This window comes from Rothia sp. P6271 (genome assembly GCF_048512995.1).
Taxonomy (GTDB): domain Bacteria; phylum Actinomycetota; class Actinomycetes; order Actinomycetales; family Micrococcaceae; genus Rothia.
In genome coordinates, this window is the sequence record NZ_JBLXXV010000001.1 from 1 (window position 1) to 57,671 (window position 57,671).

At 45.9% G+C, this 57,671-nt stretch carries 50 protein-coding genes, 1 tRNA gene and 1 other RNA gene (1 of these 52 running past the window's edge); 12 read left to right on the forward strand and 40 right to left on the reverse strand.

The window, feature by feature from the left end:
* Positions 1-1,307: 1,307 nt before the first annotated feature.
* From ssrA to glf, 15 genes are all read right to left on the reverse strand, one after another.
* Positions 1,308-1,682: a transfer-messenger RNA gene (gene ssrA / locus ACN08X_RS00005) on the reverse strand.
* 127 nt (positions 1,683-1,809) lie between these two features.
* Entirely contained in the window at positions 1,810-2,310 is a 501-nt protein-coding gene (locus ACN08X_RS00010; protein WP_419107554.1) for a DUF4190 domain-containing protein, read from the reverse strand.
* Between the two features lie 36 nt (positions 2,311-2,346).
* Entirely contained in the window at positions 2,347-2,838 is a 492-nt protein-coding gene (gene smpB / locus ACN08X_RS00015) for an SsrA-binding protein SmpB (protein WP_419101518.1), read from the reverse strand.
* A 16-nt stretch (positions 2,839-2,854) separates the two neighbouring features.
* Entirely contained in the window at positions 2,855-3,967 is a 1,113-nt protein-coding gene (gene prfB / locus ACN08X_RS00020) for a peptide chain release factor 2 (protein WP_419107555.1), read from the reverse strand.
* A 42-nt stretch (positions 3,968-4,009) separates the two neighbouring features.
* Positions 4,010-4,486 carry a pilus assembly protein TadG-related protein gene (locus ACN08X_RS00025; RefSeq protein ID WP_419107556.1) on the reverse strand — a complete coding sequence of 159 codons (477 nt, stop codon included), beginning with the start codon at positions 4,484-4,486 and terminating at the stop codon, positions 4,010-4,012.
* Positions 4,483-4,938 (reverse strand): hypothetical protein, encoded by a 456-nt coding sequence (locus ACN08X_RS00030; RefSeq protein ID WP_419107557.1) that lies wholly within the window; start codon positions 4,936-4,938, stop codon positions 4,483-4,485. The genes ACN08X_RS00025 and ACN08X_RS00030 overlap by 4 nt, the downstream gene beginning before the upstream one ends.
* Positions 4,939-4,941: 3 nt before the next feature.
* Positions 4,942-5,397, reverse strand: coding sequence for a TadE/TadG family type IV pilus assembly protein (locus ACN08X_RS00035; RefSeq protein WP_419107558.1), 456 nt, complete (start codon positions 5,395-5,397; stop codon positions 4,942-4,944).
* A gap of 16 nt (positions 5,398-5,413) precedes the next feature.
* Positions 5,414-5,620 (reverse strand): hypothetical protein, encoded by a 207-nt coding sequence (locus tag ACN08X_RS00040; RefSeq protein ID WP_419101523.1) that lies wholly within the window; start codon positions 5,618-5,620, stop codon positions 5,414-5,416.
* Positions 5,621-5,666: 46 nt separating this feature from the next.
* A complete protein-coding gene (locus ACN08X_RS00045; protein WP_419107559.1) occupies positions 5,667-6,596 on the reverse strand; it encodes a type II secretion system F family protein in 930 nt (309 codons plus the stop codon).
* Positions 6,593-7,450 (reverse strand): type II secretion system F family protein, encoded by an 858-nt coding sequence (locus ACN08X_RS00050; RefSeq protein WP_419106020.1) that lies wholly within the window; start codon positions 7,448-7,450, stop codon positions 6,593-6,595. The genes ACN08X_RS00045 and ACN08X_RS00050 overlap by 4 nt, the downstream gene beginning before the upstream one ends.
* Before the next feature lie 9 nt (positions 7,451-7,459).
* Complete coding sequence (locus ACN08X_RS00055) at positions 7,460-8,704, reverse strand: CpaF family protein (protein WP_419101526.1); 1,245 nt, start codon at positions 8,702-8,704, stop codon at positions 7,460-7,462.
* A 346-nt stretch (positions 8,705-9,050) separates the two neighbouring features.
* Positions 9,051-9,833 (reverse strand): ABC transporter ATP-binding protein, encoded by a 783-nt coding sequence (locus ACN08X_RS00060; RefSeq protein ID WP_419106022.1) that lies wholly within the window; start codon positions 9,831-9,833, stop codon positions 9,051-9,053.
* A 6-nt stretch (positions 9,834-9,839) separates the two neighbouring features.
* Positions 9,840-10,724, reverse strand: a complete 885-nt coding sequence (locus tag ACN08X_RS00065; RefSeq protein WP_419101528.1) for an ABC transporter permease — start codon at positions 10,722-10,724, stop codon at positions 9,840-9,842.
* Positions 10,721-12,736 (reverse strand): glycosyltransferase, encoded by a 2,016-nt coding sequence (locus tag ACN08X_RS00070; protein WP_419106023.1) that lies wholly within the window; start codon positions 12,734-12,736, stop codon positions 10,721-10,723. The genes ACN08X_RS00065 and ACN08X_RS00070 overlap by 4 nt, the downstream gene beginning before the upstream one ends.
* Positions 12,737-12,739: 3 nt before the next feature.
* Positions 12,740-13,927 (reverse strand): UDP-galactopyranose mutase, encoded by a 1,188-nt coding sequence (gene glf, locus ACN08X_RS00075; RefSeq protein ID WP_419101530.1) that lies wholly within the window; start codon positions 13,925-13,927, stop codon positions 12,740-12,742.
* Positions 13,928-14,277: 350 nt separating this feature from the next.
* Between glf and ACN08X_RS00080 the strand changes: the two genes are divergently transcribed.
* A complete protein-coding gene (locus ACN08X_RS00080; RefSeq protein WP_419107560.1) occupies positions 14,278-18,039 on the forward strand; it encodes an FtsK/SpoIIIE domain-containing protein in 3,762 nt (1,253 codons plus the stop codon).
* On the opposite strand, the gene ACN08X_RS00085 is transcribed toward ACN08X_RS00080, so the two are convergent.
* On the reverse strand, positions 18,023-18,385 hold the full coding sequence (locus ACN08X_RS00085; protein ID WP_419107561.1) for a hypothetical protein: 363 nt from the start codon (positions 18,383-18,385) through the stop codon (positions 18,023-18,025). The genes ACN08X_RS00080 and ACN08X_RS00085 overlap by 17 nt on opposite strands.
* A 264-nt stretch (positions 18,386-18,649) precedes the next feature.
* Between ACN08X_RS00085 and ACN08X_RS00090 the strand changes: the two genes are divergently transcribed.
* The gene (locus tag ACN08X_RS00090) at positions 18,650-18,898 is read left to right on the forward strand and encodes a WhiB family transcriptional regulator (RefSeq protein ID WP_419107562.1); all 249 of its coding nucleotides are present in this window, start codon (positions 18,650-18,652) and stop codon (positions 18,896-18,898) included.
* A gap of 117 nt (positions 18,899-19,015) precedes the next feature.
* On the opposite strand, the gene ACN08X_RS00095 is transcribed toward ACN08X_RS00090, so the two are convergent.
* The 3 genes from ACN08X_RS00095 to ACN08X_RS00105 are packed head-to-tail and all read right to left on the reverse strand — an operon-like array spanning position 19,016 to position 22,623.
* Entirely contained in the window at positions 19,016-20,545 is a 1,530-nt protein-coding gene (locus ACN08X_RS00095) for a sensor histidine kinase (RefSeq protein ID WP_419101534.1), read from the reverse strand.
* Positions 20,546-20,605: 60 nt separating this feature from the next.
* Positions 20,606-21,976: an AAA family ATPase gene (locus ACN08X_RS00100; RefSeq protein ID WP_419107563.1), complete on the reverse strand. Its 1,371-nt coding sequence runs from the start codon at positions 21,974-21,976 to the stop codon at positions 20,606-20,608.
* An 8-nt stretch (positions 21,977-21,984) separates the two neighbouring features.
* On the reverse strand, positions 21,985-22,623 hold the full coding sequence (locus ACN08X_RS00105) for an SAF domain-containing protein (RefSeq protein WP_419101536.1): 639 nt from the start codon (positions 22,621-22,623) through the stop codon (positions 21,985-21,987).
* A 238-nt stretch (positions 22,624-22,861) separates the two neighbouring features.
* Between ACN08X_RS00105 and ACN08X_RS00110 the strand changes: the two genes are divergently transcribed.
* Complete coding sequence (locus tag ACN08X_RS00110; RefSeq protein WP_419101537.1) at positions 22,862-23,086, forward strand: helix-turn-helix domain-containing protein; 225 nt, start codon at positions 22,862-22,864, stop codon at positions 23,084-23,086.
* A 3-nt stretch (positions 23,087-23,089) separates the two neighbouring features.
* Here ACN08X_RS00110 and ACN08X_RS00115 read toward each other — a convergent pair whose 3' ends face one another.
* Positions 23,090-23,641 carry a hypothetical protein gene (locus tag ACN08X_RS00115; RefSeq protein WP_419107564.1) on the reverse strand — a complete coding sequence of 184 codons (552 nt, stop codon included), beginning with the start codon at positions 23,639-23,641 and terminating at the stop codon, positions 23,090-23,092.
* A gap of 153 nt (positions 23,642-23,794) precedes the next feature.
* Here ACN08X_RS00115 and ACN08X_RS00120 point away from each other — a divergent pair, with 153 nt between their 5' ends.
* Together ACN08X_RS00120 and ACN08X_RS00125 are read left to right on the forward strand one after the other, a co-directional pair.
* Positions 23,795-24,610 carry a LysM peptidoglycan-binding domain-containing protein gene (locus tag ACN08X_RS00120; protein ID WP_419107565.1) on the forward strand — a complete coding sequence of 272 codons (816 nt, stop codon included), beginning with the start codon at positions 23,795-23,797 and terminating at the stop codon, positions 24,608-24,610.
* 49 nt (positions 24,611-24,659) lie between these two features.
* A complete protein-coding gene (locus ACN08X_RS00125) occupies positions 24,660-25,172 on the forward strand; it encodes an Rv3235 family protein (RefSeq protein WP_419101540.1) in 513 nt (170 codons plus the stop codon).
* A gap of 68 nt (positions 25,173-25,240) precedes the next feature.
* Here ACN08X_RS00125 and secA read toward each other — a convergent pair whose 3' ends face one another.
* From secA to ACN08X_RS00175, 10 genes are all read right to left on the reverse strand, one after another.
* Positions 25,241-27,865 (reverse strand): preprotein translocase subunit SecA, encoded by a 2,625-nt coding sequence (secA, locus tag ACN08X_RS00130; RefSeq protein ID WP_419101541.1) that lies wholly within the window; start codon positions 27,863-27,865, stop codon positions 25,241-25,243.
* A gap of 310 nt (positions 27,866-28,175) precedes the next feature.
* Positions 28,176-28,820: a ribosome hibernation-promoting factor, HPF/YfiA family gene (hpf, locus tag ACN08X_RS00135; RefSeq protein WP_419105494.1), complete on the reverse strand. Its 645-nt coding sequence runs from the start codon at positions 28,818-28,820 to the stop codon at positions 28,176-28,178.
* Positions 28,821-29,026: 206 nt separating this feature from the next.
* The gene (locus ACN08X_RS00140) at positions 29,027-29,797 is read right to left on the reverse strand and encodes a ComF family protein (RefSeq protein ID WP_419105495.1); all 771 of its coding nucleotides are present in this window, start codon (positions 29,795-29,797) and stop codon (positions 29,027-29,029) included.
* Between the two features lie 113 nt (positions 29,798-29,910).
* Positions 29,911-31,533, reverse strand: coding sequence for an LpqB family beta-propeller domain-containing protein (locus ACN08X_RS00145; RefSeq protein WP_419107566.1), 1,623 nt, complete (start codon positions 31,531-31,533; stop codon positions 29,911-29,913).
* A 102-nt stretch (positions 31,534-31,635) separates the two neighbouring features.
* The gene (gene mtrB / locus ACN08X_RS00150) at positions 31,636-33,345 is read right to left on the reverse strand and encodes an MtrAB system histidine kinase MtrB (RefSeq protein ID WP_419107567.1); all 1,710 of its coding nucleotides are present in this window, start codon (positions 33,343-33,345) and stop codon (positions 31,636-31,638) included.
* 8 nt (positions 33,346-33,353) lie between these two features.
* Positions 33,354-34,043: an MtrAB system response regulator MtrA gene (gene mtrA, locus ACN08X_RS00155; RefSeq protein WP_419101546.1), complete on the reverse strand. Its 690-nt coding sequence runs from the start codon at positions 34,041-34,043 to the stop codon at positions 33,354-33,356.
* A 79-nt stretch (positions 34,044-34,122) separates the two neighbouring features.
* Positions 34,123-35,151 carry a hypothetical protein gene (locus ACN08X_RS00160; RefSeq protein WP_419105498.1) on the reverse strand — a complete coding sequence of 343 codons (1,029 nt, stop codon included), beginning with the start codon at positions 35,149-35,151 and terminating at the stop codon, positions 34,123-34,125.
* 65 nt (positions 35,152-35,216) lie between these two features.
* Positions 35,217-35,591 (reverse strand): chorismate mutase, encoded by a 375-nt coding sequence (locus ACN08X_RS00165; RefSeq protein ID WP_419107568.1) that lies wholly within the window; start codon positions 35,589-35,591, stop codon positions 35,217-35,219.
* Positions 35,592-35,639: 48 nt separating this feature from the next.
* Positions 35,640-36,842: a tRNA 2-thiouridine(34) synthase MnmA gene (mnmA, locus tag ACN08X_RS00170; RefSeq protein ID WP_419103534.1), complete on the reverse strand. Its 1,203-nt coding sequence runs from the start codon at positions 36,840-36,842 to the stop codon at positions 35,640-35,642.
* Between the two features lie 74 nt (positions 36,843-36,916).
* On the reverse strand, positions 36,917-38,152 hold the full coding sequence (locus tag ACN08X_RS00175) for a cysteine desulfurase family protein (protein WP_419101551.1): 1,236 nt from the start codon (positions 38,150-38,152) through the stop codon (positions 36,917-36,919).
* A gap of 151 nt (positions 38,153-38,303) precedes the next feature.
* On the opposite strand from ACN08X_RS00175, the gene ACN08X_RS00180 reads away from it, so the two are divergent.
* The gene (locus ACN08X_RS00180; RefSeq protein WP_419101552.1) at positions 38,304-38,771 is read left to right on the forward strand and encodes a tRNA (cytidine(34)-2'-O)-methyltransferase; all 468 of its coding nucleotides are present in this window, start codon (positions 38,304-38,306) and stop codon (positions 38,769-38,771) included.
* Between the two features lie 101 nt (positions 38,772-38,872).
* On the opposite strand, the gene ACN08X_RS00185 is transcribed toward ACN08X_RS00180, so the two are convergent.
* On the reverse strand, positions 38,873-40,315 hold the full coding sequence (locus tag ACN08X_RS00185) for a S1C family serine protease (RefSeq protein ID WP_419107569.1): 1,443 nt from the start codon (positions 40,313-40,315) through the stop codon (positions 38,873-38,875).
* A 280-nt stretch (positions 40,316-40,595) separates the two neighbouring features.
* On the opposite strand from ACN08X_RS00185, the gene ACN08X_RS00190 reads away from it, so the two are divergent.
* Entirely contained in the window at positions 40,596-42,545 is a 1,950-nt protein-coding gene (locus tag ACN08X_RS00190) for a TPM domain-containing protein (RefSeq protein WP_419107570.1), read from the forward strand.
* Positions 42,546-42,677: 132 nt separating this feature from the next.
* Positions 42,678-43,394, forward strand: a complete 717-nt coding sequence (locus ACN08X_RS00195) for a PspA/IM30 family protein (protein ID WP_419103539.1) — start codon at positions 42,678-42,680, stop codon at positions 43,392-43,394.
* An 86-nt stretch (positions 43,395-43,480) separates the two neighbouring features.
* Here the strand turns inward: ACN08X_RS00195 and udk are convergent, their stop codons facing one another.
* Genes udk through ACN08X_RS00210 form a run of 3 tightly spaced genes read right to left on the reverse strand, consistent with a single transcriptional unit; the run spans position 43,481 to position 46,094 of the window.
* Positions 43,481-44,188, reverse strand: coding sequence for a uridine kinase (udk, locus tag ACN08X_RS00200; RefSeq protein WP_419107772.1), 708 nt, complete (start codon positions 44,186-44,188; stop codon positions 43,481-43,483).
* Positions 44,189-44,199: 11 nt separating this feature from the next.
* Entirely contained in the window at positions 44,200-45,315 is a 1,116-nt protein-coding gene (nagA, locus tag ACN08X_RS00205; RefSeq protein ID WP_419107571.1) for an N-acetylglucosamine-6-phosphate deacetylase, read from the reverse strand.
* Between the two features lie 11 nt (positions 45,316-45,326).
* Positions 45,327-46,094 (reverse strand): GntR family transcriptional regulator, encoded by a 768-nt coding sequence (locus ACN08X_RS00210; protein ID WP_419105504.1) that lies wholly within the window; start codon positions 46,092-46,094, stop codon positions 45,327-45,329.
* Positions 46,095-46,166: 72 nt separating this feature from the next.
* On the opposite strand from ACN08X_RS00210, the gene nagB reads away from it, so the two are divergent.
* Entirely contained in the window at positions 46,167-46,958 is a 792-nt protein-coding gene (gene nagB / locus ACN08X_RS00215) for a glucosamine-6-phosphate deaminase (RefSeq protein ID WP_419107572.1), read from the forward strand.
* A gap of 152 nt (positions 46,959-47,110) precedes the next feature.
* On the opposite strand, the gene ACN08X_RS00220 is transcribed toward nagB, so the two are convergent.
* Positions 47,111-47,187: transfer RNA gene (locus ACN08X_RS00220), tRNA-Met, on the reverse strand.
* A 177-nt stretch (positions 47,188-47,364) separates the two neighbouring features.
* The gene (locus ACN08X_RS00225; protein WP_419107573.1) at positions 47,365-50,379 is read right to left on the reverse strand and encodes a UPF0182 family protein; all 3,015 of its coding nucleotides are present in this window, start codon (positions 50,377-50,379) and stop codon (positions 47,365-47,367) included.
* Positions 50,380-50,618: 239 nt separating this feature from the next.
* Here ACN08X_RS00225 and ACN08X_RS00230 point away from each other — a divergent pair, with 239 nt between their 5' ends.
* The gene (locus ACN08X_RS00230) at positions 50,619-52,223 is read left to right on the forward strand and encodes a helicase HerA-like domain-containing protein (protein WP_419107574.1); all 1,605 of its coding nucleotides are present in this window, start codon (positions 50,619-50,621) and stop codon (positions 52,221-52,223) included.
* A 105-nt stretch (positions 52,224-52,328) separates the two neighbouring features.
* Here ACN08X_RS00230 and ACN08X_RS00235 read toward each other — a convergent pair whose 3' ends face one another.
* Positions 52,329-53,432, reverse strand: a complete 1,104-nt coding sequence (locus ACN08X_RS00235; protein WP_419101562.1) for a PDZ domain-containing protein — start codon at positions 53,430-53,432, stop codon at positions 52,329-52,331.
* Positions 53,433-53,644: 212 nt separating this feature from the next.
* On the opposite strand from ACN08X_RS00235, the gene ACN08X_RS00240 reads away from it, so the two are divergent.
* Positions 53,645-55,054, forward strand: a complete 1,410-nt coding sequence (locus ACN08X_RS00240; protein ID WP_419107575.1) for a zinc-dependent metalloprotease — start codon at positions 53,645-53,647, stop codon at positions 55,052-55,054.
* Between the two features lie 8 nt (positions 55,055-55,062).
* Here ACN08X_RS00240 and ACN08X_RS00245 read toward each other — a convergent pair whose 3' ends face one another.
* Positions 55,063-55,284: a M48 family metallopeptidase gene (locus ACN08X_RS00245; protein WP_419107576.1), complete on the reverse strand. Its 222-nt coding sequence runs from the start codon at positions 55,282-55,284 to the stop codon at positions 55,063-55,065.
* Between the two features lie 49 nt (positions 55,285-55,333).
* Positions 55,334-56,248, reverse strand: coding sequence for a type II restriction endonuclease (locus tag ACN08X_RS00250; RefSeq protein WP_419107577.1), 915 nt, complete (start codon positions 56,246-56,248; stop codon positions 55,334-55,336).
* A 111-nt stretch (positions 56,249-56,359) separates the two neighbouring features.
* Here ACN08X_RS00250 and dcm point away from each other — a divergent pair, with 111 nt between their 5' ends.
* On the forward strand, positions 56,360-57,538 hold the full coding sequence (gene dcm / locus ACN08X_RS00255) for a DNA (cytosine-5-)-methyltransferase (RefSeq protein ID WP_419107407.1): 1,179 nt from the start codon (positions 56,360-56,362) through the stop codon (positions 57,536-57,538).
* A 26-nt stretch (positions 57,539-57,564) separates the two neighbouring features.
* Here dcm and ACN08X_RS00260 read toward each other — a convergent pair whose 3' ends face one another.
* Positions 57,565-57,671 carry the 3' portion of an ATP-dependent helicase gene (locus tag ACN08X_RS00260; RefSeq protein ID WP_419107578.1) on the reverse strand. 1,720 nt of this gene lie beyond the right edge of the window, so only the last 107 of its 1,827 coding nucleotides appear in the window; its start codon lies beyond the right edge, outside the window; its stop codon occupies positions 57,565-57,567.

Genomic DNA, 57,671 nt, shown 5'->3' on the forward strand with positions numbered 1-57,671 from the left:
CATATTCATTGCAGAATTGCTGCTGGTTGCCCCAGACCCAATTGGGACACTCCGAGCAGTGCGCAGAAAAATATAAATAATTATCTCGCGTTACAATTACAGACTAAAACTGTTTGAGTTCTCTAAAAATTTATCAATTATATTCTGATATTTTTCTAGGCATATATCTGAAATAATCTCTACTATCTCCATAGTTTATACCTAACATAAATAAACACATATGAAACCTATCGCATCATGATTACAATAGCCTTTTTCAACACATGTTTCCAATTACTTGGCTAGATATGAAAAACTCTATCCGATAAGTATATAACATGAATCACTAGCTATTCGTTCAGCGCTATTCCCCTTTCTATAGTATTCAATCACCGTTGGTTCTATATGACTCTTTGAAAAGTAGAGAAGAAATATCACTATTTGATTTTGTTATACTATCGAGCAAAAGGGGCTATCTAAGATTATTAATCATTAAATATACTGCTGTTGTAAAAATAAAGGGGGGCAGCCAGGCAGAAGTTACTGGTCATCGATGGGCCCCTCAGCGTTGATGATTTCATGGGCCTACACCAGCACAGAGGGAGCTTTCAACGACGAAAACTCAACTAGGTTCGGCACGTTTTCGGCTCGCTAAGCACTACCACTACACAAGTACGCTCAACCAACCGGACTATATACTAAACCGGTCTTAGTCTGACGTTGAAGAATTCTCGAACTTCATACGCTACTTCTTCACACGTGTAGTATCAACTTCATCTGAAAATTACAGCAAAATCAGGCAGTATTACTTCTCAAACCTCAAGAAGATTCGTAACTTCCATGACGAACGACCCATAGGCTTTTGCCCCGTCCCAAACAATCGGAGGCGTTGAACGAGACAAATGAAAATGTGGTTTTTCAACGCAGAAAGATCCGCAAAAGCTGAGGTTCAAACCCTAATACCAACCCTAACTTAGTCACGCTGGACCGATTAGGATGCTTAATTACACTACCCAGCCTGTAACCGATGTCGGTTCCATATCAGTTAGTTCCGCAAGATAAGTTTTTCGAAGGTCAACGAGCTGATGAATCATTGTTAGTCGTCGCCCATTAAAGAACGATGTCACGCTAGTAAGTGCCTGATTCAGATGTTCCCCACTAACCATTTGTTGTGACTAATTTATCGCCAGCCTGTGATTTTCTTCAATCGAACAGCAATCTCTTCGAATTCTGCCGAAAGATCCTTACCCAGAAGCTCAAAGGAAAACATGAAAACGGGGGGGGGGGGAGCGTAACACCCTACTAAAAGCAGTTTAACGCTCCCCCTCAAGTGGAGATGCGGGGAATCGAACCCCGGTCCGACGTGGCCTTGTCAGGGCTTCTCCGTGCGCAGTTTACGCTTCGGTGTTTTCGGCTTCGGTACTTGCGTAAACACATATACCGCCAAACCTATTCGTATAAAAGTCCTTCACTCCCCTACGACGAGGAAGTGAAGCAGTGGCCTTATAAAGCTGATACTAGAAACTCTGAGCTTAAGGCAAGCTCAGGCTAGCAGACTGGACTCGCGCTTAGGCAGCGAGTGCGAAGTCAGTGCGGTTATTAGTTTTTGCACTTATTTTTTGCAACGGGTATTAACGAGTATCCGCTACATCCTCGGCACGCTTCACCTGTCTCAACTCACGTCGTCGAAACCGATCATCCCCAATATTCTTTTGTCAAAGAACTCCATGAAGTGAAAGTTATCTGCTGGTGTGAGCCTAAATCACACTACAGGACCATTCACTCATGGAAACACCATCCTACACTATAGGTTGAGTGTTTAGCAAAGGTTTAGGAGTTAGAAATTTCTACGTCAACGCCTTTGGACTTTGAATCAGTGTAATCGGTGATGCACTGTTCTAGCTGGGTGGGGTTGTCTTGGTATTCTTTGCAGTGTTCTGCTGCTTCAAAACCAATGTTAATAGCCACGCTCCAGAAGAATGCCATCACAATAGCAGCGAGAATAGAGAGCACACCCAAGATGATGCCGGCGATCGCTTTGCCGCGTCCAGCCATGGGGTATGGCTTGAGCTTACGCAACGCCATAATACCTAGGATGAGGGCGATGAGGCCCAGTAGACCACCGATGACGAGCCATCCGCTCAAGAAGCCGAGAATACCGAGAATTAGAGCGGCAAGTGACATTCCTTCGCCGGGTACTTTCTGCCCGGGCATAGGTGCGTACGCGTTAGGCTGAGGCATCTGGTATCCGCCTTGGGGTGCTTGGTTGTTGTACCCGTTGTGTGGGGTTTGCTCAGGCTGAGGGGTGTTGCCATAAGGATTTTCAGACATGATTGTTCTCCCGTTTTTTGTTATGTGTTTGTTCAGCTATCCGAGGTTTTTGTATCGCATAGCTCGACGTGCTTCGAGACTGTCTTGTTTCTCTCGTAGCGCTTGACGTTTGTCGTACTCACGTTTACCGGTTGCTAACGCGATAGAGACTTTGACCTTGCCCTTTGTGAAGTAGAGTTTCAGCGGAATTACTGCATACCCTGTTTCACGAAGTTTTTGGTCGATTCTGTTGATTTCACTGCGGTGCATGAGGAGTTTTCGTCGCCGTTTCGCGGCGTGGTTCGTCCATGAGCCACGTCCGTATTCGGCAATGTTGACGCCTTCTAACCAGAGTTCGTTGCCGTACATCTGGCAGAAACCATCGACAATAGATGCTCCGCCGTCACGCAATGATTTCACTTCTGTACCTAACAATACAATGCCGGCTTCATAAGTATCAATGATGTTGTAGTTGTGTGTAGCTCGACGGTTTGAGGCAATGACATGGTTATTTGGGTCTGCCCCTGAGCTTTTCTTTTTCTTCGCCATCTAAATTGTTCACCTCCTATACTTCTGCGCGTTCGGTAGCGCGCCATCGAATACCCGCATCGATAAAGCCTTCTAACTTTCCATCGAATACGGCACTGGGGTTACCTTCTTCGTAGTTTGTTCTGAGGTCTTTGACCATTTGGAAGGGGTTCAGAACATAGGAGCGCATTTGGTCACCCCATGTTGCTTTGACGTCTCCTGCGAGTTCTTTCTTCTTTGCGTCTTCTTGTTCTTTTTTCAGCAACAAGAGTCGGGATTGAAGAACGCGTAAAGCTTCAGCTTTGTTTTGAAGCTGAGATTTCTCATTTTGCATGGAGACAACGATGCCCGTAGGGATATGAGTGAGGCGAACAGCGGAGTCTGTTGTGTTGACGGATTGCCCGCCGGGCCCAGAGCTACGGAATACATCAATCTTAATGTCGGAGTCGGGGATGTCAATATAGTCGGTTTGTTCGATGAGTGGAATAACTTCTACCGCGGCGAACGATGTTTGACGACGTCCTTGATGGTCAAATGGGGAGATGCGTACGAGTCGGTGGGTTCCTGCTTCTACCGAGAGTTTACCGTAGGCAAAGGGTGCTTGCACTTCAAATGTTGTTGATTTGATGCCGGCTTCTTCTGCGTAGGAGGTGTCGAGTATTTGGGTGGTAAAACCGTTTTTCTCAGCCCAGCGAAGGTACATTCGTTGAAGCATTTGAGCGAAGTCTGCTGCGTCTACTCCTCCTGCGCCGGAGCGAATTGTGACGACTGCTTCACGCTGGTCGTATTCGCCGGAGAGTAGCGTGACGACTTCGAGATCAGCAAGTTTTTGTTGAATATCTTCTAACTCTGTTTGCGCGTCGTCAAGCATGGTTGGTTCATCTTCTTCTTCAGCAAGTTCGACGAGGGCTTCAAGGTCGTCGATGCGTGAGTGAAGACGTTCTAGACGTTCTAGTTCAGATTGTTTATGTGACAGTTGTGAGGTTACTTTTTGCGCTTTTTCTGGGGAGTCCCATAGGTTGGGCGCGCCTGCTGCTTCAGATAGCTCTGCGATAGAGTTTTTGAGCGCGTTAATATCGCTCACCTCGGCAATTGATGCGTAGGTTGAGCGTAATGTTTTAATCTCTGCAGAAAAATCTAATGAAGCCATGACTCTTAAGCCTAACTGAAAAACAATAATTCTGCTGTATGTTTACTGTTCTAGACGGCTACGAGCAGAACTTGTTGCGCTTATTTCTACTCCTTCAGGGACGACAACGCTCATAAGAGGGAGTTTAACCCGCGTACGCAAGGTCACAAGGGCGGTCTCGGGTGTAGATGCTCCTGTTGGTGAGGAGAGTATCAAGGCCTCAAATTGTGTATACGCGGAACTTTCTCGAAGAAAATTTTGTGCACTCTCTTGTACAGAGGCGTCGTTCAGAAGGACTCGAGGTTTTACCCCACCACGATGTAACGCTCTAATCTCTTGTGCAGCGGCAGAGCTAGTGCGGTCCGCAAGAACTTGCAATTTTTTATGTTCTACATATACGGCGCTAATTCCAGCAGTAACAGAGGCAATGAGTAGAAGGACTAGACATAACCCAATCAGCAAGAGCATGATGCTCCCCTGCTCTTGTTCCTTATGTGCGGGTGTAGAGAAGCTAATGGCGTCTTGTGGTTTTCTTATCAACGGTATTTTCCTATCCATACAGAACTTGTGGAATTCATCGTTGCAATAGAACCAACATCAAGTAAGGGCATCAAAGGTAGTTGAACGTCCACACTAGCTGTTACATCAATCCGTTGTTGGCTGTGGCAATCATTCACACAACTTAGTTGAAAATGTATTTGTTCACCATTGAGGTTATAGTCTTTCCCTACAAGTTCTGCAATATTGCGTAAGGCTCTAGGGTTGAGCTCTTTTCCACCTGCATCATGAATGGTCTGCCCCAGCTGTGCAGAGATGGAAGAGGCTGCTAGAGCACCAGAATGTAGGGTAAAAACGGTGAGAAGAAAATAGACGGTAGGGATAAAGAGCATGACGCTTAATCCCACGAATTCAATCAAGGCGTTGCCGTCTTCTCTTGTGTTCTTTTGAATGAACTTTGTGATGATGGCTTTAAGGCAAGAAGATACGTTCATCTTTTATGTTCCTTCTGGTGTAGGAACTATTGCGTGTGCCGCTACATCAATACCATGTTCAAACCCGAAAGGTCCTACGACCGGTAGGGCACCATGCACACGAATTTCGAGAGTCTGATACCCATCTACCGTAACGAGTTGATAACTCACCTCTGATGAGTAAACGGCTGGAAGTTCAGAGGCAATGATGTCTCGTGTGCGTTGTGCACCGTCAGAGTAGTTACGATCGAGGAGGGCGCCATATCGTGCACCTGTTGAGGCAGCATCAATCAAAATATTGCGAGTATAAATCGCAAAGGTTATTTGTAATACCAGCGCAAAGAACAAGACAGCAAGAGCACTGACCATCACAAATTCTGCGGTGGCGTTACCATCTTCTGCAGTGTTGCGTATTTTTTCTTTGGACAAAGGATGCTGCCTCAACGGGGTGTGAAAGAATCTGAGTTCTTTTGTGTTCATCAGCTTAAGCTCACGCTTACTGACCAATCATTCCGATAGCGTTATTGAACATGTTCAGCAACGCATCTTTTGCAACGACGAGCAGCGCAGCAACAAGGATTGCGGTCATCATCGTAATCATCACCCAGCCGGGGACGTCTCCACGTTCTTCTTCTGTTTTAGCTTGTAAAGTCCAGATAAATGCTGTGACGGTGGCAAGAATTTTTTGGATGAGCTCTTTCATGAGTGTTCTCCTTAGGTAGTTTTTTGGTCGTAGAGACCCGTCTTTTTTAGAAGTTGAGGTTGATAAGCGATAGTCCTGGGAAAATCGCGAAAACAACCGTCAATGGCAAAATGAAGAAAATAATGGGTGCCATCATGGCAATCTCTTTTTTTCCTGCAATTTCCATTAACTCTCTTTTTGCGTTGTCGCGTACGTCTTGTGCTTGTGCTCGAAGAACATCAGCCAGTGGTGTTCCTCGTTCGATGGCGACGACAATACCGTCCACAAAACGTGATAGCGGTGGTAAAGAAGTACGCTGCGAAAAATCTTGAAGGGCGTTCACGAGGCTGTCTCCTGAGCGCATTTGGGAAAGAATCTTTTGGAACTCTGTTGCAAGTTCACCAGAAGAACAGTTGCAGACTCGTTCGATGGCGCCGAGGGCTGATTCTCCTGCGGTAACCGATAGTGCCATGAGTTCGGCAAGGGCTGGGAACTCTGCAATCATTTGGGATTCTCGTTGTTTGATGTTTTGAGTCAGCCACCAATCTCTTGCAAGGAATCCGGTGATGGCGCAAAAGATGGAGAGTAAGAAGGCTGCGATAAAGTCTATATTTCCTCGTAATGCGCCCGTGCCAAAGATGAGTATGCTCAATAAAAGTGCCGTAGTTGCCCATACGAGTTGTTCAGCTCTAAAGGTTGTGACGTCCATGGAGCTACCACTGTGAATAAGGCGTTTTTGTAAGGCTACGCTGTTGGCGGTTGACGAGTTGAAACGTTGCTGTATGGATTGGGATATGGGTCGGATGAGTTCAACGCTACCGCTGATGAGGCCTAGATGTTGGTTTCTCGTGTGGAGGTGCTGGGTTTTCATCTCGATGGCTTTGAGTTGCGGGGCGATACGATCGCTAAAGTCTGTTGTGTGCCCTCGATAGAGTGCATCTCCTACGAGCCAAAGGCCGGCGGCTAAGATCAGGCTGAGTATGAGGAGGATGCTCATACGAGGACTCTTTTCTCTTCGGGTAGCTCGCCAAGTTTGAGCATAAGACGGTAGGCAATAATTGAGATGATGAGCCCACTAAGCATGACCATAAATCCAGAAAAGCTATTGTAAATATGGACGGTTCCTGGTTGGGTTGCCATGAGGCAGAGTACGACCCAGGGTGCTGCGACAGCAAGTTTTGCGGCGTTGATGGTCCATGACTGCCGGGCTTCAAGTTCGGATCGGGTTCGGGCGTTTTCTCGTAAGAATTCGCTGAGTGTTCCTAGAAGTTTGCTGAGGTCTGTGCCTCCGACTTCGCGTGTTACTTTGAGCGCTTCGACGATGTTATCTGCGGTGGGGTCTGAGAGTCGTTCTTTGAGTCGGTTAAGGGATGCGACGAACTCGCCGGTAGAACGATAGTCAGCAGAGAATTGTTCGAAGGCTGGACGGAGTTCTTCTGGTCCACGGTATTGGAGTTGCATCAGAGCCTCTGGCAGGGAGAGTCCTGCACGGATGGCAGAGCGTAGATGGTCTACGACGTCGGGCCAGAGTTCTCGCATGAGAGCTACACGTTTCTTTGCTCGCTGACGAATCATCATCCATGGTGCTATACATCCTAGGCAGGTGCTCAATAGTGCAAGGTTATATAGTGCAGTCAGCGCAAAAATCACAAGCCCCAGAAACAGTGCAAAGCATATGCTAATAAGGTAGAACATTTTTGCGGAGACTCGGTGTACGTCTGCTTGGTGAAGTAAAAGTCTTATTTTTGAGTCAAAAGTATTTTTTCGTGGTTCTTTGGCTGGTTGTTCCCAACAGGATAGCCAGATGAGGAATACCCCAATGCCTAAGGTCAAACCCAAAATAATGTTCATGAGAGTTCCTTAGCTTTGCCCTAGTACGTTCTCAAAGGTGTAACCCTGTTGAGCAAACTTTTCTGCTGCAGGTAGTTCAGATGCGTATAAGGTGAAGTCTTCTCCGTCTCGTTTAAAAATAGTGCTGGTTTCGATAATCCCGTTTTCTACGCGATTTCCTAGCGCAATAATTTCTTGAACGTGGCGTTGACCGCGACGTGTTCTTGTGCAGTGCACAACGAGATCAAAACAGGATGCAACGGTTGGAACCACAAATTGCGAGGAGATATTTTCACCGGCAAGAAGGGGTAGAGTGCACATTTTGGTGACGGCATCTCGTGCAGAATTAGCGTGGATGGTGCACATACCTGGTAGACCAGAGTTTAGCGCGATAAGCATGTCGAGGGATTCTGCTTCACGGACCTCTCCGATGAGTAGCCGGTCAGGGCGCATACGTAGCGCTTCTTTGACGAGCCTACGTAGGTGTATTTCGCCTTTTCCTTCGAGGTTAGCTTGCCGACATTGCATACCAACGACGTCTCGTAGTGGGACGTTGAGTTCAAAGATTTCTTCGCAGGTGATGACGCGTTCTCGTGCTCCGATGCTTGAGCAAAGACAGTTGAGCATGGTTGTTTTCCCTGCTTGCGTTGCACCGGAGACGAGAATGTTCAGTCCGCTGGCGACAGCCGCATCGAGGAATCGAGCGGCAGCGGCGTTCAATGACCCTAAACGGACCAGGTCGTTGAGGCTTCTAGCGCGCGCAATAAATTTTCGGATGTTGACGTTCCAATGTTTCTTGGTGATGTCGGGAATGACCACGTGCAGGCGGCTACCGTCGGGCAATGAGGCGTCGACGAAGGGTGTGCTGAGGTCTAGCCTGCGTCCAGATATTTTGAGCATGCGTTCTACGAGAGAGCGGATTTGTTCACTATTGAGTGTTATTCCGGTTAGTTCAGATTCGCCTGCTCGAGCAACAAAAATTTCGCTGGGAGAGTTAATCCAAATTTCTTCGACGCTGGGGTCTTCAAGGTATGGCTGTAGCGCACCAAAACCACAGATTTGGTGGATGAGCCATTGTCGTGCGTTCGTCAAGTCTTCAATGCGTGGGAGAGTTCCACGAACCATGCGTGTTTCGTAAGCGTTAAGAGCTTGATCGATGAGTTGATGCGCTTGTTGGGTGTTGTTGAGAGGGTCAATTCCACTTTCACGGATGAGCTCTCGAACATCGTCTTCAAGGATTTGATGCCCTGAGTTGCGTTGTTGTGTTAGGTGCATGGTTTTCTTTGCGTTTGTATGGCAGTGGTTAGCCTAAACATCAGTTCAGACATAAAAAATCTAAATCTACAACATTTTTATTTCAACTAAATATTATTTTTGTGGATAAGTTGAAGACTTTTGGGCACCTTGGAGCATATGTTTTCACCCAAATGGCCCACTAATTTTCACTAAACATTTAATGAAAGTGCTAGTCAAGAGTTCTTTCAAGAAATAAACATGTTAAGTTGTCTACAGAACACCCCACAAGAAGTAATAAAACGTTATCCCTTGCCATAACGCAAACATGCGGGTAACCTGCCCGAGGTTACCCGCATGAATATCTATCACAAGATGAAATTATTGTTTAGGAGTCGAGACTCTCACCGCGCATAATTTTCACGGCATCGTCAACAGGCCCGTCAAAAACCATATGTCCACCGTCCATGATGATGCCACGATCACAAATCTTTGAAATCATATCTAGCTCATGGCTCACCACGACGAGAGTCTTTCCCGCCAAACACAACTGGCGGATACGTTCCAGACACTTCTTCTGGAATTTTTCATCACCAACAGCAAGAATCTCATCAACTAAGAAAATTTCTGGATCTGTGTGTACTGCTACCGCAAAAGCAAGTCGAAGATACATGCCTGAAGAATAAAACTTCACTTCAGTATCCATAAAATCACCAATTTCTGCGAACTCTTCAATAGAGGCAAATTTTTCGGTAATTTCGTCTTTGCTCATACCAAGGATAGCGGCATTCAAATAGACGTTATCGCGTCCGGTCAAGTCAGGGTGAAAACCTGCGCCTACTTCAATCAGTCCTGCGATACGTCCACGAGTCAGCACCCGGCCAGAATCAGGAACCATCACACCAGATATCAGCTTAAGCATGGTAGATTTTCCAGAACCGTTTTTACCTAATAAGGCAACACGCTCTCCCTCACGAATATCGAAGGTCACTTCGTTGACGGCATTAAACTTTTCGTTCAGGTCACCTTTACGTCCGCTGACAAGCCAAATAAAAGCTTCTTTCATAGAACGCGTATGACGCAGCACAAAACGTTTGATAAGCCTATCAATGCGGATGACTACAGTGCCGTGAGGGTTGACTGGAGGTAAGTCAAACTTTTTAACTTTCATCAATAATCAGAGCTCCTGAGCGAAGTTGCCTTCACAACGACGGAAGAAAATATCTCCCAGCCACAAGAAGAACAACGACACTAAAATCGCTACAGGCGTCCAAAACGTCAGTAGATGAGGTGGAATCTGTGCAGCAACCGAAGACGCCAGCTCTGTTTCATCAAGAGTTGGCATCCAAAAAGCATAGTGATAAAGCTCTACAGCAATAGTCACAGGGTTCAGCAAGTAAAGGTTAATGACCCATGGATAAAGAGTGTCACGCACCATCGTCCACGAATACAGCACAGGAGAAATCCACGTTGCAATCATCAATAACATATCAACGATGTTTTCAGAATCTCTAAAGAAAACATTGGCAACGCCGAAAATCAGCCCCAGCCCCGAAGAGAAAATCATAATGATAATCGTGGCGACGATAACCGCACCGAGCTGTTTCACATCTGGCGACCAGCCTGCAAAAAAACAGGCTACTAAAAGCACTACCACTTGCGGAACAAAATGTATTAGTGCCACCCAAACTGTTGAAACAGAGAACAACTCACGCGGTAGGTAAATCTTTTTAATCAAAGCACCATTAGCGATGAGCGCCCGCGCACCATTACTAAACCCCTCGGAGAAGAAGTTAATAATCACCATTCCAGAAAAGAGGTAGATGGCGTAGTTGTGCATTCCTCGTTCTAGGCCCAAGAACACGCCAAGGGCAATATAGAACACACTAAACTGCACGGCAGGTTTAATGTACGACCATAAAATACCTAACACAGATCCGCGATAACGAACCTGAATCTCCTTATCAACAAGAAGTTTAAGAAGATATTTATGGGATGGTATATCGCGTAGACCGCGACCTGAGCCCGGAACGCTTAAAGGAATATCAGCAAGTTTTTTCATCGAGTAATTTCAGATTCAGTATGTTGATCAAACGTTTTCTTCCATGACTCAAAAGAAGTCAATTCAGTAGCAGCTGCGCGGTATTGCTGACGTAGCTGAGGCCAGCTCTTAAGAATCTGTGCCGTCAGTTTTGTTGATTCAACAAGTTTAGAGCGCAACTGCTGCGGGTCACGTTTATACCATGAAACGGCAGAACCTTCTGCGTTAGAAACCAAAACAGAATCATACTGGGACATACGCCACCAACGGTTATCGAGGTGAGCAATATGTGCCTGTGGGCGGTTCTTATATGTATCTTCAACCGGTTTGACAATCTGCTTTGCAAGGGTTTTAACAGCCCAAGGAACTAAGCTCTTATACGATGGTGGCGCAAAACCGCGGCCATTACGCGGAGGCTTGTGCATCTTTGGTTCGGGGAAGGACTCGATGTCTTCTTTGAATTGTGCATCCGAGTACTGTTGTACAAGTTCACGAATCTGGGGAAGACGCTCAGACAAAATAGTATGTAGCTGTTCGGGGCCTTGAAGAATATCGCGTAAAGCCATAATTCTTCCATGCTCGGTAAAGTACTGCATCGAAATAAGATGTTTCACATCCGCAAACGAAGATTCTTGTAAGAGCTTTCCGCCACGCTCATAAGGTGAGTGAAGCAATGAAGTGATGATGCGGTTACGAATGTGGAAGTATGCCTGCCAGCCAACAAGATCATCTTTATCTGCCCATGAGACGTGCCAAACAGCTGCACCAGGTAGAGATACAGTGTGGTATCCAGCTTCTTTAGCTCTTAGACCGTATTCCACGTCATCCCATTTGATGAAGATGGGTAGAGAAAGACCAATTTCTTTGATGACTTGCGTTGGGATAAGGTCCATCCACCAACCGTTGTAATCGACGTCGGTTCGTCGATGCAACCATGGGGTGTTGCGTAAGCTACCGTGCAAGAAGTCATGTCCAAGGAACTGATCTGCGTGAGGTAATGAGGGTTGGAAACGGTAGCGGTTTACGACTTCACCGAAGGTGTGTAAGACCGTACGGTTGTAGAGGTCAAACATGTGTCCACCCACAATAGTAGGTTTACGGCACATGTCGGCAAAAGTGAGTAGACGAATAATAGATTCTGGTTCAACGACGACGTCGTCATCTAGTAGAAGGGCGTAGTCGCTACCGTTTTCTACTGCTTCATACATGCCGCGAGCAAAACCACCAGAGCCGCCCAAGTTACCTTGATTAATGATGCGCAGTTTTCCAGGAAGCTGCGCTGCAACTTCTTCAAAGCCTTCAGCATCTTGAAGTTTTTGGCTACCTTGGTCAACGATAAGAATTTCTTGAAGGTTTTCCAAAACTTCTGGATTTTTTGCCAGCAGACGTAGGTTATCTAGGCAGAAGTCTTGTTTATTCATAGTGGTAATCTGCAAAGTAATTTTCCCTGCAGTTTTACCGTTATCTTCACCTAACCACTGAGCAGAGTGAAGAATCAGGTTATCTTCACCGCTAGCAATGAGCTCGAACCAGTACCAGCCGCCGTCACCAAAGGGTTTAAGCGTCAAATCGAATTCTGTAGTTTCTTTACCAGAAAGGCTCTTTGAATCAACACGCTGAATAGATCCGCGTGCATTGGACTTATACACAACGATAGTTCCAGTACCGTTCGTACGAGTTTGCAAACGCACAGAGGTCAGAGGCGTCCAACGTTTCCAATAAGAAGCGGGGAAAGCATTGAAGTAGGTGGCGAAAGAAAGTCGTGTTCCAGAACGAATCAAGGTAGAACCGCGACCGATAAAATCCTCAATCTGAGTTTCTGATACCTGAGAACCGAGATGCGCAGAATCGGTACGTTCTGTTGTTTTTACGGTATCTAAGGAATCGTTCGAGGTAAGTGCCCCTGAGACGTGTGAAAGTTGCACGCCGGTTGCGATACCAGAATCTACGTATAGCGGAATCGTATCGGTCTGGTCTCGTTCTGGGAAGATGACACGTTGTAGGGTCTTCATCGTTACAGTTTCAGTGCTCATCATTTATACCTCAACTCCGCCAGAAACAATCTTCTGGCCTTTTTCGAAGTGAGGTCTAATTTTGTTATCAAACATGGATAGTGCAGAGCCAATAGCCATGTGCATATCAAGGTACTTGTAAGTTCCAAGACGTCCTCCGAAGAGTACGCTCTTCTCCCCCGCAGCGAGATCACGGTAGGCAAGAAGCTTTTGACGATCGTTGTCAGTATTAACGGGGTAATACGGTTCGTCGCCTTTTTCTGCAAAACGAGAAAATTCACGCATGATGACGGTTGCATCTTTGGTGTAGTCACGTTCCGGATGGAAGTGGCGGAACTCGTGGATACGAGTGTAGGGAACGTCTTCATCGGAGTAGTTCATGACAGCGCAGCCTTGGAAATCTTCCATTTCGAGGACTTCTTCTTCCAAATCAATAGTACGCCAGGACAAATCACCTTCTGCGTAATCGAAATATCGGTCGACAGGGCCAGTGTAGACAACAGGAATCTGCCCAAGAACTTTTGAACGGGAGTACTCATGTCCGTCTTCAAAAAAGTCCGTGTTCAGGTGAACCTCAATATTTGGATGTGCTGCCATACGCTCTAACCATGCAGCATAACCGTCTACAGGAAGACCTTCATATTTATCGCTAAAGTAGCGGTTATCGTAGTTATAACGCACAGGAAGACGAGAAATAATAGACGCGGGGAGTTCCTCGGGGGAAGTCTGCCACTGTTTTGCAGTGTAGTGCTTAACAAATGCCTCGTATAGAGGGCGACCAATCAAGGAAATACCTTTATCGTTAAGATTTTGAGGGTCTGTTCCAGCAAATTCTCCAGCTTGTTCTTGGATGAGAGCCTTAGCTTCTGTGGGAGAGTATGCGGCGTTGAAGAACTGGTTGATGGTTCCTAGGTTGATAGGTAGGGGGTAAACGATGCCCTTATGCTGTGCGTATACGCGGTGTTTATAATCCGTGAACTTTGTAAAACGGTTGACGTATTCCCAAACACGTTCATTTGAGGTGTGGAATAGGTGCGCACCATATCGGTGTACTTCAATGCCAGTGCGCTCTTCTTTTTCGCTGTATGCATTACCGCCAATGTGAGAACGACGGTCCAGAAGCGCAACCTTCAGTCCCAATTCAGTAGCGGCTTGCTCTGCGATTGTCAGTCCGAAAAGACCTGAACCTACGACAACAAGATCAGCGTTCACAAATACTCCTGTACTTCTCGCTTGAGTTATGAGCCGCTCAAGCTTTCTTTATTATCTTGGCGTAGCCCTCAACAGCGCTACAACGGGTGGTTCTTATGATGCTTTTATTAAAAAGACATATCAACAAAAACATTCAGTAAACAAACTACCTGAATTTCTATTGTATCTCTCGTGTTCGCGTAGTGGTTCATTCACTTGAAAATGATTATTCCGTCAAAAAGTGGTGTGTACATCAAAATGTGTCTTATTTTTGGGGAAAACTTTCAGGAAATTCTCCGATACGACCTTAGTTATCCACATATTATGATGGGCTATTGAGCCCTTCTGGTGTCAGCAGCTCTAATGAACCTATGGAGCGCTTTTTCTTGATATATCACCACATCAGTGGCACGTATACCCCTATCTATGTTGAAACTACCGAAGACACGTGTGGGGCGTCATTACAAACCGTTCTAGAACAGTTCTCGCAGGTACCGCCACTATATCTTCACAATATTGCTCTCTCAAAAGTTGCTGATATTAGTTCATTGCCTTCTGGAACTATCCTAAGCACTCAGCCGGAAAAGACTCCTCACCCATCAAAGATTATCTGTTATCTTTGTGTCGAAAACGGACCAGACTGCGGCATGATATACCCCTTAACACGTGGCACATACATTATAGGACGTTCTGATTGCGATATCACTATCAAAGATATGGCTCTATCCCCGCATCACGGGAAAATAACGATTTCGCCTACACAGCTATTTTTTCATAACCAATCTCGCCCAGCCATCCCGTTATCTCTAAATACCCCGTTCCGGATTGGTAATTCATTCTGTGTACTAACTCAAGATTTATCGTGCAGGCATAGTACTCTCACACCCGAGATTCTCGCTCCTCTTGAAATCACGCCACCAGTAACTGCCAAGCATACTCTGCAACGCGCATTGATGACTCTCCTGCCATTAGCGATTGGAGTACTCATCGCGTGGTTAATGCATACATGGATTTTTCTGCTCTTTTCAGCCGCGACTTCTGTGCTCATGGGTGTGCATTGGGTCAAGAGCAGACACGAAAACACGCAATACCGTGAATTTATACAAAACAAAGCACAAGAAGATGCAAAACAATCTAATAATGTCCATCATGCAGGATGTCCTGGTTATCGTCCTGAACATCAGCCAAGAATCTTGTGCATCGGAAAAACTCAGCGTTACGCAGCACTAACTCACAAGAGCGCACCACTAACACGCTTACCTTTTATGCATGATATCGGGTTCTTTTTGAGATACCACGAAGAAGATACCGTCCATATCTATGCGCATACCGCGGCAGGAACTCTACGTTCGTTACTCATACAAATATGCTCTCAACACAAACACGCCATTGTTTTCACACCAGAGTTTATTCACGAATATCCTGAAGAATATGCACTATTAAAAGCACTGACACTGATAGCAGATACAGACACCAAGACCCCTCATAAGCCGTGGGTTATTGCAATTTATTCGTCAGAACAACCGTACCGTGTGCAAAAAGAAAAAAATTATCTCTTCATCTGCACTACGGAAAAGACCCTCTCGCCGACCCCCTATACCTCAGAAAAAAGCATTACTCTGCGACAACAAAGCCCCTATACTCCGCTACTAACGGCATATGCCCCGAGCTGTTTCTCCCGACAATTACCAGAACACGACCAGCAAGCTATAACAGTACTTGCCAACCAGATGAGCATCCAGTCCTTCGCAAACTCTATTAGCAGACAATTGCAACAACATACACAATATAAACGTCAAATCTCATCTAGCAGTATTGAGTCTTTCCCTCTCTTTACACAGGTAAATTCCACGAATAAAACAGCTGAGGGAGGAATGCCCTTAGAGATTGAAGTACTTATCGGAGTTGTTGACAGAAAAGAACATTACCTAGGGCTCAATCAGGATGGTCCGCATTGGCTTATTGCAGGAACCACAGGTTCTGGAAAATCACATTTGCTGCGGGCTTTGCTCCTATCAATGGTCTACCGCTATGTTCCAGAACGTCTTGGGCTTATCCTCATCGATTTCAAAGGGGGAAGTACTTTTAGCCCGTTTGCGCAGATACCGCATACAAGAGCTTTTTTAACAGATCTTAACTCATCTAGCGTGCAAAGAGCATTTCTTTTCATACGGGCGGAGCTACAACGCCGAGAAGAATACTTTGCAACGTTAGGTGTTAGTTCCTATAGCGATTACATCGGCCAATATGATCCAAGTTCTCAGCTACTTCCAGAACTTATCATCGTTATTGATGAGTACAAAATGCTCATAGACGCCCACCCAGAGGCTCATGCGCATATCGTTACTCTTGCTACTATTGGGCGTTCTTTAGGTGTTCATCTCATTCTCGCAACCCAAAGACCGCAAGGAAGTGTTGCATCAGATATTCGAGCAAACATCACGACCACATTGTGTCTTCGCGTTTCGTCGGCGCAAGAATCCATGAGTCTTATTAATAGTGATGCAGCATCAAAAATATCAACTTCAACACCAGGTGCAGGGTTTATTTACCAGGCAGACGAACAGCTGCTGCCATTTCAAGGGGTATCTATTGACGTTCCGGCGAGCGCTCCGAAACCACCCCTACATATTCAATATGTTGGCTCTTCATATCAGTATCCATTCCCTGCCGAACAAAGCCATGATGAAGACACGATACTCCGTAGCTATCTAAAAAATCTTGAAGATGAGAAAACTTTCACTAGCCCCATTCTTCCAAGCCCCGAAAAACATAGTCTGCATTACAAGAGTTCTCGCCCTCAGGAATATTTTGCTGGAATATTAGAGCTCCCTGCTCAAGGGGCACACCATAGATTACAGTTTTGTTCGGAGGAAGGAACTTATGCTCTTATCGGAGCACCTGATGAAAAAGAAACGCATCTTTATTCTTTCCTCAGACAAGGTGCACAGATGGGTGCTGAACTCTACGTGTTTACGGCAGATACACGCTTTTATGAAAAGATGAAAGCACTTCAAGGACAAGGAAAGACACCACGTTTTACAGTTTTGACAAGCCCTTATGACCCAGAATTTTTGCGCCATATTATCGAATATCTTATGAAACATCCACCTCAGGATAGTCCGCAAGTCATCCTCTTTGACGCACTTGACCTTTGGCTCGAAAATTATACTCGCGAACGGTCCTTAGAAAATCTCATTCTTGCACTATTGCTCGAGCAGACACCGCAACGTACAGTATTAGTCACTGCACATCAGATGTTAAAGGGCAGATTCTCTAGCATTGCACGTACGTCCTTGTATTCGGCACACACTGTTGAACACGATCCGTTACGTGCTCACCAACGCCATTACCCCGTACCAGGTTCTGAACAGTTCACGGTAGAAGGCGAAGCACTGCACCGTATCAAAGGAGCAGAAAACGTCAAAGCAGGGTTGTTCTACCCCTCCTATTGTTCTTATGAAGAATTAGAACAAGAACTTCCTATAGCAAGACCATTATTTACGCAGGTTCCGGAGCATATCTGTTGGGAACGATGGGAAGAGGGTCTCAAGGATTCTTCCCATTATCCAGATAATAAGCACCTAGCTGTTGGTATGAGCACTACGCAAGATGCTGTATCTATTGCAATAGAATCCGGACAATACACTCCTATTGTCGGGGGTGTTCGCAGTGGAAAAACAAATGCGCTCAGGGTGCTCCACAATAGCAACCGAGACTATGATAGTTTGCTCATTCATGGGCAAAAAGTGGGGTCTGTTCAAGAGGTTAAGGAACTTTTAGAAAAAATATCAGAGCCAAAGCAGCTCATTCTTTTTGTTGATGACGCCCAATACCTTAGCGCAGAAGCACAGAACATACTGATAGATTTTAGTGCTCAAGCTCAGCATATGTTCTGTGTTTATAGTGCAGAACCTCGTTGGTCTCATACGCCATTAGCATTAGCGTGTAAAACGGCGAAACAAGGCATACTTCTACAGCCGCAGGGACATGCTGAGCTACAGTTCTACCCGCAACTACGACTACCCTATAACGTTATGACAGAGGGCAAGATACCTCCAGGTAGAGCAGTGATTATAGAACCTTACCAACAGTTCTGTTGCCAGTTGCCTCTGGCTACTGAAGATACTTAGACACCGTAGAGCTAAATAATAAGATGGTGTTTATCCCAGCAGTTAGAACTGTTAAAAGAGCGAGGATATGCCCCGAAGCAATAACGGCTTGAACCGCAATAATGATGATAAATAGTTGCCATACAAGAATCATCGAACGAGCATATCTACGAGCCTGTAGAAGTGCGTAAGCGCTCCATCCAAGGCACTCTGCAATAGCAATGAAGCAGAGAGTCAGAGGTAACCCAATGGTAAGGTTTGTTGCAAAGACAGTCAGTAATATGGCGTATATGCTGATGCATAGAGCTTGAAAAAAGACCAGCGCTGAAACTGTTTTGACAGCTGCTGGTGCGTGATGTTCTAGCATCAGGGCTCCTTGCGTTATAGAACTATTAACCGGATGATATCCTATCTCAGTTTTAGGTCCCTCAGAAGAGCCACTTTTATGCTCTGTGATAGAACACTCAAGTTTTATTGACATTTTTCCGGTTAAAACTCTTGTCTATGAGTTCATTACGTGCGAACCTTATTGAGGTTTGATATGGCCCCTAACGTTAGGGGCCTTGATTTGTTGTAGAAGCATCATTGAACTCTTAGTTGGGTGCTTCAGGTCTATAAGGAGAACGTGCTCATGGATTGGCGTAGCCGTGCTGCTTGTTTGGAAAAAGACCCGGAACTCTTTTTTCCCGTAGGAAATAGTGGTTCGGCTCTTCTCCAAATTGAAGAAGCTAAAACGGTGTGCCGCAACTGCACGGTTATGGACACCTGTTTGCAGTGGGCCATCGAAACTAGCCAGGATTCTGGTGTGTGGGGTGGAACAAGCGAAGACGAGCGCCGCGCCATTAAACGACGTGTCGCCCGAGCTCGTAGAGCTTCCTAAACATACCGCATCTAGTAGCGAGGTTTCTTATCTCTAATCATTGATTAGAGATAAGAAACCTCGTTTTTTATGAGGATCTCAAAGGACTGCTCCCCCCCCCCATTGGGCGATGGCAGGCTATGCACCTGCGTCGATAAGGACTGCATCGATAATGACCTCAGTGCCTCTTGGCTCAGCTGAACGCCAACGGATAGATCCGTTCAATTCGCTTGCAACAAGAGTACGAACAATTTGCATGCCAAGTCCCTCATCATTGCTAATCGTTAAAGAACCTGCGTTGTCTGAAGCTGGAATACTCCTATCTCCCATACCAATACCGTCATCAGTAATCGTAATTTTTAAAGTATCTTCATGGGCTTTGTTATGTCCCCTCTCCCCACGGAGGGTGACAGTTCCTGCCTGACCAGCTAATCCATGTTCAACAGCGTTAGCAACAATTTCGTTGATAATGAGCGCTAGTGGGGTGGCAAATTGGCTCGGCAATTCTCCAAAAGTTCCTTCAAGGACGGTTCGTACTTCTTGTCCGGGAGATGCGAGTTCTGCGGCAAAACGAAATTGACGCTGAATTAGTTCATCAAAATCTACGCTTTGAGTCAGCCCTTGAGAAAGAGTCTCATGTACTAACGCGATAGTTGCTACTCGTCTCATAGCTTCTTCAAGACCTTGTTTAGCTTCTTCGGTGTGCATGCGACGAGATTGCAAACGGAGTAAAGCAGAAACTGTTTGAAGATTATTTTTAACACGATGGTGTATTTCTCGGATGGTGGCGTCTTTGGTCATCATCTCTAATTCACGCCGGCGCAGTTCCGTAACGTCACGGCATAGCAGCACTGCGCCGTATCGTTCTTCGCCAAGTGCGGTAGGACGCCGGAACGGAATTGCACGAAAAGTCACGCTTGTATTGTTTGCTCGTACCTCACCACGCCATGGCATTCTGCCCGTCAGCACTAGGGGAAGAGTTTCGTCTGCTTTTTCGCTACAAGGAATGAGTTCTCGTGTTTTATCGACAAGACGCGTGTCTTCTAGTTCTTCTTCTAAGCCTAGTCTTTTATAGGTTGAGGCGGCGTTGGGGGACGCAAAAAGTACTTTTCCTTCGGCATCAAGAGTAATCACCCCGTCACTAACTCGTGGGTTGCCACGAGAACTTCCTACGGGAGCTGTAAACTCGGGCCACGCTCCGCGAGTCACCATTTGTAAAAGATCCATAGAAAACTTTTGACACATCAATTCAACTTTGGGCGGAATACGCGCATCAAATAGCTCAGTGTGAACGGTCAATAGGGCGATAACACGTTCTTCTCGCACAAGAGGCACCATACAGGTGTTGGTTCGCGTACCAGTTTCTGGAAGCACATGAGAAAATTTTTCGACAGTTTTATGAAGCCATGCTTTCTCTGCATGAGGGATGAGGTCTTCATACATTGCCTTGTTCACCATATCGCGGTGAAACAGTGTATGTACGGTGGAGGGACGTACTTGCGCCACGCTAATGAATTGATGTGGCGGTTCTATATTTTGAGGTAACCACAGGACGAGGTCTCCGTGTGCAGCATCAGCGATAATCTGCCAGTCGCCAAGAAGTAAATGTAGCCATTCAGAGTCTCGTGGACTAAGGTTCTCAGAATAGATGGTGGCTTCTCTAAGCATTCTTCTGCCCCTTGATGTGCAGCTCGTCTTGGTTATCTACACACATGACGATACCACCTGTTAGGTGGAGTTTTTCTTCCTCCACCACCGTTTTTTCGGAGGTTCGGGACTGTCGTCATGGCGCTTAACACTGACTAGTGTAGGTTCTTCCTGATTCTTATCTTTTTTAGAGCTTTCTTCAGGTGTACTCAGTTCCGATAGCATGGTGCGTATTGATTGCGTTATAGGAGATTGTGAGGATAGTTCAACAACGGTTTTTCCGGAGAGAGAGCATTTATCGACAATAGCCGGTTCGTAGGGGATGAAACCTTTGATAGGTTTTTCAGGGCCAAATCGTTGCCATGCTTGTAATATTTTTTCTTCAGGATGATTTCCAACTGAGGTTGAGCGAACTTTGTTGACCCATATATCGGTGGCGGTTTCGAGATTCCGTCGTTGTTGGAAGTCTTGAAGTTCTTCGTATGAACGTAAGAGTCTGGGGATTCCTAGTACATCAGCGCTACCAAGCAGAATAATTTTGTCTGCAGATTCTAAGGCGACGTGGGTTGCGGCGTTACGACTTGGTGCTACCCCGTCAAAGGTAATTTCTTCATCTTCTTCTAGGCAGAATCCTGTGTCAATAATGATGAGGTCATAGTTCTTGCGCAGGGTTGTGAGCAACAGTTCAAAAGCTTGAGAGCGGATTTCTGGCCAGCGGTCGCTGCGGGTAATTCCGGTGAGGACGTCGAGGTATCCTCCTTCAATTTTGATGGTACTTATGATTTCGTGAATATTTTCTGCCTCTAGTGTTGTTCTATCAGCAAGGTGACATAGCTGCGCTAAGCCAGAATAATCTTCTAACATTCCTAAGAGCGCGCTCACAGCTGGGGCGTAGGTGTCAGCATCGATAAGACATACTTTTTCTTCTTTTTGGGTTGCATAGGCTGCGAGGTTTGTGGCAATTGTTGATCGACCGGGTGAGCCTGCTCCACCCCAGACGGTAAGAATTTTTGCGTGGTGTAAGGCTTGTGGTTGGGGTTCTTCTTCAGTTCTGTGTTGAGAAGTTATCTGGGTTTTTTCAGTCTCTATGTGGTTGTTATTGTGTGTTTTGTGGTCTTCTGTAGAGGTGATGTGCTCAATATGTTTGAGAAGTTCTTGTGTTTCGGTTAGAGAGCTGATGGTATGCGCCCCGGCAATATGGCGGCTTTCTCCGGGGTCTACGATGATGAGGGTGATGACCTGAGCTTCGGAGAGCTGATGCACTAAAGATGCGGTGAGATCTTCATATCCGCTGACGAGCAGGGCAACACGTGCAATACCGCTGTGTGCGATGCCGATGAGGTCACTGAGCTCTTGAACGTGTCGCACAACGCTGATGGCGCCACGTTGACGTTCGATTGCTTGGATGTATTGTCCAGCGGTATCACCTAAAACGACTACGGGGATATTCATAGTTTTTCCTAGAAAGATGGAACTAACGATATTTTGCTGTCGTTAGATGTGGCGTGAAGGATAGAGGATAAGACGTCTTCGCTCACAAGTAGTTGCAGTGCAGTCTTTCCGGTTGACCCGAGAACGGAATCTTCACTATTGATACGGGCAATTTCAGCTTGTTCCATGAGACGCACGGGGGTTGCGTATCCGTTACCGTTTTCGTTTTTCGAGGAAACCCAAACGTCTACTAGATCTCCGGCTTTGTACCCTGATGCGACGGTGGCGTCAAGAACGATGGTTGTTTTCTTACGGTCATTTTGTTCAGCTTCTCCTAGAGAGTTTTTAGGGACGAGCTGATGAGCACCAATAAATTGGGTTGCGATATGCGCTGACCCGTTTTCGTCGGTAGAGAGATATTGTGAGGATGCTTCGCTAAGGCGAACGTCTACTTTTTTGAGGTCTTTTTCGGTGATTTCTTCTCCGACATAGATTTCTCGGGTGGTGACCCAATAGGGCTTTGTTTGGTTTGATATGTTGACGACGGCGATAACTCCTGTGAGCGAGAGCAGAATGAGGAAGAGCCCAATCAGCAGCTTCGGGTCTTTGAAACCGGGTTTTTGTAGGCGTGAAGTAAGTGTTTTAGAAGCTTTTGGGTCTGTTTTCATGCGGGAGTTCTATCAGTTCTCTAGGAGGTTTTGGGATTCGGATAACAGCCTACTGAATTTTCAGATTCTTAGCATCTCAAAAGCGAAAGTTTCATTTCTTTACTATGAAACTGTGGATAAAGCTCCTTGTGTCAGTCAAAAGGCAACATATCTGAACGTTTACTATCAAAGAACACGAATAAGGGGTTATAGTAATGAACAACTATCACCTTCTTCAAACGTCAACAAGGATACTTCTATGGTTAAGCAACGTTTTTATACACTGACAGAAGTTGGAGAAATCCTCAATATTTCCTTAGCTCAGGCACGCGCTATCGTACGCTCAGGTGAACTTCCTGCCATACAAATTGGTGGACGAGGCCAGTGGAGAGTCGAAGACGTCAAACTCGAAGAATATATTGCTCAAGCGTATAAGAAGACTGAACAAGCTATTGAACATCACCAGATAGCCTCATCGTTTTAATCCCTACGCACTGCGCAGAGAACAGGCTGCCCCAATATTCTCTAACCCAACGGTTCGCATACCTGTAATATGTCTTGAACGATATTGCCCGTCTAAGGGGTGTAAGGCTACCTCGATAAAATCGAGTCCTACTTTTTCAATCGTCCCTTCAGTTGTTGTCACAAAATCGCGATGAAAAATACGTAGGGGTGTTCTAGCTATGCTGAGCGCTCGAAACGCATAAGAAAAGTTAAGTTTCCGCATCAGAGTTCCGGTATCGACCTGCGCATGATGGTTGCCTCCTTCCCACCACATAATAGAACGCAGGGGCAGGAGTATATTTTCTGCACCCGAGCGTAGCTGCACCCAGCCGTTACCGACAGTCTCAAGTTCAGCGTTCCATGAGATAGATGAGCTGCAGCAAATACGAACATTTTTTCCTTGTTGAGCCGCTAAACGATCTAGTTGCTGGACTTTCGCAAATTCTGCACGTTGCAATTCATGCGCAGAAGATTCTAGCTCTTGCTGTCGCAGAGAGTCGAGCTGTGCTTCATAATCTCTAAAAATTTTTTCCATTGATACTTGTATATCCCATCTTCGATGTTACATGAGATTATTTTTCTATTTTCTATGAAAAATTATTTAAAACTCTTTACTTTTTGCATAAAAACAGTACATACTCTATCTAGATGTATCAAACAACATCAAACGACACGATAAGAGGTTTTTATGTATCAAGCGAGAACATTAGTTAAGCTTCCAACGAGCTGTTCAAAAACTGATTACCTTCTGAGCGTTGGAACACCTCTCCTGGCAGCATGCAGTATTTGTTGTTCTCTTCTAGCACTAGCCACGACAAAGCCAACACACAGTGATTATCTATATCTTCAACTCGTCCTTTGTCTAAGTGGCTTAGTTCTTCTTTGGTGGTGCACCAGCATCTTCTGTATTCTGCGTTCATACCGTATCCAGCAGAAAACTCATCAACGGTATCTCAACCTTCCATCGTGGATACCTACTTGTCTCAAAAATTGTTCACTAGCGCTTCTTGGTGTCAGCATTATATGCACTCCTGCACAGGCATATTCCCCCAACCCGACAGCAACCGCTATCACCTGTGTAGAACAAGACCATCTAAAACCTCTAGAGCACGAACCAGTTAGTGCACCGTTGACGACACTCTTTACCTCAAAGACTTCCCAACACTATTCGCCAGAAAAAACGTCTTCTGTCCACCACACCCAAAATAGCCCTTTGCACCATGTCGTACTCTCAACGTCAGAAAAAGAGTATGTCCCGCTCACACCGCTCTTTGGTGTCACCACCTCGACAAGAAATGCAGAACCTAAAAGCGATTCAAAAGATTATGTTGTTCGCAAAGGAGACACTCTTTGGAGCATTGCACAAACATATTTAGGAGAAGAAGCAACGCCTCGTAACACCATGGAGTATAGCTACCGCATCTACCAACATAATCAAGAACACCTACGCGGTTATGAAGCACCCATATACCCCGGAGAAATACTCGTTCTTCCCAGCATCTAAAAGCACCCCACCTTACACCTATATACCAACGACGATATAAGGACATATCATGGCCATCCACCACCCCGAATCCACGCCAAACCAACAACGCTTTACCGTCATCTCAGCAGAAGAATACGAACGTTTCCGACAGGCCTTAGCTCAAGAAGAAAACATCAACTTCCGCCCTAAAAAACCTGTTCATCCAAGTAACGCAGAATGTAAAGCTATCGAGATTATGTGTGCAGGTATTAGCGTTGCAATCCTTGAAGTCTTTGCAGGGCGCCGACCACCGCAACACATTGCGCGCTGGCTTAGCCAAGAATGCTATCAACGAGTGACGCAAAGAGCGCAGCTCACCCAACAGCTCCTACGGCAGCAGAACACCAGAACACGTATCAAGCCTTTTGCTACACCTAAAACACAACTACCTAAACCCCGACGTGCTAAAGCACAAAAAGTACGGACAGATACCTTTGAAGTGTGTCTCATCATGGAAGATCTGACACGAGTACGAGCCATAGCCATGAAAGTGGAAAAAGTTTTCTCCAAATGGAAAATCACAGCTCTAGAAATTGCATAAAACAAGTGGTGGGGTGTTTGACCGAATACGGTCAAACACCCCACCACTTCTAATAATAAGAAATAACGTTACTTATTCTCATCGACCAGATCATTCTTACGAATCTCAGTCTCAGTTCCGCCATCTTCTGACGGTGCGGAATATTGTAAGAACTTTGGCTGAGCAGGAATCTTCATACCTAAAGGAGAAGACTGCGTACGCTGTTTTGCTAAATCAACATGATACAAATAGCTAACCGACTCTTCACGAATAGCATCCATCATCGTCTGATACAACGCATAACCTTCACGCTGGTACTCAATGAGAGGATCACGCTGAGCCATAGCACGTAAACCAATTCCCTCTTTAAGGTAATCCATCTCATAAAGATGCTCAGGCCAACGTTTGCCAATCACGGAAAGAACAATACGACGTTCAATCTCACGCATGGACTCAGAGCCAATGCTCTCTTCACGCTCTTGGTACACTAGCTCAGCATCAGCAAGAATCTCTTTAACCAGTTGGTCACGAGTAATCTTCGTCCGGTCACCAGCATCCTCAGCCAGATCTTCAGCAGTAATCGTGACAGGATAAATACTCTTGAGAGTGTCCCAAAGCTTGTCGAAATCCCAATCTTCTGCGTGATTATCCCCTACCTGCGCGTCAATTGCAGAGGTAAGAACCTCACGAGTAAAGATTTGAATCTGTTCTTTAAGGTCATCCCCCTGCAAAATCTGGTTACGGTCCTTATACATTGCTTCACGTTGACGATTCAAAACATCATCATATTTAAGGATATTCCTACGCTGTTCAGCGTTACGAGATTCAACCTGCCCCTGAGCCGAAGCAACGACACGAGAAACCAGTTTCGAATCAAGAACAGTGTCATCAGGAGCATTAGCCATAAGACGTGCAGCTGCCTGACCATTGAATAGACGCATCAACTCATCTGATAGAGAAAGATAAAAACGTGATTCACCAGGATCACCCTGACGTCCGGAACGGCCTCGTAGCTGGTTATCAATACGACGAGACTCATGGCGCTCTGTACCAAGAACATACAGCCCGCCAAGAGCAATCACTTCGTCGTGTTCTGCGCGAGCGGCCTCTTCACATTCAGCAAGAACGCTAGGCCATTTCGCCTCATATTCTTCTGTATTCTGCTCTGGGTCTAGGCCAAGCTCTGTCATCTTCTCAACAGCATTAAACTCAGGGTTACCACCTAGCATAATGTCAGTACCACGACCAGCCATATTGGTAGCAACAGTAATAGCTCCCTTACGGCCAGCCTGCGCTACGATAGCAGCCTCACGTGCGTTGTTCTTTGCGTTCAACACTTCGTGACGGATACCTTCACGTTTCAGAAGCTTAGAGAGATACTCGCTCTTTTCCACGCTGGTTGTGCCCACCAGAACGGGCTGACCTGTTTCAAAACGCTCTTTAATGTCTTCAACAACAGCGTTGAATTTAATAATTTCGTTCTTATGTACACGGTCGGGGTGGTCTATACGTTGCACTTCTTTATTCGTAGGAATAGCAACCACGCCAAGCTCATAAGTGCTCATAAACTCTGCAGCTTCAGTCTCTGCAGTACCCGTCATGCCAGAGAGCTTCTCATACATGCGGAAATAATTCTGCAAGGTAATAGTTGCCATCGTCTGGTTCTCAGGCTTAACTTCAACAGCCTCTTTCGCTTCAATCGCCTGATGGATACCTTCGTTATAACGGCGTCCGGGGAGGATACGTCCAGTATGTTCATCAACGATGAGAACTTCACCATTCATGACAACATAATCTTTATTGTTTTTAAAGAGCTCTTTAGCTTTAATAGCGTTGTTTAAGAAACCGATCAGAGGAGTGTTTGCCGGTTCGTAAAGATTTTCAATTCCGAGGTGGTCTTCCACCTTGTCAATACCAGATTCGAGAATGCCGACTGTACGTTTTTTCTCGTCTACCTCATAATCTTTTTCAGGAAGAAGAGTCTGCACGAAACGCGCAAACTCGGCGTACCAGCGGTGCGCCTCCCCTGCAGCAGGACCAGAAATAATCAACGGGGTACGAGCCTCATCAATCAAGATGGAGTCAACCTCATCGACAATGGCAAAATTGTGTCCGCGCTGAACTTGCTCTTCAACACTCCATGCCATGTTATCGCGCAGATAATCAAAACCAAATTCGTTATTTGTACCGTAAGTGATATCTGCAGCATATTGTTTACGACGTTCTTCTGGAGTCTGGTTCGAAAGAATAACACCAGATTCCATACCTAAGAAACGGAATACACGCCCCATCAAATTTGCCTGATACTCGGCAAGATAATCATTGACAGTTACAATGTGCACGCCTTTACCAGATAACGCGTTGAGGTAGGCTGGCGCCGTAGCGACAAGAGTCTTACCCTCACCGGTTTTCATCTCTGCAATATTGCCAAGGTGCAAAGCTGCCCCGCCCATGAGCTGAACGTCATAGTGGCGTTTTCCAAGAGTACGTTTTGAAGCCTCACGCACAACAGCAAAGGCTTCTGGCAAGAGGGTATCAAGAGATTCACCATCTTTAATACGTGCACGGAACGAGTCTGTTTCTGCACGCAGTTCGGCGTCACTCATATTTTCAAAACTGCTTTCGAGCGAGTTCACTGCATCAGTGTACGCACGAAGCTGTTTGAGAATTTTTTTATCCCCTGCGCGAAGAATCTTCTCTAAGAAAGATGCCACGAAAACTGACTCCTTGAGACGAAAACTTTAAATACGGTACCGACACTTTATGTCAGCACATCATCACTATTCTAGGTTAAAAACCGGCTAATATGAGAACGCTTTTCGTATTACTCTCTCAGCAAAGCCTTATTTTTAGAGGACACCCCTAGAAATAAGGCTTTTAGAATACAAAAAAACAGCACCAAATAACTCAACGCCACGTTTTATGAGCCGTCCAGTATTTGGTGCTGTTTCAGCTAAGCTAAAGCACCTGAGCAAAATCCCGAGGCACTTTAAACACTACTTTGATAAAGACTAAATAAGAATCTTACTCAGCATCATTCTCTAAAGAAATAACGCCGTATGTCCATCCTTTACGACGGTACACAGCAGATGGTGCACCCGTTTCTTTATCCAAATAGACGAAGAAGTCATGTCCGACAAGTTCCATATGATCCACAGCCTCTTCTGCTGTTAAATGTGTGGCAGGGAAACTTTTACGTCGAATTTCTACGGGTGAAGAGACTTCATCTTCCAAAGAATATTCTGTAGAAAACGCAATTTCTTCGACCGGCACATCATCTAAATGTATCTCAGAGACAGCAACCTGCTCCGTCACAACAGGGAGAGATCCGGTTGCTTCAGAAACTGAGATAGGACGTTTTGTTCCTGATTTGCTAGGTTTCCGTCGATCTCGTGCTCGCCGTAAACGTTCAAGGAGTTTTCCATAAGTGTCGTCAAAGACCGCGAATTTATCTTCTCCAGTAGCTTCTGCGCGAAGAACAGGGCCTTTGCCGATAACAGTAATTTCTGTACCAATAATTTCTGGGCCAGAATGCCCCTCTTTAGTGAATTTTATTTCGATGGTGCTAACACGGTCACCTAGTTGCTCAAACTTTGCAACTTTATCTTCAACATGTTCACGCAGACGCTCAGTAATTTTAACGTTTCGTCCGATGATGTTAATTTCCACAATTCCCTCCAGTATATTTGGGGGCGTGTACTTAGCTGCGACTCCATCCGAAGAGGAGCTAAGCCGAGGAATTCGTCTTTGATTCCCTATAACTACCCTAGTTCAAAACATGTCTTGTGTCACGCAAAATATTCTTTCAGTTAAGAATAAATACACTACCCACAGGTAACATTCACCGTTCTTTCACCCAAAGACATGCCCTAGCGCTACCCATCGTAAGCGGAAGACTCACACCGATACGGGACGTAAGCGAGCGTCGCTGCTCCAATCACCTTGCCACCAGCTGCAGAGACAACACGGTGCCCCTCTGCCAACGTCGCACCCGTCGTCAACACATCATCGAGCAAAATACAGTACACACCACGAACGTCATAATAAGCACCCATAAAAAATAACGGGGGCAAAGCTAAACGCATAGAATGGGCTAAACGTTGATGACGCTGAGCACTTGTCAAAAGTTTCTGCCCAGCCTCGTATTTTCTGCCCCATCGCCTTTTCTTCGCCAAAAGACAATACGATGTACAAGATACACCAGTGTATTCCCCCATCAACTGGCAAACACGGTCTGCCAATAGTTGAGCAGGGACATAGCCACGTCTTCGTGTTGCATTTTGCTCAGACGGCATCGGGATAAGAACTACATGTTTAATATCTTCAGCCTGTTGAAGGCAGCTCATCACAGCACGCACCAGCCCCGTAGCAAAAGTATCAAGAAGATCAGTACGTGAACCGTTCTTATATGCCAAAATACTTCGAGCTAACTCATGTTCATAGACCCCAGCAGAATATATTGGACACCCGACGCCATCAGCCCTAGAGCAATGAACATGCACAAGTGAATGACGGACGCAAAAATCACAATGAGAGCATAAAGCTCGAGCAACAGCCTTCGCCCCATATGCCCCACAGCTCGCACAGACTCGAGGACGTATCAGCTCAAGAACATCCTCCCAGAGAACACGTATATAAAAACCCATAGAAAATAGCACACCATCAGTATCTCCCGATAGCGTTCACCATATCCTAGGACATCCGTACATCTGTGGATAAGACGGCGAATCATCCTTACACCGTGATGACCGTCTAAACGTTATCCCGAATAACTGACATCATGCAGTGGAATGTCGATACGAGACCAGCCACGGTCAACCAAGGTGTAAATACGCCCGTCCTTCGTCTGCGCGATAATCTGATTATTCCCTGCTCCAGAAGCAATAAGGGACAAACTATCTAAGCGTTCAACAGAAGTAATCTCTCCCGACAAATAAATAATCTCAGACTTTCCGGAAACCTCGTCTGCCGCAATGAGGCTCTGGTCACTCGTCCACGAAACATCAGTAGTATCAAGGGTTGTCCCTAAACGGACAGGAGAGGTCAGCTCAAGTGGTTGATGGTCTGAACTACGGTGAATACCAGAGACCCACACATACGTTTCGCCGTCAAGAGTTGCAACAACCGCCGCACGCGCACCATCACGAGAGACACGAACAGATTTAACGTCGTATCCTTCTAACCATGGAGAACGAACATCAACCTGCTTTTTCTCCTGCGAATTCACGTACGAAACAGCACGCAATCGGCCTGTAGAATCAGCACTCCACAACCACTGGAATTGGTCAAAAGATGGATGGGTTAACCCAACACCATCAAACATATGGGTAACTTTCTGATCAGAGACCCAAAATAGTGACTGTTGCGAAGAATCCAAAAACGCAAAGTTCTTGCGAGTGTAATCCATTGCTAAGTCTCGAGGACTAGCTAACCCAACATCAACAATTTTTTGTTGATCTGCATCATTGAAAATTTCGCTACGAGTCACCAGCTGGTTCCCATCAAGAGCAACAATGTTACCCGATACACTGGGGTTAACTTGCGGGGCAACATAGTTATCAAGAGAGCCAGCTTTCACCTCTTGGTCGTCAAACGTCAATTTGACGGAGTCAATACCACCTAATAACGACAAGGTTTGTGTCAGCTGAGAATTAATCCGTTCAATATCTAACTGTGAAATATCCGCGTCTAGTCCATCTCCATGTAAGCTCACTTGAGCGACAGTCTGCTCAACCGGAACAGAATTGCGAGTTAGTGTTGTGCCCGCAGGAATAGCGCTGCTGACAGCACCCTCAAGGTACGGTGCAGCACCCTCAAGAAGAACCTTCGTAATAGAGGTAACAACCGTCGGGCGATCAGCAAACCAACGAATATCAGGTACAGCATAGGTATAGGTGGGATCATAAAAATACAGGGTATATGTTGCAAAAACCTGAATAAAATCATGATGATTCATCACAGTTCCTTGCGGAGCCTGAGCAATACGCCACTGACCGTTGACTTGCACCACTTTAAACTTAAGCTCTTCTGGAGAGACTTCCGCATAAGATGTTGCAATTCCCCGCCGGTCAATAGAAGTTGCGACAGGAACCGTCACAGAATATTCATCGCCATGGTGGACGTCATTGCCTGCAGTATCTGGGCTTATATCTAATGTTGTAGAATCTCGATATACCAAAGTACGTTCATCAGGTATCCACGAATTAGAGAACTCTTCCGTCAGATACTCACGAGCCACCTGATAATCATCTTTCGCACCAGCACCAGCACGCAAAAAGCCTTGAATAATCTCCGTGGGACTTGCCCCGTCCTGAGGAGGATCAAGCACGATACTGCTCCGAGTGTCGGTATTTGTACTTTGAGAATCTGCATAGTGATTCACAGAGCCACTTTGTGGAATACTTGCACAGCCACTTACGCCAACAAGAAAGCATAAGCCCAAACCAAGATAACGAACCTTGGTAGAAGAATATATTTTTTTCATCTAACTTTCACCATGCTGGTTCTTATCATCAGCGTCAAAAACATCGGGATCGGTAGAAGTCGGAACGTCAATATCTAGATACTCATCGGGAGGAAGAGGATCCCCTGATAACCGTACGGGAGATTTTCTCATAGGTTCTCCTTGACGGAGAGGTAAAGTCATACGGAAACAGGCGCCTTCTGCCGGACGTCCCCAACATTCTAAAGTGCCACCGTGCAAACGCACATCCTCAGCAGCAATAGAAAGCCCCAAACCAGTACCGCCAAGAGTGCGTTTACGTGAAGGGTCTGCACGCCAAAAACGATTGAAAACCTGTGTTACGTGTTCTTCGCTAAGACCTACACCGTGGTCACGAACAGCAACACCTAGTGCCGTCTCAGAGGTTGCAATATATACGTCAATCGGCTGGCCTTCGCTATGTTCCACAGCATTAAACAACAAGTTTCTTAACACTCGTTCAATACGGCGGTGATCTATCTCTACAGGTATATCACTATTATCATGATGAACCCTTAGCTCAGTGCCAGTACGTTGCAGGTGAGGTTCTACCGAAAGAAGAACCTCCTCAAGTACTGCCATGAATTGTACAGGCACCGCATCCAACGTCGCAGATCCAGCATCAAAACGAGAAATTTCTAGAAGGTCGGCAAGCAGAGCATCAAAACGGTCTACTTGGTGATAAAGCAATTCGGTAGGACGACGATATGCTGCACCAAACTCATCACGACCGTCATAAAGCATCTCTGCTGCCATACGAACCGTAGTCAAAGGCGTACGCAGCTCATGAGAAACATCCGATACAAAACGTTGCTGCATCGTAGAAAGTGTTTCGAGACGAGAAATCTGATTTTCAAGGCTATCAGCCATGCGGTTAAAAGAATTACCTAAACGAGCAGTTTCGTTATGCCCTCGAACGATGACACGCTGCCCCAAATCGCCAGATGCAAGCTTTTCAGCGGTGATAGCAGTAGAAGAAATAGGACGAATCACAGAACGCGTAATATACCAAACAATAGTGACAACGATAAGCAACAAGATAAAAAAGGCTACCCATACCACAAGGTTGATATATTGCAGTGTGGTCTGCGAAGAGGAAAGATCATAGACCAGATACAAACCATATGCAGGATTTTGAGGGATACGGATACTCGTTCCCACAAAGATGACCGGCTGTCGGTGACCATCAATATTAAGACTTGCAGATTGCCAATAAATACCTTCGTTGCGACTTATCGTATCTCGTAATTCTGCAGGAATATCAGAAGTGCTAATCGTGTCATGCTGGCTCTGCTCAGAGATAAACCCTTGAGCAGATGTTCCTTTGTTCGGGGCAAGAACCCATTGTTTCTCAGACTCTTCTCCCCCAGCTTCGAGCACAGTCAAGAACCTCAACACGTTACGGTGGATCTCAGATCGTCCGGTAGCATCGGAGCTGTCAAGAAGCGATTGCACATTTGAAAAGCCAGCCGCCGAGTCTTGTAGCGCTTGGTCTACTCTACCTCTAAATAACGAGTTCGCTATCTGCGAGGAGAGGAAAGAGCCAACAAAAATGAAGGTCACAATCAACAACACAATAGCGGCAGCAATTGCACGAAATTGCAAAGACTGATGCCACCGTAAACGAAAACGTCTCAGCGGGCGTGTCCACCGTGCAAAACTGCGGTACTGGCTGATGGTCGTGGGAGGGGCCTGAGGAAAATGTTTAGCCACAACAATGCCTAACGGCGCGTCCTATCGGATACTGCTTTGTATCCTACGCCACGAACAGTTAAAACAATCTTAGGGTTTTCAGGGTCTTCTTCAATCTTTGAGCGTAGACGCTGAATATGGACGTTAACGAGGCGAGAATCTACTGTTTTCTCATAACCCCATACGTTACCTAATAGTGTTTCGCGGGTCAGAACCTGCCCCGGTTGCTGTGCAAGGTTAGCAAGAAGCTCAAATTCTAGGGGTGTTAAAGGAATCAACTCACTATCACGAGAAACGGTATGGCCAGCTAAGTCGATAGTTAGACCGCCTACGCGAAGTGGCTCGTTGCTATGCTCTTCACGCGGACGCAGGCGAGCACGGATGCGCGCTAAAAGTTCTGCAGGTTTAAAGGGTTTGGCAATATAGTCGTCGGCACCGGCTTCTAACCCGCGTACAACGTCTTCGGTGTCGCTTTTAGCGGTAAGCATGATGATAGGAACATCTGATTCTTCACGGATTCTAGAACATACCTCGATACCGCTCATCCCTGGAAGCATCAGGTCTAATAGAATTAAGTCTGGCTGGTTGATGTTAAAAGCGTCCCAAGCTTTATCTCCAGCTTCGCAAAAGACGGTTTCATAACCTTCTTGTGCTAGGACGATACCAACCATTTCGGCGAGAGCTTCGTCATCATCAACGATGAGAATTGTAGAGTTCATTTTTCTCCCATAGGGTCACGGTGTCTTCCCTAGTCTATCGTGTTCTTCTTACGAGGTGGGACATCATCATGGAACATTCTTATGAGTCTTGAGCTATCTCGCTCAGTGCCTGAGCTGTTTGAACGAGTTCTTTAAACATTCCGGTAGCATCGTCAACGCTCATGAGGTGAAGAGTTGCATTATCGTAAAGTGTTACCTGTGATAGGTAGTGAGCCGGCAGTCCGATAGTACGCCAGCTTTTCCAGAGATGGTATGCATGAGGTGGGACGTCAAAGCTCATGTTATTTCCGGTGACTGCTAACCAGAGTTCTTTTCCTCGTTCGGCGTGAGGAGCAATTTTTTCCCAATCGTGTTGTGTGTAACCGGTGGTATCAAACCATAGCGCGTCAGGTATTGAATCTATTGTATGCAGAGTCTGTATATCGCATCCGGTGATAGCGAGTGAAATGGAACGTTGCTGTAAGTGTTTTTGGACGATGCTATAGGTTTCTTGAAGTTCTTGTTCCGGTAGGTGACGAATGGTTCGATACCCACTTGCGGTAGGGATATTACCTGTCAATGCTGCATTAAGATACGGCTCTTCAAGTTGAAGGTAAAGGTGTTGAGAGCCAGTTGCTGTATCGATGGTATCAATCCAGTTAAAAAGTCCGTTAAGGAAGGAGTCTCGGATATCTCGACGGGCTCCATAGTCGCTGATGGCTCGTTCCCCATTAGGCAAGTAGAGGGATACGGCAAGGGAAACAGGGCCCATCAATTGTAGTTTGAGGTTCTCTCCTCGGTCTTCTTCTTGTCCGATAATGTCAGCTAGTAGGTTGATATCCGAACGGAATGTGGAGCGGGCAAGTTGGCTTTCTCGAGAAGTACCATTGCTTAGCTTCCACCCGTAGGATACCCCTTCTGCGTGGAGTTCATCGAGAGTGGCGATAGTTCTGGCAAGTGTAGTTGCAGCGTATCCACGTTGTGGCAGTTCCGGAAGAAAGGGCAGGTGGGGGTCTCCAAGTTCTCCGCGAACGCGGAAGATACTGTCAAGTAAGTTTTCTCCGCTGAGAGTTCCGGTTGCGCTGGCGCGTACCCTAATAGGTGCTTCAGTGATGGTTTGTATTTTCACGATGTTGAATGTTGTGAGGTTTTTATCCCCATGATCTTGGTGATAGCAGTTTTGATGTCTGGTAGTTAGGGTGTTCCGTTATTTTCTTGCGCGATTTGTTCGTGGTGCCGGATCACCTCTGAAATGATGAAATTTAGAAATTTTTCTGCAAATTCTGGGTCTAAATCAGATAGTTCCGCAAGAGAACGCAAACGTTTAATTTGAGCAGCTTCTCGGGCAGGATCTCCAGCTGGTAGCTGGTGTTTAGCTTTGAGATGTCCGACTCGTTGTGTCGCTCTAAAACGTTCTGCCAAGATATGCATCAGTGCAGCGTCAAGATTATCGATAATTTTCCGGATGCTGTAAAGCTCTTCAAGGACTTCTGGCTGAACCTGTCCTCTTAACGATGATGCACGCTGGTCGAATTCTTTATGTGCTTGGATGTCTTGTGCGTCAGGCATGTTTTTACCTTTGGTGAGTTGTTGTACGCTGTTATGTGATGACTATTTTTATGAAGCGTTAATATCTTCTCTTTCCGTGGAATATGCACGGTTGATAGTGGCTTGTCCAAGAACACGAGTTCCTTGGTACATCACCATAGTCTGTCCGGGCGCTACTCCGCGCAACCCCTCATTCAGGTGCACGACGGTTTCTAACCGTAATGAAGTTTTTTCTGTGTCTGTGGTGTTTTCATCGTCAAGAACCCACTGCATATATGCGGTTGAGGCAACAGGATCAGCGTGGGCACGTACTTGGGTTGTGACTTCAAAGCTATCGCTTCGAGCGTTCAGTTCGGGTGTTTTGTTAAGAAATTCTTGTACGCAATCAATGGGTAGCCCTGCCCAAGTGGTTCTAATACCACGGATACGATCAATAGCGAGTAAGTCTTTCGAACCGACGATGACTTCATTCGTTTTGGGGCGAATTTCTAGTACGAAACGAGGTTTTCCGTCGGGTGCTGGACGTCCGATAGCAAGTCCTTTACGTTGCCCTACAGTATAGGCTTGAGCTCCAGGGTGCTGGCCTAAAACGTTCCCTTGAGTATCTTTGATGTTACCTTCGCTCATCTGGATATGGTCTTCAAGCCATGCGCGAGTATCACCTTCAGGAATGAAGCAGATATCGTAAGAATCTGGTTTTTTAGCGACGGAGAATCCTCGTCGTGCAGCTTCTGCACGGACTTCATCTTTAGACGGTGTGTCTGCGAGGGGGAACCATGCGTGTTTGAGTTGTTCGTGAGTAAGTACGCCCAAAACATAGGATTGGTCTTTTGCCCAGGTTGCAGCACGGTGCAATTCTCGATTTCCGTTTTCGTCGCTAATGACTTTTGCGTAGTGCCCGGTAACAACGGCATCAAAGCCTAACGCCACCGCTTTTTCGAGGAGTGCAGCGAATTTAATTTTTTCGTTGCAACGCATGCAAGGGTTAGGTGTGCGTCCGGCTTCGTATTCGGAGATAAAATCGTCAACGACGTCTTCTTTAAATCGTTCAGAGAAGTCCCATACGTAGAAGGGGATACCTAGCTGGTCGCAGACTCTACGTGCGTCCATGGAGTCTTCGATAGTGCAGCATCCGCGGCTTCCGGTTCTAAGGGTTCCGGGCATGCGTGATAGTGCGAGGTGGACGCCGACAACGTCGTGCCCGGCTTCTACCGCGCGTGCAGCGGCAACGGCAGAGTCAACACCGCCGCTCATTGCAGCCAAGATTTTCATAAAGATATTTTTCCTTCGTATTGCTGTGTGTGAATGCTCTGAACGTATAAGACAGTCTTCAACTTACCAAATTGCTAATGCCAGATGTGTTCATTCGGTACGTGCGCCGCTAAACCAGCTTTATGGGCTTGTTCATAAGCTCCGGGCAACGCTTCCATGAGGGCCTCAATGTCTTCGCTAGTGCTGGTATGTCCGAGGGTAAAACGTTGTGCGCCACGTGCGTGTTCTTCATCAACTCCCATGGCAAGTAGCACGTGGGAAGGACGCGGCACTCCAGCATTACAGGCAGAGCCAGTAGAAGATTCTATACCGGCCATATCGAGGAGGAAGAGCAAAGAATCTCCTTCGCAGCCGTCAAAGGTGAAATGTACGTTATGTGGTAGCCGGCGGGTGGCGCCTTCTTGTTCCAGTTCTTCAATTGATTCGGGTTCTGCCCCGCGTAGTGTTGCGTTGGGTATCTCATGGCGGATACGTTCAATGAGAGTGTTCCGGAGTGTCCCAAGGCGCACCATTTCTTCAGCGAGGTGTTGGGTGACTTCTTGAGCAGCTACACCAAATCCGGCAATGCTTGCGGTATCTAGTGTTCCTGAGCGGACGGCTCGTTCTTGTCCCCCACCGTGGAGGACTGGCGTTAGTGCGGTAGTTCGGGTAGCAATCAGTGCGCCGATACCTTGAGGTGCACCCATTTTATGTCCAGATATTGCCATGCTGTTTGCCCCTATCTGGCGGAAGTTGATGGGGATAGCTCCGAAGGCTTGTACTGCGTCGGTGTGAAACGGAATATTGTAGGTGTCACTGAGTTCTGCAATTTCGCGGATTGGTTGTATGGTACCAACTTCGTTGTTCGCCCACATGACGGTGATGAGAGCCGTATTTTCGGGGTCTTCTTCGATGAGAGCTTTGAGTGCTTTCATGTCAATAAGGCCGTGTGAGTCTACGGGTATCCAGCATAGTTGCGCTTGTTCATGCGCTTCGAGCCATTCTGCTGATTCGCTCACAGCATGATGTTCTATGGAGCTGATGAGGATACGCCGGCATTGGGGGTTTATGTGAGTTCTTTTACGGTAGATACCTTTAATGGCGAGGTTGTCGGCTTCAGTTCCGCCTGCGGTAAAGATTACTTCTGCACTATCGCAGCCTACAGCTTGGGCGATACGTTCGCGGGCTTGTTCTACAACCGCACGTGCTCTGCGTCCTGCAGAGTGTAAGGCTGAAGCGTTTCCGCTGTATTTTAGGTGTTCTGTTACTTCGTCAATTACGGATGCTAGTGGTTGTGTGGTTGCCGCATGATCAAGGTATGTACGTTTCATGAGAACAGGTCCTTTGGTTTATCTAGCGGTATTTGGCCTCCACTATTTTACGCTTATCATCCTAGACGAGCACATGAAATGTTTCACCTTCTCTGTGGCGGGTCAATGCTGATGATGACAAAGGCGATGAGGGAAGGCATACACTAGAGGTGTGTTTAATATTCTTTTCTATACTCCTGAGATTCCGGGTAACACTGGAAATGTTATTCGTTTAGCGGCTATTACGGGGGCAAAGTTACATCTTGTGGAACCTTTAGGGTTCAACTTTGATGATGCGCATTTGCGTCGTGCTGGTTTGGATTATCATGATCTTGCGGTTGTTCAAGTACATCAAAATATTGAGCAAGCGTGGGAAGAGCTTAAGCCTGAACGTGTTTTTGCTTTTACGACGACGGCGCAGAAGAATTTTGCGCAGGTGTCGTATCATCCCGGCGATGTTCTTTTATTTGGCCCTGAATCTGTTGGTCTTCCTGAGCATGTTCAGAACGCCCCGCAAATCACGGAGAGGGTTCGTATTCCGATGTTAGAAGGACGTCGTTCGCTAAATCTTGCAAATTCTGCATCTATTGCAGTATATGAAGCATGGCGTCAGAATGACTTCTCAGGGGCACTACTTTAAGTTGTATCTTCACGCAAGATAAACGAGTTTTTATTAGGAGGGACAGCAGGATGACCTGCTGTCCCTCCTATTTTTATGTATTTTTCGTTAAGGTATTGGTGTTATTTTTTCCGTGCGTCTGCGGCGTTGCCGAGAGTGATTTCTTTTTCTTCAGATGAGCCGTTGCGGATAATGGTTGCTTTGACGGTCTGCCCTGCGGCTGCTTCTCTGACGCTGGCGGTCAGTTCTGTGGAGTCGGTAATACGATGCCCGTTAAACATAGTAACAACGTCACCCTTTTGCAGACCCGCTTTTGCCGCTGCGCTATTGGGAACAACTTCTTCAATATGAGCACCGTCACCAAACATCTCGCTTTGGTCGTTATCGGCTGGTGAGGTAGAGACGTTAGCTCCAAGGAATCCGTGAGTTGCTACGCCGTCTTTGATAATTTCTTGAGCAATACGGTGAGCGTAGTTAATGGGGATAGAGAATCCAACGCCGATGTTGCCTCCTGAGCTTGATGAGGAGGGTCCTGATTGCGCTGAGGCAATGGCAACGTTGATACCAATGACTTCGCCTTTGGTGTTGACGAGTGCACCACCAGAGTTCCCGGGGTTAATGGCAGCATCTGTTTGAAGAACGTTCAAAGAGATAGTTTTCTTTGGTGCAGGTACTCCGTCCATATCTTGTCCGGGAATTTGGAATTGGAAAGGGAGGTCTTGGTTTCCGAGGTTGGGGCGTTGGCGTTCTTCTTGGGCTGTTTCTTCGGGCGCTTCTGATGAGGCTACCTGAATGGTTCGGGATAGGGTTGAGATAATTCCGTCGGTTACGGTGTTTTGTAATCCTAGTGGCGCACCAATTGCGATGGTTGTTTCTCCAACGTTAAGCTTTTGGGAGTTTCCTAGGGTTGCTGGCGTGAGGTTTAGTCCGTTGGGGTCTATTTTGATAACAGCAAGGTCACTGGTGGGGTCTGTTCCGACAACAGTTGCTCCAACGGTGTGTCCATTTGATAGTTGGACTTCGACTGTCGGGTTGTTAACTTTTCCATCAAGGGTCACAACGTGCGTGTTGGTTAGGATGTGACCTTCTCCATCGAGGATGATTCCGGAGCCAGAACCGGTAGCTCCTGGTGCAACAACACCAATGGTAACGACTGATGGCATCGCTTTTTCGACAGCGGCAGTAATGGCGTTAACGGAATCTGTGTTATTGACGATGGTCGTTCCGGCATTGGTGGTGGTGATAGTTGATGAGGTCTTTTGCGAGAGAGCCACAACGCCTGCTCCCACTCCTCCTCCGATGAGTGAGGCGATGAGTGCAGCACCGAGGAGTACGCCACCTGCATATTTTTTAGGTGTTTTTGACTGCTCCTCGAAGTAGGGAGCGTTATAGGAAGTGTAGTAAGGTGAGTCAGTTTGGTATGCGCCGGCATAGCCGTTTTGATTCGCCGCAGCGTTGTTCTGGGTTTGTTGGTTTTGTGATGAGGGATTTGCGGAGGTGTAGGGGTTCTGTTGGTATCCGGAGTTGTGGGGATTATGTTGCTGGTTCCAAGGTTCTTGTGACATATTGCTGTTCTTCTTTCTTATCTCAAAGTTATCTGTCGATACCGTCAGTTTATGCCTGTTCAAATATCTACTATTTTTACGTATCTTTACTATCTATCATTTATCTGAAGTTTTATTGAACTTACTCTGGTTATTTTCTGGGAGCTTCTTAGAAGTTTTCCTAGTTCCCTTTCTACGCTCAAGACGAATTATTTGCTGATGCTCTACCAAAGAAAAAATAACGATTTAGAATGAGCATAAGATTCTTCATTACCGTCAGATAAGGGGCACAGAGGAAGACATGGCAAAAAATCGCATTTTTCTCAGGACACTTCTCACAAGTTCCGTGGTATTTCTGGCATCTGTTCAGGTACCTGCATTCGCAGAAGAACCCATGAAAATCCCCGCCGACACTCGAATCATTGATGAAGCTCACCTCGTATCTCAGCGTCAGGGACTCTCCGAAGAAATTGAACAATTCTCTCAAAAAGAGAATATGAATTTTTACCTTGTTTTAGTCAAAGATTTTGAACACCCACACCAAGCTCAAGCATGGGTCAAGGAACTAGCACAACTCAATAATATGGGAGCTAATGACGTTGTTCTAGCGGTCGCCACCGATTCACGTCAAGCCTATTTCCAAGCAGGTAGTTCGCAAGTTCTCTCCGAAGAGCAACTTCAAGATATCTACCAGAATAAGGTATTTCCTTACCTCAAAAAATCTGACTATCAGCAGGCTGCTATCGCCGCAATGACAGCCATCGAACAGGCCAGAAAAGGTTCAGACGGTTCACTAGGAACCTTCGGTATGCTCGGTGGTCTGGCAGTATTAGGAGTCGGCGGTGCCGCATACTATGCTTCTCGAAAGAACTCTCGAAAATTACGTAGAGTCCCAGCCTCCTCATATGAAAGACGTACCTCTTCTACCCCGCTACCGCAGTTACGTGCCAACGCCGATTCCCTTCTCTTACAGGCCGATAACTCTATAGCTGAGGCAGAACAAGAACTCGAGTTTGCGCGCATGCAATATGGGGATTCTGCGGTTCACAGCTTCGTCGAAAGAATCTCTACCGCAAAAGATAGTCTTCAAAAAGCTTTCCAATTACAACGGCAGCTTGACGACGATATTCCCGATACCGAAGAAGACCAACGTCAGTGGCTCGAAGATATTATTTCTCGTTGCCAAGACATTATTACTCAGCTCCATCAAGAATTACGTAGCATTAGCCAGCTACGACAAATCGCTCGTAACGCTCCAGAACTCATTGCCACGTTACAGAAGTCTTCTCAAAGTCTTAGCACCCAAGGACCCAAGGCATTAGCAGTGATAGAGCAGCTACAGAACCACTACACAGCATCTGCTTTAGAGCAGGCAACCGATAACTATCAACAAGCTGTAGAGCGTTTAGAGTTCGGTCGTCGTAGCCTAAAAATTGCTGAGGAGAAAGTCTCCGAGCAACAACACAATCAAGCTTCAGCCGACATCCACGCAACCCAAGAAGCATTCTCTCAAGCACAAAAATTGCTTGAGTCAGTCATGGCATCGCCCGAACAGTTAAGACAAGCGCAGCGCTCTGTCGAAGACGCACTGCTTCTAGCAGAACGAGATATTGCCGAAGCACAAAGTTTTGCTCAGCACCAAGACCGTGCACACATGGCGAGCGCAGCGGCTGGTCTTCAAAGTGTTGTTCAGCAGATTCGTGCGCATCTTCAGAACCAACAGATTGATCCTTTAGCAATGTTGAGTCGTTTAGAGAATGCACGTACTCATCTTGATGATTCTCTCAAAGAGATTAGAGAATTTCAGGAGCAGACGCAACGTGCCCGTGAGAGTCTCAAACACACTCTCTTCTCTGCCCAGACACAGGTTCATAGTGCTTCTGAATTTGTACGAGCACGTCGCGGTGGTGTCAAAACGCCGGCGCGCACTGCCTTACAAGAGGCACAACGTTATCTTCAACAGGCTCAACAGTTACAGCATCAAGACCCTGTTAGCGCACTAGAACATGCGCAGCAGGCAATTCGTTTAGCAACAGAGGCAAAAGACCGTTCCTCGCAGGATGTTCAACGTTTCGGGCAGCAACAGCATGGGGATTATCCTTCTGCAATGTTGGGCGGAATCCTCTTAGGAACATTGCTCAACGGTGGAGGTTCTTCTTCTGGTAATACGAGTTTTGGTGGAGGTTTTGATAGTGGTTTTGACGGTGGCTTTGGTGGTTTCGATGGACCTGGTACTGGCGGAAATTTCTAAAGTTAATTTTTGATAAACCCTATGATTTTTAGGTGTTTTCTCGGTATCTTATGAAGAAACACTGACACAATATAGTTATTGTCTCCTTGTGGAGGCTCGATAATACTAGGAAACTTTTGAGGAAGTGACCCAATGGTAAAACAATCTATTTTTAGCCGTATCGCACAGTTAGCAAAAGCAAATATTAATGCTTTGCTAGATGCTGCAGAAGATCCCCAGAAGATGCTTGATCAGATGGTGCGTGACTATTCCGCTAATATCACCGAAGCAGAGCAAGCAGTAGCGCAGACCATTGGTAATCTTCGCCTCCTTGAAGAAGACTATGCTTCTGATGAGCGTGAAGCGCAAGAATGGGGAGATAAGGCGCTCTCTGCTTCACGTACAGCAGACCAATTCCGTGCTTCTGGGGATACTGCTAATGCAGATAAGTTCGATAATCTTGCAAAAGTCGCTCTTGGCCGTCAGATGAGCCTTGAGCAAGAGATGGCCGTTGCTAAACCGCAGATTGAGTCTCAGACTCAAGCTGTAGCACAGCTCAAAGACGGTCTAGCAAAGATGCAAGAGAAGCTACGTGAGCTTTCTGCGAAGCGTGATGAGCTTGTTGCTCGTCAAAAGAATGCGGCAGCTCAAGCTCAGGTTCATGATTCGTTGAAGTCCTTTGACATTATGAATCCTCAGTCAGAGCTTTCACGTTTTGAAGAGAAAGTTCGTCGTGAAGAAGCGCGTGTTCGTGGTGCGCAAGAACTAGCAGCTTCTTCTGTTGATGCCCAGTTTAATGAGTTAGAAGAACTCGGCAAACAAAGTGAGTTAGAGGCACGTCTAGCAGCTCTTAAGAACAAGAATTCTTAAATTATCGTATCTCTCAGATAATGCTGGGGTGCGGAGAAAACTCTTCGGGTTTCTCCGCACCCCAGCATTTTTCTGTGGAGAACGTTTTATGGTTGGGAAATAGCTAGTTGGTTCTGCACCCGATGAATGAGCATTTCTAAAGCGACGAGGTTGCTGCCCCCTTCTGGGACGATAATGTCAGCTTGCCGTTTTGAAGGCTCCACATAGAGCTCGTGCATAGGCTTTACTGTGGTGAGATATTGTTGTTCTACCGATTCGATAGTTCTTTGACGTTCAAGAACATCTCGACGCATACGACGAAGAATACGAACATCTGCATCAGTATCAACAAAAATCTTAATATCGCAACGTGAGCAAATCCGTTCTTCAGCGAAAATCAGAATACCTTCAATGATGATAATAGGTCGGGTATTGACAGACATCGTCTGATCTGAACGATTATGTACCGTGTAATCGTATACTGGAGTTTCGATGTCTTGCCCGTTGAGTAGTTCATCAAGGTGCTCAATGAGCAGATCGTTATCGAAAGCTTCAGGGGCATCATAGTTGAGTTGGCAACGTTCTTCGTAGCTGAGCTCGTCGTGACGTTTGTAGTAGTTATCGTGGTATATCACGGCAACTTGACCTTCGAAGGATTCTACGAGAGCGTTCGTCAACGTAGTCTTTCCTGAGCCGGTTCCTCCGGCAATTCCTATTACAAGCGGTTTCATGAACGTCCCTAGGGTTTCCTCGTCTGTGTATTCCTCGTATATTGTTTCATGTTTTTTATGTACTCGTGCAAGTTCTTGAACAATATCCGAAGGTCTTAGACAAACGAACGTACAAGGTGCAACTCCTCATCCAGCAAGAGCAGACCATAATCGTCAGAAATTCCCAGGGCTTGAGCAGGTATGGTGGTTGCTGAAGAGAGTACTTGTTCTAAAGGAATACCAAAGGAGTACGCGGTGCGAGTTGCTCGTCCAAGAGTGAGAGTACTTCCCGCAATAGCACCATTAGAATCTAGCCGTGCTACAGAGTCTTTAACGGTCACGTCGAGGCTTCCTAGTTTATAGTTTCCATCGCAACAACCAGCAGCTGCCATAGCGTCGGTAATCAGTGCGACACGTTCAGAGGCTTGAGAAAAAAGCATTCTGACCATCGGTGCGTATACGTGGGTGCCGTCAACAATGACTTCACATGTAACATCTGGGGTGTCTAAAGCGGCGGCGATAGGTCCGGGCGCCCGGTGATGCAAAGGGCTCATAGCGTTAAAAGTGTGGGTGAGCAGTGTCGCTCCTGCGTCGAAAGCAGCTTTAGCTTGTTCATAATTAGCGTCAGTGTGGCCAACAGCAACGCGAACACCATGTCGTACAAAAGTTTTTGTGGCAGCTAAATCTCGGTCAGTTTCAGGAGCTAAAGTGACTTGTTTAATATAGCCTTGACCAGCTTCAATCAGCTGTTCTGCAAGTTCTGGTGTTGGTGCAGTGAGATAGTCTTCACGGTGTGCGCCTTTATGTAGGGGTGAGAGGAAGGGGCCTTCAAGGTGAATTCCGACAAGTGCTGCATGCTCTTGTGTTGGTTGAGCATATTCTTGGCAGCGTTGGGCTAGTGCGGCAACGGTATCGCACATGTCAGGAACTTGGTTCGTTACCAACGATGCAATAACACGTAGTGTGCCTTGTTCTCGATGCGTTTTTAATGCAGTATGGCATTCTTCGGGATCTTCGAAGGCTACTCCCCCGCCACCATGGCAATGAATATCGGTGTATCCGCGAGTTAGGATGTTTCCGGTACCATCGAGTATTTCGTGTTCTTCTTTTAGCTGAGGATGTTCTCCTACACCTTGGGAGGTGATTTTTCCGTTTTCAATAATGGCCCATCCTGTGGAGAGTTTTTGGTCTTGTGGGGAGAAAATTTGGGTTGAATGAATCAGTGTTTTCATGGTGTGTGTCCTTAAACGTTGTCTCGGTTAATTCGCATTTCGTAATCATATCGGTCGGCACGGTAGAGAGTCTGTGTGGATTCTACTGCGATGCCTCGTTCGGTGTATCCGATACGTTCTACTTTGAGCGTAGCAATGCCAAAGGGCTGTTCTAGAGCAAGTGCTTCTTCTGCGTTAAGGTTGGTTGCGCTGATTCTTTGGTGAGCGCTCACAATACGATAGCCCGTGCGTTGTAATTGTTCATCGAGGGAGGCATGAACTTGGGGTTGTTGTCCGGCGAAGGCTTCAACCAGGAAGTAGGCTCTCTCATAGGCCATAGGCACTCCATCAGCAGTCCGAAGACGAATGATTTCGTAGACCTCTTCTCCTACTGAAATGTTCAAGTTGCGAGCGGTTGTTGCCGATGCTGGCACAATGCTACAGCTTTCGGTGGTTGAGGCTGGTACATGTCCTCGAGCTGTCATATCTTCGGTGAAAGAGGTGAGATGTGGTTTTTTAGTAATTCTTTGGCATTCTGCGATATATGTTCCGGAGCCTTGGACATTATAAATGAGCCCACGAACGGATAGCGAGTAGAGCGCTCTTCGGATGGTATCGCGCGAGACGCTAAAAATAGTTTGTAGCTCTCGTTCTGTAGGTAGCGTGTCATGTGGTTTGCCCTCGAGAACGTAACGCTGTTCAATAATTCGAGCTAACGAACGATATTTAGGTTCAGCGGGTAAGCTATTAGCGCCCTGCCGACGCGAATTGGTCTGCTTATTAGTCGTTTTGGTTCGCACATTTTCTAGTTTATATGAAAAAAAGACTTTATTGGTTCATACAAATAATCATTTGTGGTTTATGCTGTACTTATGGAAATCATCATTCTCTCTACAGCACAAGAAGTTGGTACGTACAGCGCAGAAATCATGGCAGATGCTGTACGCCATAATCCACAAGCTGTATGGGGGGTCGCCACAGGTTCTTCCCCCATTAAAACCTATGAGCATCTAGCAGAATTGGTGCGCGACGGACTTGATGTAAGCGCAGTTAATGCTTTCGCCTTGGACGAATATGTCGAGATTCCAGAAGGACACCCAGAGTCATACCGAGCTGTTATCACCCGCGAAATCGTTGAAAGAATTGGTCTTAAAGCTCAGAACGTGCACGTTCTCAACGGACAAGCACAAGATGTCCAAGCAGAATGCCTCGAATACGAACAACGCATTAAAGATGCTGGTGGAGTTGATGTTCAGCTTCTAGGTATTGGCGCTAACGGTCATATCGGATTCAATGAGCCAGGTTCTTCGCTTGTCTCACGCACTCGCATTAAGACGCTGGCTCCTCGCACGCGAGAAGATAATGCACGTTTCTTCGACAACGATATCAATCAGGTTCCTATACATTGCCTCACACAAGGCATCGGAACGATTATGGAATCTCAAAAAATTGTTCTCGTAGCTCAAGGGCAAAGTAAGGCACACGCCATCGCTCAGATGGTGGAAGGACCTATTGGAACGTACTGTCCTGCTTCGATTCTTCAAATGCACCCTGACGTCACCATCGTTATTGATGAAGATGCAGCTAGCGAACTAACGTACACCGAGTATTACCGTTACGCTCAGCAAGAGAAACCTGAGTGGCAAAAACCTCGATACGATTAATAATTTCATCACCGCATCTATAGTTGAGGGGTGCTACCTATTGGCAGGTAGCACCCCTCAACTATTATTTACTATCAGTTATGAAATCTCATAAGAAGAGATAAAAAAATCGTCTCAACTTGAGATTTATCAAGTTGAGACGATTTTTCACTTGGTTGCGGGGACAGGATTTGAACCTGCGACCTCCGGGTTATGAGCCCGGCGAGCTACCGAACTGCTCCACCCCGCGGCGACTCATATAACTATACACACCTTGTCGATTGAACGCAAACCTAAAATGCTTTTTGTGAGAGAGGATACACTCAGGGGCTGGTTGTTAACTCTCGTTCAAAGAACAACAACCAACCCCTGAGCAAAACAATGTCACAACCTTATAGAATGATTCAACGCTGTTTCAAAACGCCTGTTAGCTATCAGTGGGTTTATCAGCAGATTGCTCCACTTCTACCCCATCAGCTTTCAACGCGTCTTTAATTGCTTGGTCAAGCTTCTTCTGAGCTTCACCATATGCAGACCAATCACCTTTTTGTCGTGCAGCATCAGAATCTTTAAGTGCCTGATTTGCACGTTGAAGAGCATCCGCTAAAGTTTTTGACTCGCCGGATGAGCTTCCCTCTGCTGTGTCGGAATCAACTTTCGAAGGATCCACCCCAGCGTCCGCAGCAGTCTGGGCGCCAGAAGATCCATCAAAGAGTTCATTCAACGCTTCATCGAGAGTAGGAGCGAATCCTACCTTCTCGCCGAAACCTACCAACACACGACGCAAGGTCGGATACGCCGCATCCCCAGAAGACTCCACATAAACTGGCTGAACATATAAGATACCGTCACCCACAGGTAGAGTCAGCAAGTTGCCGTTGATAACGGATGAAGCACCCTGCCGTAGCAGATTCAGCTCAGTTGATACTTCAGTATCAGAGTTAAACACGTTCTGCGCCTGACCAGGACCAGGAACAACAGAAGAACGAGGTAACTCCAGAAGAGTGAGCTTACCGTATTCTTCACTCTTCACACCATCTTTTCCAGTTCCGGCATCACCGTTGGCAGCAAGGAACCCATACATCACGTTACGGGTATTAGAGTCCGACTGCTGAGGGATGAAGCTACTGGTAAGAGAGAAAGAAGCATCCTTTTCACCAGGCATCTGCAAAGACAGATAGTACGGAGGCAATGGACGAGCAGCTTTAACTGTTGGGTCGTTAGGAATAGACCATACGTCGTCTTCGGCGTAGAAGCTACCAGCATTCGTCACGTGATATTTATTGAGAATTTCACGCTGAACTTTAAACAGATCCTGGGGATAACGCATATGAGACATCAAATCTGCACTCATCTCGCGATAAGGCTTGACTGTCTGAGGGAACACTCCCTGCCATGCTTTAAGTACTGGGTCTTGGTCATCCCACGCATATAAGGTAACAGAACCATCGTAGGCGTTGACTGTAGCTTTTACGGAGTTACGGATGTAATTCACTTTCTTCTGAGGTAAAGCTGCAGTAGCACCAGATTCTGTCTCAGAGTCAGTGGTGGCTCGTTGCAGCTCTTCTGCCTGAGAATACGGGTACTGGTCGCTTGTCGTATACGCATCAATGACCCATAGCACCTGATTGTTAACAATCACAGGATAAGGGTTTCCATCCACCGTCAAATACGGTGCAACCTTTTTAACACGTTCAGTCGGTTTACGGTCATAGAGAATCTGAGATTCGGGGCGAATAGCATCCGACAGCAAAATATCAGAGGACTGATATTTAATTGCATAGGATAAACGGTTAAAGAAGTTACCGATATTAGGTCCGCCATGACCACTAAAAGTGTATTTAGCGTCTGCGTTTCCAGAATCATCTGAACTTTGTGGGCGGTCTAGTTCCAAAGGCTCATCATTTTGAGAACCGCCAACGATGGAATATTCAGGAGAGCTCATACCAAAGTAGATACGTGGCTCATAAGTATCGCTAATTTCACCTTGCGCTTGGATACCGCCCTGCATAAATTTGGGCTTTCCATCAGCTTCTACTTGGTTACCGTATGCAGCGATTACCCCATACCCGTGGGTATACACCACATGACGGTTAATCCACGAAGAACCTTCAGTTTGACGAGGGTTCAGCTCACGTGCAGCAAGTACAGTGTCTTGCACTTTTCCATCAATCGTATATCGGTCTACAGAAAGCGTTGGCTCAAAACGGTAGTACGGGCGGAACTGCTGCAACTGAGCAAAAGCACTAGAAACAACGTTAGGATCCAGAAGACGGATATTAGAAACTGTTGCAGATTCCCCTGTAAGTGCACCAGCATTTGTTGCAGTGGTTGCGTCATAGCTTTCAACTTTGATGTTGTCTAAACCGTATGCAGCCCGTGTTGCATCAATATTGCGCTGGATATAAGGAGTTTCAGATGCTTGTTCGTTAGGGCGTACCTGAAAACGCTGAATAATGGTGGGATATAAGTTGCCTGCAAGTAACGAAGCAATCACCAAAACGGCGGTTCCTACAAGAGGAATACGCCAACGTTGAGTAACAACAGTAATGGCAAAAAGTACCGCAACAAGCAATGTTGCAATCGCGAGGATACCTTTCACAGGGATGATGGCATTGACGTCAGTGAACATCGCACCCACCCATTTTCCGCTAGTGGTTTGGGTCGAGATATAACGTTCTAACCAGATTTTTGCCCCGCGTAACAGAAGGTACAAGCAGGCAATAACGGCAGCGTGAATGCGGAAAGCTTTGGTTGTTTCGATGCCTTTATCGAGAACTTTAATACCACCGTAGAAGTAGTGTACGGCTCCTCCAGCAATGGCAGAGAAAATCACGATAGTGCTCAAGAAGTCGATGAGTAATTTCCAAAAAGGAAGAGAAAAGACAAAGAAACCGAGGTCTTTACCAAATTCTGGGTCTTTTTGAGAGAATCCGACCCCGTTAAAGAACAGTGCGATGGTGTCCCATTGTGCACTCATTCCGCTACCAACGAGGATAGCTCCAACGAGGGGAACAACAATGAGAATCAGTTTTCGTAGACGCTCAACGGAGTCACGATAACGCCCCATGCTTTGTTCCCATAAATCTTGGATCTCAGCGAAGGGGTCTGGGCTGTTTCCAGAGTTTTCTGCTGTGGGGCGTGGTCTTTGAGGACGTGGCATTTTAGGTGGTTCACCGTGCGAGAAAGCATAGAACATGCTTGCCCACAAGCAAACTCCTGCGATGAGGGCAGCTACACCGAAAACAGCTATCTTATAAACGTTTTCGGTGATGAACACCCCAAGATAACCAAGCTGGTTATACCACAGTACGTCCGTATAGATTTGGGTTCCTGCAACGAATAGGGCAATGAGAACAGCAATAATGGTTGCTGTTATAACAAATGTGCTATTGCTACGTTGTGCAGGACGGGATTTTTGAGAGGTAGGTCCGGTACTCACATCTTCCTCGATGATGGTTGCGTCGCGAATTCAGTTCGCCGGTCGTAAGAGCTGTCCCTGTTATGAGCAGAAGACAAGCCCAAAGGTATGTATCTATTGTGCCAAATAACAAGGGCCTTTGGTACGAGAACATCCCGTGATGACAGGTTTTACATCCAACCTGAAAATACTCTGAGTAGATTATGTTACAGCTGAATAGATGTGTTATATATGGCGGTTAATCCCGTTATACTAAAGCCATGTCTAATGATGCACAACAACTTGAAGCAATTAAAAATGGGTATTCCTTTGACGGGAAAACTATCCCCTTAGGCGTAGCAACCTGTGACGGCGTGGCCGATCCAGAAGCAAAAGTCTCACTCCCCCTATCTATGATGAACCGCCACGGTCTTGTTGCCGGCGCCACAGGTACCGGAAAAACTAAGACTTTGCAGGTTCTTGCAGAGCAACTCAGCGCACAGGGTGTGCCAGTATTCCTTGCTGACATGAAAGGTGACCTCTCTGGTCTAGCGGCGCCGGGAGAAAATAGTGAAAAGTTAGCTGCCCGTTCTGCATCCCTGGGCCAACAATGGGAAGCAAAATCATTCCCTACAGAATTCTTCACACTCGGTGGCGAAGGTGTTGGTGTCCCTATCCGAGCCACGGTTGAGTCTTTTGGCCCAATTCTGCTTTCACGTGTGATGGATCTTAACTCCACGCAAGAATCTGCTCTGCAACTAATCTTCCATTACGCAGACCAAAAAAATCTAGAATTATATAACCTTGCTGACCTTCGTGCAGTGATTCAGTTCCTTTCCTCCCCCGAAGGTAAAGCAGAGCTATCTGGTATCGGTGGTATTTCCAGTGCAACAGCTGGCGTCATTCTTCGTGAATTAGTCACACTAGAAGCTGAAGGAATGGAAAAATTCTTTGGTGAACCAGAATTCGAGCCCCAAGAGTTCCTACGCACGGCACCAGACGGACGAGGCGTCATTAGTATCTTAGAATTAGCAAATGTACAGGCTAATCCTAAACTATTCTCGACCTTCTTAATGTGGCTTCTTGCAGACCTCTTCTCAGAGTTGCCTGAAGTTGGCGATGTAGAGAAACCCAAACTTGTTTTCTTCCTTGATGAAGCACATCTGCTGTTCAACGGTGCCTCTAAAGCGTTCAAAGAAGCTATTACGCAAACGGTTCGACTCATTCGTTCTAAAGGTGTAGGTCTCTTCTTCATTACTCAAACACCTAAAGATATCCCCGCAGAAGTACTAGGTCAGTTAGCCAACCGTGTTCAACATGCTCTACGTGCGTTCACTCCAGATGATCAAAAAGCGTTGACTGCTACCGCACGAACCTTCCCAAAGTCTGCCTACGATATGGAAGAAGCATTAACCAGCGCAGGTATTGGCGAAGCCTTGGTCACGGTCATGAGCGAAAAAGGCGCGCCCTCACCGGTTGCAAAGACTAAGATTTTTGCACCAGAATCGCTCATGGCTCCTGCCCCCGAAGCTATCAGTTCAGTAGTTGCGGCAAGCTCATTGAACGACCGTTATGCGACAGTCGTGGATTCTTATTCTGCATACGAAAAACTTACAGAGACTCAGCAGAAGCAGGAAGAGCAAACGCTCAATACAGAACAGCAAAAAGAAGCTGAACGTTTAGCCAAAGAACAAGAAAAACTCGAAAAAGAACGAGCTAAAGAAGCTGAACGTATTGCGAGAGAAGAAGAACGTGAACGTCAAAAACGTAACGATGCAGCAATGCGTATCGGCACTAATATCGTCTCTACTCTAGGCCGTGAGCTGGTACGTTCTATCTTTGGAACCAAACGTTCTTCACGCCGTCGCGGTGGAGGATTCTTCTAAACCGCTAGATGCTTCTGAGAAGAGTTCTACATAAATAATAGGTGGTGTGCTCCAACATTATTGTTAGAGCACACCACCTATTATTTAACGACAATGGCTAAAATCTTATGAATCGGTACATTGTCTAAAACTATCTGCAGGTTTTCCCGCCGCGATGCCTTCTACTGCATGTACTGCTTCATCTAGAGTTGATACAGCAACAACAGATAGACCGTCAGGGATATGACCAATTACTTCACCACAATTTTTTTCGGGTGCGATAAACGTTGTTGCTCCACTCTGACGAGCACCTACCATCTTTTGTGCGATACCGCCAATTTCTCCAACATGACCTTGAGCGTCGATTGTTCCGGTACCAGCAAAATGTTTTCCACCGGTCAGATTCTTTTCGGTTAGTTCGTCAATAATTCCTAAAGCAAACATCATACCGGCGCTAGGCCCGCCAACTTCTTCTAACCCATAATTCACTTTAAAAGGGAATTCATAAGTTGCACCAAGAAATAACCCCAGAATATATTTTTGATTTTTTTCGTCATAGCTAGGTTTAAGAGAAAGGTGTTCTTCTTTCCCTTCTCTTTCGATAACAGCATCAAGAGTCTTATCACCTGTTCTCGACAAAATCTCAGCAATCTGCTCATAATGCTCAATCTTCTGACCATTTAAAGAGATGAGAACATCACCAGGTTTGATAAGGTCGCTATTGGGATTATCTTTAGTCAGTCGAGCTACCGTCATCTTTTCTTTAAACGGCTTCCCTAAATATTTGAGTGCTGCAGCCTGCGCAACCTCTTGAGAATTTGCCATATCAACAGTATTTTGTTCAGTCACTTCTTCACGAGTGAGCGTATGAGGATAGACCAAGTCACTAGGGAGAACTAAAGTATCTGGCATCAGCCACGTCGATAATACATGTACTGCAGAAATATCAGTGTTAGGTCCACCAGCAACAGACACAGTTGTCATATCTAGAGCACCCGTTACAGGGTATGTTTTTTCGCCCTCGATACTGATAAGTTGTTGATCTTTATATGAACCAATAGTGTTAAACGTGGGTCCAGGCTCTTCCGTCACAAAATTGACAGGAACCCATAGACCCAAGAAAGCAAGTCCAATCGTGGAGAACGCACATAGATTCTGAACAGAATCACGGCGTGACCTCTTATGAGAAGAAAAAGAAGCGAAGGAAAACATTTTTTCTCGGAACTGCATTGTTCTAGAGTACCTGTATTCTTCCTACCAACAGTGATATGACGCAAAGATTCGCTGATTCTCAGCAGAGAGTCAGTTGTCTTTGAGTTAGCATAGAATTATGTCTCGCTTTGATATCTAACCCCCTAAAACATCGCACCACCGACATTCCTTAGGTAACGTAGTATGCAATAGAGATTGAACCCGTACTAACTCATTTTTGGGAGATGATGATGACTTCAAACAATAACCCGTGGGGAATGCCATCTGACGACGGCTCTAACCCTTTTGAAGAGTTCTTCAAAAAACTCTCAGAAAATGGTTTTCCAGGAGCACAAGGCAACCCAGCAGAATGGCCCCTTGACCCTGAACAGATGAAAAATATGGGGATTCCCATCGACCCCGCACAAATTGCGGCAGTCTTCTCAGGACTCACATCAATGTCTGCTAATACCTCAGCAGATGAACCCGTCAACTGGGAACTTGCAAGAAGCCATGCTCATCAAACACTCGCTCAAGGTGAAGACCCACAAATCACCTCGGCTCAAAAATCTGCGGTCGCAGACGCTATTCAGCTCGCTCAACTATGGGTCAACCCCGCAACCGCTTTTAGCCCTACAGGGTACCCCACAGAATCATGGTCTAAAGCTGACTACGTCAATAACACTTTTGACATTTTTCAAGAAATTGCTGGCCCTATCGCCACCAGCCTTTCTGAAGCAATGAACCAATCGATGTCGGAGCAACTTCCTGAAGAAATCAAACATCTTCTCGGCGGACAAACGAACATTCTCTCTGGTGTTGGTGGCATGATGTTCGGCATCCAAGCTGGACAAGCCATCGGCAGACTTGCTCAAGAAGTCGTATCCTCAACAGATGTTGGTCTGCCCATGGCAGAAGGACGTTCAGCATTACTTCCTTCTGCTATTAAAGACTTTGGCGATGGGTTAGAAATTCCACCGCAAGAAGTCATGATTTATCTTGCTGTGCGCGAGGTTGCACTCACCAGATTGTATAAAGCAGCCACGTGGCTTCGCGAAGATATCGTCGCTTTGATTAAACGCTATGCTCGCGGTATCCATGTTGATATTGAACGCATGCAACAAGAAGCAGAGCAGATTGACATCATGGATCAAGAAGCCTTACAAATTGCGTTCTCAAGCAATATCTTCACCCCTCAAAATACGGAAGACCAAAAACTTGCTCTAGAACGTTTAGAAATACTCTTAGCGCTGGTCGAGGGTTGGGTTACCATCGTCGCAGAAGATGCCACGAAGAACCTTCCGATGTCTTCTCAGCTAGCTGAGGTCATGAACCGTCGCCATGCAGTAGGTGGGCCAACAGAACACATTTTTGCTGCCCTCCTTGGATTAGAGTTACATCCACGTAAAAATAGAGAAGCCGCACAATTTTGGCGTCACTATACCCAAGAACACGGGATGGAAGCACGCGACCAACTATGGGAAGCACCCGAGATGCTCCCCACCTTAGAAGAGCTAGATAACCCAGAAGCATACGCATCTCGTACGGCATTAGTTACCGCCAGCGAAGATGAGTTTGATGCTGCTTTAGAGAAGCTACTTTCTGGAGGGTACGACCAGCCAGAAGATACCTCTGAAGATGACGATAAGCCACAAGCCTAGCCGGTTCGTCAGGTGAGTGGTGTCCGCTCACTTCTACTAGCAAACACCATTCCTGATAAGAACGCCGTTGCCTGCTCATAGTGTGGGTAACGGCGTTCTAGCATCCGGAAAGCAACACTATGATTAGGCTCTACAAAATGGCATAGCTCATGGTGAATCACCTGATCTATCACATACTCAGGTACTCCCTGCAGTAAGTGAGAAATAGGAATTATATTTATTACGCACAAAACTCACCAATAATATAGGGGGGCAACATACACGTTGCCCCCCCCTATATTATATTGAGAATTTTTCAATCCGGCGATTATAATATTCTTCCACGAAACTATGATTATGATGGCTTTTTAATTGTTTCTCAAGATTTATTTTATTTTGCCTTATAACATCCTGTGGATAGTTATAGTCATCCCATTTACTAGCGGTTTCTTTCAAAATATCTAAAAGGCGTTCAAACGTGATTACATTGTTATTAGTATTATAGTTTGTTTCTTTTACCGACCTTGTAGTTACAACTTGAATATTAGCCTCATCTAATGTCTCTATTACTTCTTGGCTAATAGATTCGTCCAAAGTAACTAAAAACATTTCTCTAGCACCCGTTCTACCCATTTCTTCAGGCACTTCTTGCCAACGCTCCCTTAACGTTGTTTTAGCACTAATCAAAACAGTATCACGTTTATAAATAGAATATTCGCTAGAACCAGGTGATACAATATCAACCATTTTTCCTAGATCTTTATCCTCGAAGAATTTTTTGCCAATATTTCCTTGACTATCCATTGGAATATCGGCACCAATTAGAATCAATTCTATAATTGCCTCAAATTCTTTCCCTGCCCTACTTCTACGACTTTGCGTATTGGAAAGATTAAGACTATAAATATGCATAGGAAATTTATCTACAAACCAAGAAATTGCTTCACTAGCGTCCATACCTTTAATGTCGTCTCTAGAGTAGAGGGAGGACAGCATTTTTGAAGTAAATTCTTGTTCCTTTTTTTGAAACTCATCCCAAGAGTTACTTCTAAGTTTTTCAATTACAGAACTAGCATTTTTTAAAAAATATTCTACAGGCTGATTGATTAACCCTAATTTTTCAAAATTCCTGTACACCAAGTCATAAGGCATATCTTCTTTAAAATACTTTTTCCTTTGAGTTTTTACAAAAATTTTATAGAGTTCTAATTCCACTTAACTTCTCACTTCACATATCCAGATTTTTTGATAATATTGTGTCAGAAAGAGGACACTTTGCCCTAATATTCACCCAATCATCAGACTGAGCCACTAGAGAACTATCCCATGAAATCTATGCTACTAGAAAAAAACAACTTAGATAACGACCCTTCCGCTCTCATAAAGAGTAAGCGGTCTCGCCTCAACATGACACAAAAAGAACTGGCAGACGCTATAGGTCTGCCTAAATTCGGAGACAGGACAATCAGGCGATGGGAAAACGGTGAGTGCAAACCTTCCAGTATAGAGTTAGACCACATACTCAACTTCCCAGAAGAAATTCCTTTTCAAAACCCTCCTGCCGCTGACTACACCATGATTGACCTTTTTGCGGGGATAGGTGGCACTCGTTTAGGATTCCAACTTACAGGCCGTACCAAATCTATTTTTAGCAGCGAAATAGATAAATTTGCAGCAAAAACCTACAAAGCCAACTATGGCGAAGCACCCTTTGGCGATATCACTAAAATTGCTGGAGACTCTATTCCTTCCCATGACATCTTAGTAGGAGGTTTCCCGTGTCAGGCTTTTAGCCAAGCAGGAAAAAAACTTGGATTTGAAGATACTAGGGGAACATTATTCTTTGAAGTTGCCCGCATTATCAAAGAAAAACGACCCAAAGCTTTCCTTCTCGAGAACGTTAAAAACTTAAAAGGCCATGATAAGGGTCGCACCTTTCAGACTATAGAGAACACTCTATGTAATCTAGGTTATGGAGTTTATAGCACTCTATTTAAAGCTAAAGATTTTGGCCTTCCACAAAATCGTGAACGCATTTATATTGTAGGGTTCGATAAAGAACAAATTGGTAACTTTAATGATTTTAGATTTCCAACTCCTTTATTTATTGAAACACGTCTTGGCAAAATCTTAGAAGATAATGTATCAGATAAATACACCATATCTGACAAGTTATGGCAAGGGCACCAAAGGCGAAAAGCTAAACACAAGGAAAATGGCAATGGGTTCGGCTGCTCGTTATTTGATGAAAATAGCCCTTATACGAATACTATCTCTGCTCGATATTATAAAGACGGTAGTGAAATATTAATCAAACAAGATGGTAAAAATCCTCGTAAATTAACTCCTCGAGAAGCTAGTAGGCTTCAAGGATTCCCAGAAGAATTTATTATTCCTGTCAGTGATACACAAGCTTACAAGCAATTCGGTAATTCTGTAGCAGTTCCAGTTATTAATGCTATTGCTAAACAGATTTTAGAGGTACTAGATAATCAAACAGTATAAAATTTTATGTTTCTTCTAATACTCCCCTATTCAGGGACGGGAGCAATCGGCGCTAAGAATCGTGAACGGCGTCTATTTCCTCGTCCACCCGGTGTTCGTGAACGAGACCAGCTCAACGTCAAATAGCTTTTAG

Excerpts from the sequence above, each read along its gene's own strand:
- prfB (WP_419107555.1), bottom strand. The coding sequence starts at position 3,967 with ATGGCTTCATTAGATTTTTCTGCAGAGATTAAAACATTACGCTCAACC.
- ACN08X_RS00065 (WP_419101528.1), bottom strand. The coding sequence starts at position 10,724 with ATGAAAAAACTTGCTGATATTCCTTTAAGCGTTCCGGGCTCAGGTCGC.
- nagB (WP_419107572.1), top strand. The coding sequence starts at position 46,167 with ATGGAAATCATCATTCTCTCTACAGCACAAGAAGTTGGTACGTACAGC.
- ACN08X_RS00085 (WP_419107561.1), bottom strand. The coding sequence starts at position 18,385 with ATGCTAGAACATCACGCACCAGCAGCTGTCAAAACAGTTTCAGCGCTG.
- ACN08X_RS00230 (WP_419107574.1), top strand. The coding sequence starts at position 50,619 with ATGTCTAATGATGCACAACAACTTGAAGCAATTAAAAATGGGTATTCC.
- ACN08X_RS00120 (WP_419107565.1), top strand. The coding sequence starts at position 23,795 with ATGTATCAAGCGAGAACATTAGTTAAGCTTCCAACGAGCTGTTCAAAA.
- ACN08X_RS00195 (WP_419103539.1), top strand. The coding sequence starts at position 42,678 with ATGGTAAAACAATCTATTTTTAGCCGTATCGCACAGTTAGCAAAAGCA.
- ACN08X_RS00125 (WP_419101540.1), top strand. The coding sequence starts at position 24,660 with ATGGCCATCCACCACCCCGAATCCACGCCAAACCAACAACGCTTTACC.
- mnmA (WP_419103534.1), bottom strand. The coding sequence starts at position 36,842 with ATGAAAATCTTGGCTGCAATGAGCGGCGGTGTTGACTCTGCCGTTGCC.
- smpB (WP_419101518.1), bottom strand. The coding sequence starts at position 2,838 with ATGGCGAAGAAAAAGAAAAGCTCAGGGGCAGACCCAAATAACCATGTC.
- ACN08X_RS00050 (WP_419106020.1), bottom strand. The coding sequence starts at position 7,450 with ATGAACATTATTTTGGGTTTGACCTTAGGCATTGGGGTATTCCTCATC.
- ACN08X_RS00235 (WP_419101562.1), bottom strand. The coding sequence starts at position 53,432 with ATGCAGTTCCGAGAAAAAATGTTTTCCTTCGCTTCTTTTTCTTCTCAT.
- ACN08X_RS00115 (WP_419107564.1), bottom strand. The coding sequence starts at position 23,641 with ATGGAAAAAATTTTTAGAGATTATGAAGCACAGCTCGACTCTCTGCGA.
- ACN08X_RS00105 (WP_419101536.1), bottom strand. The coding sequence starts at position 22,623 with ATGAAAACAGACCCAAAAGCTTCTAAAACACTTACTTCACGCCTACAA.
- ACN08X_RS00055 (WP_419101526.1), bottom strand. The coding sequence starts at position 8,704 with ATGCACCTAACACAACAACGCAACTCAGGGCATCAAATCCTTGAAGAC.
- ACN08X_RS00185 (WP_419107569.1), bottom strand. The coding sequence starts at position 40,315 with ATGTCACAAGAACCTTGGAACCAGCAACATAATCCCCACAACTCCGGA.
- ACN08X_RS00080 (WP_419107560.1), top strand. The coding sequence starts at position 14,278 with ATGGAGCGCTTTTTCTTGATATATCACCACATCAGTGGCACGTATACC.
- ACN08X_RS00095 (WP_419101534.1), bottom strand. The coding sequence starts at position 20,545 with ATGCTTAGAGAAGCCACCATCTATTCTGAGAACCTTAGTCCACGAGAC.
- dcm (WP_419107407.1), top strand. The coding sequence starts at position 56,360 with ATGAAATCTATGCTACTAGAAAAAAACAACTTAGATAACGACCCTTCC.
- ACN08X_RS00030 (WP_419107557.1), bottom strand. The coding sequence starts at position 4,938 with ATGAACGTATCTTCTTGCCTTAAAGCCATCATCACAAAGTTCATTCAA.
- ACN08X_RS00110 (WP_419101537.1), top strand. The coding sequence starts at position 22,862 with ATGGTTAAGCAACGTTTTTATACACTGACAGAAGTTGGAGAAATCCTC.
- ACN08X_RS00240 (WP_419107575.1), top strand. The coding sequence starts at position 53,645 with ATGACTTCAAACAATAACCCGTGGGGAATGCCATCTGACGACGGCTCT.
- ACN08X_RS00035 (WP_419107558.1), bottom strand. The coding sequence starts at position 5,397 with ATGAACACAAAAGAACTCAGATTCTTTCACACCCCGTTGAGGCAGCAT.
- ACN08X_RS00175 (WP_419101551.1), bottom strand. The coding sequence starts at position 38,152 with ATGAAACGTACATACCTTGATCATGCGGCAACCACACAACCACTAGCA.
- ACN08X_RS00040 (WP_419101523.1), bottom strand. The coding sequence starts at position 5,620 with ATGAAAGAGCTCATCCAAAAAATTCTTGCCACCGTCACAGCATTTATC.
- ACN08X_RS00090 (WP_419107562.1), top strand. The coding sequence starts at position 18,650 with ATGGATTGGCGTAGCCGTGCTGCTTGTTTGGAAAAAGACCCGGAACTC.
- ACN08X_RS00100 (WP_419107563.1), bottom strand. The coding sequence starts at position 21,976 with ATGAATATCCCCGTAGTCGTTTTAGGTGATACCGCTGGACAATACATC.
- ACN08X_RS00070 (WP_419106023.1), bottom strand. The coding sequence starts at position 12,736 with ATGAGCACTGAAACTGTAACGATGAAGACCCTACAACGTGTCATCTTC.
- ACN08X_RS00165 (WP_419107568.1), bottom strand. The coding sequence starts at position 35,591 with ATGCCTGACGCACAAGACATCCAAGCACATAAAGAATTCGACCAGCGT.
- ACN08X_RS00060 (WP_419106022.1), bottom strand. The coding sequence starts at position 9,833 with ATGAAAGTTAAAAAGTTTGACTTACCTCCAGTCAACCCTCACGGCACT.
- mtrA (WP_419101546.1), bottom strand. The coding sequence starts at position 34,043 with ATGAACTCTACAATTCTCATCGTTGATGATGACGAAGCTCTCGCCGAA.
- nagA (WP_419107571.1), bottom strand. The coding sequence starts at position 45,315 with ATGAAAACACTGATTCATTCAACCCAAATTTTCTCCCCACAAGACCAA.
- ACN08X_RS00045 (WP_419107559.1), bottom strand. The coding sequence starts at position 6,596 with ATGAGCATCCTCCTCATACTCAGCCTGATCTTAGCCGCCGGCCTTTGG.
- ACN08X_RS00190 (WP_419107570.1), top strand. The coding sequence starts at position 40,596 with ATGGCAAAAAATCGCATTTTTCTCAGGACACTTCTCACAAGTTCCGTG.
- ACN08X_RS00010 (WP_419107554.1), bottom strand. The coding sequence starts at position 2,310 with ATGTCTGAAAATCCTTATGGCAACACCCCTCAGCCTGAGCAAACCCCA.
- ACN08X_RS00140 (WP_419105495.1), bottom strand. The coding sequence starts at position 29,797 with ATGGGTTTTTATATACGTGTTCTCTGGGAGGATGTTCTTGAGCTGATA.